This is a genomic window from Magnetococcales bacterium (genome assembly GCA_015232395.1).
Taxonomy (GTDB): domain Bacteria; phylum Pseudomonadota; class Magnetococcia; order Magnetococcales; family JADFZT01; genus JADFZT01.
Genome location: JADFZT010000031.1, coordinates 1 through 49,960, shown reverse-complemented (window position 1 = coordinate 49,960; position 49,960 = coordinate 1). Strand labels below are relative to the sequence as shown.

Here is a 49,960-nt window from a genome sequence, read left to right as displayed (position 1 = left end):
AACCCCACCACCGCGACCGGTGCCGTGTTTGATGATGTTTCTGCTGATTATTGGGCGGGAAATTTTATTGAAAAATTTTCAGAGCTGGGGATCACCAGCGGCTGCACCGACAGCACCTATTGCCCCAGCCGGGAGATCTCCCGCTCGGAGATGGCGGTGTTTCTGGTTCGAGCCAAGTATGGGGTTGATTATGCCCCCCCCACAGCCACTGGTTCGGTATTTGGTGACATCGCCAGCGACTATTGGGCGGCATCCTATATCGAAAAACTGGCAGAGGAAGGTTACACCGACAACACCATCGAACCAGGCCGGGAGTGCGATGGAGAGGGGGACTATTGTCCTAGCCTGACCATCAACCGGGCTGAAATGGCGCTCTTTCTGGTGCAAACCTTTCAGCTTGAGGGTGACAGTAGCGGATCAAGCGATGATACCTATACCAACTCCCTCAACATGGACTTCGTACGTATTGCCAGCGGCACCTTTGAGATGGGGTGTGAAGACGATGACAGCGAATCGGGCTATGCCTGTTATGTCAACGAATCCCCCCTCCACACGGTCACCATCACTGAAGATTTTTTCATGCAGACCACCGAAGTGACCCAGGCGCAGTGGCAATCGGTGATGGGCAGCAACCCGGCCTATTTCGCCAATTGCGGGGATGACTGCCCCATAGAGGAAGTCTCGTGGAATGATGTGCAGGATTTTATCACCGCCATGAACGACCTGGGAGAGGGAAGCTACCGACTGCCCACCGAGGCGGAGTGGGAATATGCCTGTCTGGCGGGAACGACTACCACTTGGCCCTTTGGAGATGACGATGAAGAGTTGGCCAATCATGGTTGGTATTCATCCAACTCCAACAGTCAAATCCAGCCGGTGGGCGGGTTGACTGCCAATGCCTGGGGCTTGTATGACATGCAGGGCAACGCCTGGGAGTGGGTGCAGGATCTCTATGACAGCCACGCCTATGACAGCCATGCCTCGGAAGATCCCCTCTATGAGGAGAGCGGCACCACCCGGGTGCGTCGTGGGGGCGGCTGGAACAGCAATGCCAATGGCCTGCGCTGTCGCTATCGCCAATTCTACCTCCCCACCAACAACATCTATACCGTGGGGCTACGCTTGGTCAGAGAGCCCTGAACACCACGCCGTTGGTGCAGGCTGCCAAAATCACGGATTGACGACATGGAATCTAATCCAAAGACAACCTCAGGGTGCGGCTGTAGCAGCCAGAGCAGAGATGAACAACGGCCCTGCCCCACTTGTAATCATTTGGGGGAAGCCATCACCCCAAAGACTCCACAACACACCCTGAAAGCCCCCTTTCGCAAAGAGGTTGATGCCAACGGCGCCTACTATTTTTGCCCACAACCCGACTGCCCCACAGTCTATTTTGAATTTCCAACCGGACACACCTTTACCACCCCACAGTTGATCCATCGGGTCACGGTAAAGGATGAACACCTGGAGACCCCTCTCTGCTACTGCTTTAAGATCAAAAAAGGGGAGGTTCTTGATAAGTTCCGCATATACGGAATAACAGATATTTCCGCCATGATCCGGGAAAAAGCCAAGGGCCGCCCATGTCAGTGCAGCATTTTCAATCCTCGGGGAGTGTGTTGCACGGAGGGGATTCGGGAGTGGCTGATAAAGGAGGGAATCGACCCCAAAATGGCTCTGGCTGATGGATGCTGCTCAGGGGAGGATGGGGAATCGTGCTGTTGACCTTGGCCGATACAAAATATAAGGATCGTGTGGTTGACCTTTCCCAGCTACGGAACCTGGTAGTGCCCTCCTGGTAAGGATGGATCTAACAGGTTAAAATTACAGATCTTTCACGATTTCGGAATGGAGGCCAACGCATCCTTACCTGTATGAGACTGCCATGCTCCCTTACCTGAATGATTCCAACCAGCGGATTTTTTACTCATTCGCTCTGATCGTCTATTCGGGTCTGATCTATCTCCTCTCAGATCGCCCCGGAATGATAACGTTGGATCTTTTTCCCCATCAGGACAAGCTCGTCCACGGGATCGCCTACGGGGTGATGGCGGGGCTTGGAAGAATGGCCTTTTTATGCTGGCCGCAAGTGAAACCCGTCGACTTGTGGGCTTGGTTTTATGCCGCACTCTATGGGGCGAGTGACGAATGGCATCAATCCTTTGTGCCGGGCAGGGAGGTCGATTTTTTGGATTGGGGGGCTGATGCCCTGGGGGCTGCTTTGGTGCTTCTTGTCTGGCGTTATTGGCGTTCTCGGGCTGCTCGAATCAACTCCTGAGCTCCCAAAACCCCGATATTATCGCCCTCCCCCCTTCCTCTGGCTTGGCTTCATCTCTCCCCTGCCCTTTTGGTTTTCATCACGACCATTTTGGCTTCATCTCTCCCCTGCTCTTTTGTTTTTCATCACGACCATTTTGGCTTCAGCTCTCCCCTGCCCTTTTGGTTTTCATCACGGCCATTTTGGCTTCATCTCTCCCCTGCCCTTTTGGTTTTCATCGCGACCATTTTGGCTTCAGCTCTCCCCTGCCTTCTCGATTTTTATCACCTCCACGCGATTATCGTGAAAAGCGGGTCCGGTATCAGGGGCGACCGGGTCGCTATGAGAGAGGGCGTTTAAGGAGATCCCTTCGGGAAACTCTTCGGCTTTGAAATTGGTCTCTGCCAGACAGAGCCCGGGAGAGACATCGGTGGTGACATGGGCTGTGAGGCTCAGACGCGCCAGATCATTGAACACTGCAACAGGATCCCCCTCCCCGATTCCCCGGCTTGCGGCATCTTCCGGGTGGATCCAGAGCGTTGGGGGACCGCGACGCCTGGTGGCTTCGGGGGCTGAGGTGAAGGTGGTGTTGAGCACATCCAAAGCGGGGGGAGTCATGAAATCCAGAGGATAGCGCTTGGCTTCCGGTAGATCTCGACGGTTGACCGGCCAGTGGTCGGGCATGGGGGGCATGCTCTGATCCGGCCATCCCGGAAAAAAATGGAAACGGCGATCCGGCTGGGGAAAGCCGTTCAGGAAGTGACGCTCCTCCCAGCTGGGAGCACAGTCCAACCAGCTTAAGCCATGCCAATTGTCTGCTGGAGGGAGCTGGGAATCCGCCAATACTTGCCCCACCGTCTCTTCATCCGTCAGGCTGAAGCTAGGAGATCTTTCCGAAAGCCCCAGGCCTTTGGCCAATGCATTCACCACATCGTGGTTGCAGCGGGCCTGTTCAAAAGGGGGCAAAACCGGCTCGGCATATTGCAAGGTATATTGACCGTAGGATTTATAAAGGTCGGCGTGTTCCAAAAAGGAGGTAGCGGGAAGCACCACATCAGCCAAGCGGGCGGTATCGCTCATCACCAGTTCGTGGACCACTGTAAAGAGATCCTCCCGAAGGAGCCCCTTGTGAACCCGGGTTAAATCCGGGCAGGAGCCGGCAGGGTTGGCGTTGAAGACCAGCAGGCTTTTGATGGCTGTGGTTGGGTCGGTGAGATATTGTCCCAGGCGACTCATGTCCAGCACCCGGGTGGGCTTTTCCATGAGGCTTTGTTGATTGACCGCCTCGCTCTTTATTGAAAAGGCGTCTCCGGTGGCAAAGAGCGCACCACCTCCCTTGCGCTGCCAGGCGCCGGTGATGGCCGGGAGGCAGGAGACCGCATGGGTGTTGACCGCCCCATTTTTTTGCCGACTCATCCCCAACCCCAGGCGGATGAAGGGGGCACGCGCTTGACCATACAGTTTGGCAAACGCACGGATGCTCTTCTCAGAGAGCCCGGTCAGGGGGGCAGCCCATTCTGGCGTGCGGGTAGCCAGGTGGGCTTTTAGCTCTTCGTTAAAGTCAGTCTTGCGTTGTAGATAATCGAGGTCAGCCAAGCCTTCGGCCAGCAAGACGTTCATCATCGCCGCCGCCAACGCCCCGTCACTCCCTGGTTTGGGGGCGATGTGCAGGTCGGCCAGGTGGGCAGTGCGGTTGCGATAGGGATCCACCACCACAAGCTTCGCACCCCTCTTGCGGGCTTTTTTGACCCAATGCATCAGGGTGATGTGGGTGGCCGTGGCATTGATGCCCCAGAGGATGATCAGATCGCTCTCAGCCATTTCCTGGGGAGCTGGTCCCACCGCAAGCCCCACACCCCTGCGCCACCCAGCCCAACCGATGGCATAGCAGATGTTGCGGTTCATGCGGGAAAAGCAGGCTGCATGGGTCAAACGCTCCATGGCACGACCCTGCACAAGTCCCATAGTGCCGCCATAGTGGTAGGGAAAGATCGCTTCGGAGCCGTGTTGGTCGATAATCACCCGTAACCGCTTTACCACCAGATCCAGAGCCTCCTCCCACCCCGCCTGGCGAAATTGACCGGACCCTTTGGCGCCGGTGCGGATCAGGGGGGTGGCGATGCGGGGGCCTTCCTGTATTTCCCGAAAGCGGGTCACTTTGCCGCAGATGGCCCCTTGGGTGAAGGGATGGTCCGGATTGCCCTTGACCTCCAGCAGCCGTCCTTCCTCCACACGCACCAACAGGGCGCAGGCCCCGGGGCAATCCAGGGGACAGGTGGTGGTGTGCTGATTGAATGATGGGGCGGAAGGTGTGTCAGAGGAATTCATGGGCGGATAGGTCTGACTTTTTTGGGGGGGATCGAACAGCGTCAAGGCGGCAGCATAAAGCAATCGGGTGAAAATTGACAATCCACATCAGGGCAGACCGGTTTGTCTGGATGGATGGCAAATCAGGTTTGAATGTGTTTGGGAATAGCCGCTGGATGGAGTCTATGTGGCGCATAAATGCTCAGAAAAGTGCCCATACCTCCCTTGGACTGGTGATCGGGACAGGCCCTTTCAGAAAAGGATTGAGACCCCAATGGTTGGGTTTTTCGGGGAGAATCAGTCGGTAAAAAATGAAAAACCTCATCGTCTCTATCTGTAAATGAACGATAATTATTTGTGGATTGAGCAGGTCTGGGATCAGGCATGGGAATTGCTAACCACCCTCTACTCTGGAGCCAGGGATCACCCACTCCGGAATGACAGGCAAAAAGGGGCTGAATATACCGATCAACCGGTCATTTTTTCCGATAGGAAAGTACCGAAATCCATGCGTAAGTACCTGACCATTTCCGTTACAGATGTCACCGGATCCAAACATTACCAAGTTCACAAAGCCGTCAAATATCTGATGCAAGGCTCTCTGGTCGCTGCGGTCGGTGGGGCTGTGATGGCTATTGGCGTGATGGTCAATCAAGGTGATTTGCTCCCAGCCCAGCAGAGTATCCAACCAGATCAACCCCCCCATATGCTGACCTCCCTGATGCGGGAAAATGAGCATCTGATTCGGCGGTTTAATGAAAAAATGCGGGAGTTTGACGATATCAGTCAGCAGGTGATGGCGATTGAAGAGATGATCGGGGTCGAGGTGATTGAGGGTAATACCCTCTCCCAGCGGATCCTGATGGCGGGGCAAATGTTTGGTGATCAGGATAAGGCGCTCAAGGAGATCGGTGCCCGGGTGGAAAGTCTGGAAGGGGAGATCGGCCTGGCTGCCCAGGTCAATCAGACCCTCCAGGAACGGGTACATGTGGCCTCACTGACTCTCAGCCAGAAAAAAATGTTGCTCAACAACATTCCCAATGGTTACCCCGTTCCCTTCGAGGGGATCAACAGCCCCTACGCCAAACGCATTCATCCCACTCTGAAAAAAAAGGAGTGGCATCGTGCCGTGGATCTGGCCGCTGATATGAATACCCCTATTCATGCCACGGCAGACGGGGTGGTGGAGTGGGCGGGTTTTCACAAAAAAAGCGGTTACGGCAATCTCATCCTTGTGCGCCATAACTACGGCTTCAAAACCGCATTCGGCCATTTGGCGGAGGTGAGCGTCAAAAACGGCGAATTTGTCAGACGGGGGGATATCCTGGGGCGCACGGGCAACAGCGGTCTCAGCAGCGGTCCCCATCTTCATTATGAGGTACGCTTCAACCACAGACGTCTGGATCCCGCTCCATTCATGGAGTGGGGTATGGACAACTATGACGTCGTTTTTAATAAGGAGAAATGGATCAAATGGCCCTCTTTGCTGCAGCTGGTCAATCGAAGGCTGACCGATCAAACACCGCCATCATTGCAGCTGGCACAAAAGTGACGGGAGAAGTTCGCGTCGATTGTCGGCTACACATCGATGGGGAGCTGGTGGGCCCCATTCACTCTACCAACCTGGTTTCCGTCGGGCGCAAGGGGCGGGTTGAAGGGGAGGTGCATGCCTCCAAGCTGATCGTCTCTGGCAATATGTTCGGCAATGCCGACTGCGATGAAATTGAAATTTTGGCCGGTGGCCGGATGGTTGGCCAGGTCTATTCCCGCAAGCTGGTGATGGATCCGAAAAGTATTTTTGAAGGGGAAAGCCAAACCCGCTCTCCAGCTGGGACGCAGGACTCTGCCCAGACTCAACCCCAGGAACAGCCCGAAAAAGAAACCGGTGAGGCGGAATTGCAGGCATTCTATGCCGCATTGGCCAAGGAGGAAAAGTGAGGCCAAACCCAAGAGAAGATGCAAAATTCAGCCCTGGCTTGGTGCCGGTGGCCATCCTCCATTCAGACAAGGTAGCAAGTCACGCTACGGCATCGGAAAACGGGACAAATGTGACAGCCGAATTTATCCCGGGACTCTTGCCGGGAATGACGCTGCCGGATAGTAAACCAAGCCTGGAATCGGAATTTTGTCCTGGCTTGAAATAATCGTCTGAAGTTTATTGAGTGCCGGGCGGGCTCCTTGACCCGTTTGAGCAAACCAGCCGGTTTTTGAAAATTTGACCGCCAAAAAAAACGGAGCGCCAGAAAAAAAGGGCGCTCCGTTTTTTTTGATTTTTGGCAGCGGGTCTATTGATTCCAACCGTTGCTGCTCCCCACGAAAGTGGATGTCCATATCCCGAGGGGGGTTGAGATTTATCTGGGCGTTTATTTCCGCAACCAGGGGAAGGAGGAGTTGGCAAAAGTGCTCCAACGATCATCCAGTTGGCCCCGAATCTCCTCATATTGACGTGCCCGCCAACCGATGATGGACCCGGCATATTGGATGACTTCCGGATCCTCTTCATCCTTGAGCAGGATTTCCAACAGGCCGGGGAGTACGGCGACATCGTTCATCACACCCAGCAAGCCCTGTAATCCCTTGAGGTGAAGGGTAAAGTTGGCCATACCGTCTTTGTTGAAGAGGGGGGTGAAAAATTCCGTGGCATAGCGCAGCTTTTTGCAGTCGATACGCAGCTGGTGCAGCTCCTCGTCCCCCATCTTATCCATGGCTTCGCCTGCGGTCAAAACCTGGGTGAAACGTTTGTTGAGTACCTTGACCGCATATTTGGTGACCCCTTTATCCAGAAGGCTCAGATTTTTCTCTGGAATTCCCTCATTTCGCCACCCTTTTTCATCCAGCCAGGTTTCGAAATTGGATTTGAATTTTTTGTAGCGGGCGGAGCTGATGGTCCGACGTACTTGGGTGTAGGCCGTTTTTTGGTGTTTTATGGCCAGTTCGAGCATTTTCTTTTCGCCGTTCGCCAGGGGGATCCGGCTGGACATGGCCTGGAGGCCTTCATCAATGAAAACGTCCAGATCCCGAGCCGGGCCCATCTGACCGGCAGCCCAACGCATTTCGTTGGCAATGGCGTCGGTGGCTGTCCTGGGGATGGCCTTGCGATAGATCACCAGGGCTGAGCGCATGCGACGATAGGCTACGCGGACCTGGTGGACTCCTTCGATATCTTCACCCTTGTAGGCGATGGGTTCCCATTCCAGCATATACGCATAATTTTTCCGCAGAATGGATTCAAAGGCCTCTTCAGTGCTTTGGGTAGCATGTATATCACTCTGTTTACTTTTGGATTTAGCTGCCATTGAAGGTATTGACTCCTAAAACTTGGTGAAATCTGATCGGCTATCATACTCTTTTTGAGGAGAAAATGTCTACTCAATCTGCACAAGTGGCTTGGTAGGGTTGGGTGGTTCACCTTGAATTAATTGGAAATTAGGCCAAAAAGGCGTATCCATTCCGCCCCAACCCGGGCTTGGCAAATCCACTTTGGTGTCAAATTGGACTGGACATTCATGTGGATCGGCAATTATAGTCACATGCTGTTTTGACTTCCATCCCGTTTAGCATGGCTCTGGGAAAAGAGTCTGGGAAACCTTTGGAAGCTCCAAGGAACTCATGGCCGGATCTGCAAAGGGTGTACACTCTTTAGCGGTAAACCTTGAAGTGGGGATGCCAAAACAGGATCCAAACTACCGTGAAAGTCGCTTCCAAGCTTTCATGGGCTGGGATGGAGGGGAGCTTCCCTTCTTCATTAAAAACGTTAGCTTAACAGGCTTTGCTTTGGAAAGGGATTAGACTAGTCATGGCCAAAAAGAAGGAACAGGAGAAAATCACGATGACCGATATCGTCCTCGGAGCCGGCAGCAAACAAGCCAAGCGCAAAGCCGGACCCAAAATCAAAAAGATGAAAGAACCCGAATATCTGGAAATGATGACCCCCCTGCATATTGAGCTTCTCAAAATGCAGAGCACGGTCAAGGAAAAAGGTCTCCGGGTTGTGGCCCTCTTCGAAGGCCGTGATGCCTCAGGTAAGGGTGGTACCATCAAGCGTTTTATTGAGCACATGAATCCCCGCGGTTGCCGGGTTGTGGCCCTCGATAAACCGACCAATAAGGAAAGAGGTCAGTGGTACTTCCAACGCTACGTCCAGCATCTCCCCTCCGAAGGTGAGATCTGCTTCTTCGACCGCAGCTGGTATAACCGCTCCGGCGTGGAACGGGTGATGGGTTTCTGCACCAAGGACGAGGTCCGTGAATATCTCCGCTCCGTGCCCGAATTCGAGCGGATGCTGGTGGCTTCCGGAATCATCCTCTTCAAGTTTTATTTTTCCGTCTCCAAGTCAGAGCAGCTGCGCCGCTTCAACAAACGCTCACAGGATCCCCTCAAGCAGTGGAAACTGAGCCCGGTGGACAAGGAATCCCAAGACAAGTGGGAAGACTACACCAAGGCCAAGGAAGACACCTTTTTCTACTCCTCCACCGCCGAGTGCCCTTGGACCATCATCAAATCCGACTGCAAAAAGCAGGCTCGGATCAACAGCATCAAATATTTCTTGAGCAAGATGAATTACAAGGGTAAACCGAAAACCGGTCTGACCTACGACAAGAACATCGTGCGTACTGTTCAAGAAGAGATCGGCATCGACTGATTTTTGCCTTGCCGTAGCATCAATGTCGAAAAGGGGTTGCTGGCTGATGGCTGGCAGCCCCTTTCGTCTTTTTGCAGTCAGGCATAGAGGGGGGGCAGTGGTTGGATCTTTCGGATCATGGTCAGTCCTGGGGGGGGAGATAACCACTCCCGGTCAGATCTGGCGGTCAATCAATTTTTGAAAGCTGGTTGGCTACGACCATTTCGTGTCATCTATCGGTCCCGTTTTCCTGATTTCCAGCAATACATCCGTTTGATCGAGCCTATCACTGCTCTGATACAGAGCTTCCCCTTCCCTGGTGCCACCAACCGGGATATCGATTTTTCAACGCTCTTTCGATCTTAGCCCTTTCCCAATGGAAAAACGTTTCATGAAGGTGGTAGGAAAGAACGATGTGGGGTATGATTCCGGCGGGTGAAACAAACCCTCTCAGCCGGATGTTGTCCGGAGACGCAGTGCTGGCATTTTTTATGCACTTGGCAGAGATGGAAACGTGCATCGATCACTACATCTTTCCCGCAACATGGCTGTGGCAGTCACACCCTGTTCAGGTGGGGAATTTTCTGCATCTTTTTTCCGGGAAGGAGATGCCCGGATGATCGGATCCCTATCAGGTGGGTTTGAACCAACGGTTATAAGCTGACGTTTCCGGGGGCTGCCCCGGGATATTCAAGGAGTCTTCAAGAATGACAAAGAATTCACTGGAAATCATCCAAACCCTGGTCAATGTAGCGCTTTATCAACAAGAGGCGAAGGACGGCGAAGAAGCACCCCCCTCCCCCCCTGCACCGCCACTGGTGACCCTCTCCAGAGGCTGTGGGGCAGGAGGCGCTGAGATCTCCGAACTACTGGCTGAGCGACTGGGTGTGCATCTCTATGATCGTGATCTGCTGAAGGCCATCGTCAAGGAAACCAAAGCCGATAAGCACCTGATGGAGCGTCTGGATGAGCGGGTTCCTTCCATTGTCGATGACTTGGTTCTCGCCTTTTTTGCCAAGAAAAGCACCACCAAGGACAATTTTTACCGCTATATGGTCAAGGTGATTCTGAATATTTGCCCCAGCGGCGGCGTCATCGTCGGTCGTGGCGCCCACCTGCTGATCCCCCAAAAGAGTCCGGTTTTCAGAGTGCGGATCGAAGGGTCCAGCAAGGCTTGCATCAAACGGGTAGCCAAACGCAAGGAGCTTAAGAAGAGCAAGGCGGCTCAGTTTATCGAAAAGGTCGATGCGGAGCGGGCCAAGTTCGTCAAGAGAATCCGCAAGCGCTACCCGACGGTAAGCTTGGACAGTGAATTCGACATGGTCCTCAGTACGGATCGGTTGACCAATGAGCAGGCCGTGGCGATTATCGCAAGTGCCATGAAGGAGATGGGTTTCAATATTTCCTGACCTGACCTGGATCGTGCTGACAGGTGGCGGAGTGGGAGGGGTGTATCCTTTCCCTCCGCCCTTGTTGGCAGGCCCCTCTTTTTTTTATCCCTGCCCTACTTTATCTTTTTCTGCCCCACCCCATTTTAGGTTTTTCACAGAGAACTCAGCTATCAGGCGGCACTCCCCAATCGCCTGGACTCACCTGAAGATTCAGTTGATCCGCGGCTCTGTATCCCCAACCCGGCTAGACCTTTTCATCAAAAAAAACCTCCCCATCACTCCAGGGAGCTGAGTTTAATGCCAGCATGGTCGGCGATCCCCTGGGAGCGTTCATCGGGATAGGTACCGCCGAAAATCACTTTATTGACACCCACATTGGCCAGCATACCCATGCAGGCGGCGCAGGGCTGGCAAGTGACATAGACCGTTGCCCCTTCCAGTGACATGCCATATCGGGCTGCATTGGCCACACCGTTGGCCTCGGCATGGGCACAGACGCACAAGTCCAAACCCTGGCCACTGGGCACCCCTGCTTCCCGCCGGGCACACGTGGTTGGGTGGGGATAGCCACTGGGCACGCCGTTAAAACCGGTTGCAAGAAGCCGCTTGTCCCGGACAAAAACCGCACCTACCTTGCGTCCAGATGCACAAGTACTCATCTGAGCTGCAAGTTGTGCCGCTTCCATCCAGTGTTGATCCCAATCAGGCCGCATTTTTCAACTCCCCACCCCAGACCACGCATTCATTTTAAAAAAAAGCCCTTTGCATCCATCTGACAGGAGCTTCTTTGCGTTTCCTGTCGATCTTATTGTAATCATTGAAATAGTCGATATCCACCACATTCCTTTTTTCTTTTTTGGGTTGGATGCCACGCTGGATTGCCCCATCCCAAACTTGATATTTGCCAATCTCCAGGCGATCATCCGATAGAGAGAGTCAGTTATCGGCGATTTTGAATGGTTGTGTTGCGGGGAGAATCTCCTTGAAGGGCAAGAAGTTGGCATTATTTCGGTGGGGGCGGAAGCAGGCCTTAAGTCAGGATAATTTAGGGTTTGTGTCTTTCATGGTGTTGTTTTTATTGTTTTTTCAAGGTTGTACCTGGCCTTGGAGTCAACAGCCAACCCCATCGCCTCTCTCTGTGGATCATATTGAAGCTGTGCCGGATAAGGGACTTTTTTATTTCATGTTTCTGGATATGACCGACCAGAAGATGACGGCAGAGCTTTTTTTTGATGGCGAAAGGGTGGGACAGTTAAAAAACGGTCACGCTCTGCGTTTGGTTGCAGATCCCGGACGCCACACCGTCAAATGTCAGCTTTCAAGTCACGGCCTGTTTCAGTTTCAGGAGGTGAGCGTTCAGGAGGGTGAAATCCATTTTTTCAGGCAGATGGCCGGGGTTCGGAAAACCAATATATTGGATGCTCTCTTTTTTCCGTTTTTGAAGCTGGCTTGTACCGCTTCCCTGGGACAGGGAGAGGCGTGTGATGTGGCTGACAATTGGTTTGTTGTGAATACCTTGGACCATTTGGAGGAACCTGAGGGGCTGATGGAAATTCACAACTATGAAATCGTGGCCGATTAGCCTGGATCCGGCTGGTGGGCGTGTGCTCCACGGCGAAAAAAATGGCTGGGAGTCTTGAGCTGAGCGTTGAGCCGGATAACCCGCAAGCTAAACCGGATGCAGGAGACAATCAGGGCTGAGTGCAGCAAAGAAGCTAGCGGCGGGTAAGAGGCCAACCCAAAATGCGTTCTTCGGTGTTGGAAAGACCCTTGGATGATTCGGCTGACGTGAGGGCGGGTTCCTCTTTTTGAGTTGTAATGGCTGACTCCACCACCTTTTGACTTTTCACGATCATCTCCCGACTCTCTACCAATATTTCCTGATCTGAACTATCGGGTGTCGCTTCCAGGCGTTGACGGGCCTTGGCTGCCAATTGAGACTGCTTGCGAGTTTTGGTAGCTATTGCAGTGGAGATGACTTTTTCCTGGGTTTCCTGGGCAAATTCCTGCTGGGCCTGGGTGGCAACAGCCTGCTGGGCCATCAGGAGTTCCTCGGGGTTGTCGTTTGAGCCTTCCAATTGGGCCCTTTTGTCATCCTGCTGGGTTTCCAGAAAGACATAGATGAAATAACGGGCGGCCAGATAGATGGCTTCGTAGGCGGCCTTTTCATCTGCAGAAATGCCTGTGTCCTTGGCTGGGGAGTGACTGTAGCCTGCAAACTGGGAGGGGCTTCCTTCAAACTTGATGTGAACGTCGTGGTTTTCTTCGACCAGAATAGTGTGACCTGTCAGGCGGGCAACCCGGCCACGGATGTGGACGGCGGTATAGTCATAGAACACATTGTTCAGGTTGGTGACGAGGACATCTTCAACGATCACTCGCAGGGTCGTTCCCTCTTTGGAACCCTCTGGTGCAAAACCGTGATGTTGCAGCTGGTTGGAAATGGCGTTGGTGATGGTTTTGTTGAGAATTTCCTCCCGAAAGGAAGAACCCTCGTTGGTGGTGGTATCCACCATGCGTTCCTGGTAGAGCACCAAGGCCGTATCCACTGATATGGTGGCAATATCCTGGGCAACTTGATCGCTTGGGGGATTGTCCAGGGCCTTTATGACGGTTTCTACGGGGAGTTCATTGAGAATTTGTAGTCGAAATTTCTGCTGTGTGGATCCACAGCCAGTCAGAAGCAGCGCCAGCAAGATAAAAAACCATTTTTTCATCAAAGATCTCCCCATCCGTTAAAAAGCATTGATATCAAAATAAAAGATCTTCATGGGGAGTCAAGCCAAAAACGGGTTGATGCCATTAATGTGGAGTGATTTTTTTCCTGCTGGATCAGGGAGTATGGTGCTGGAGGATGGAATTTTGTCTGAAGGGTGAATGGTTGCGGGCGAGGGGTGTTTGTTGGGGGGGGTAAAGCTGTGTGTCTGGAAAGGGCAGAGTCTTGACGGGGGTGATGGGGATCGTCTGAACCTGAGACAGTGGGGCCCAGTCATCAAAAACAAAACCGTCAACCGAACCGGTCATGACCAAAACGTGGATATCAGGTGGTTGTATAAATGGGCCTCCACCCCTCTCCTTTATACCGCAGAGTCCCGTTAATAACTGAATGATCTTTAATTGGATTCTTGCAACAGGGTCGTCTTATATGGTTTAAAATGGACCCTTACCCCTCTCGAAAATATCGCAAGGATCCGAAATAACGGAGCTGCCTTAATGATTAAATGGACCCTTACCCCTCTCAGAAATGTCGCAAGGACCCAAAATAACAGAGCTGCCTTAATGATTAAATGGACCCTTGCCCCTCTCGGAAATATCGCAAGGATCCGAAATAACAGAGCTGCCTTAATGATTAAATGAACCCTTGCCCCTCTCGGAAATATCGCAAGGATTCGAAATAACAGAGCTGCCTTAATTGATTGAGTAAAGTCTCCGCCCCTCTCCCTAAAGTGCCACGGAGGCTTGAAACGAGAGGTCAATCCTGGTTGAAAATGGATCCCCACTCCTCTCAAGAATTCCGCGAGGATCCGAAATAGTTAAATGGACCACCGCCCCTCCCCTAATATCGCGAGGATCCGCTAATAACTTGACCTTCTAATAACTTAATGTGGATCTTCACCCCTCTCCCAATATCGTGAAGATCCCATAATAACCTCGGCCTCTTTAATTGGCTTTTTTGTAGTGATTTGTTTTTTGATTGGTTTCTTTCAATGATTTGTTTTTTGTTTGTGGTGGCTGTTTTTAAAATAACTGATCAAAATAAAAAAACATGCTGTTCTTTGTTCTCTCATCACTCTCTCCAGGTGTGGGCTGGGGAGTGAGGTTTTTGGCCAACTCCGTAAACTCCCCTATCTTCCATCTGAATGGTCCGGATAAAATGTCCTGGCACTTTTCTGATGGAACCTGGAAAAGACTCTACACGATTAATGTTAAAATGAAATGCAGTTGTTGTTAACAGGTAGGATTAATTTGTAAATAATTTGATAAAAGATCCTCTCTTCCCGCTTTTCTCCCCACTCCTGCCAGATTGTGTCTTGGGAAAGTGGGGTGTTTGGACCAACCCGGGAAAGCCTCCCTCTTGCATCAAAAAGATCTGGTCAAGCGCCCTGGGGACTTTTCTGATTGAACCTGGGAAAGACTCTACACGACCAATGTTAAAATCAAATGCAGTTGTTGTTAACAGGCAGGACTAATTTGTAAATATTTTGTAAATAAAAAAGCGTGGATAGCTCTCCGCGAATCAACGCTGCTTGCGGCGAATCCAGATGGTGAGCCCCATGGCCAAAAGCAGGAGGGGGATGCCGATCACCATGCCGATAAAGAGAAAAAGGCCCTCACCCCGTTGCAGAGCGAGGCCGGAATCGTGAATTTTTTTGGGTTTGATGGCGATAAAATGTTCATCTTCAGCCAACCAGCGGATCATGTTGAGGAAAAGATCGCTGTTGCCGGAAAATTCCACCGAGGTATCCGCAGCAAAATCGGAATCCCCCACCACCACCAAGCGACTTTCCCGACTTTCCACGGCAACCCCCAGGGTGATAGGGCCTGCAAGGTCGGATTGGGAATCAAATTCCACTTGCCCCGAATCAAGAGAACCTTTTTCCAGCCATCCCTCATCGGCCCCGGAAAAGAGGGCTGTCCGCTTGATTCGGTTTGAGGGGTCGCTGGATTCGTCAGAAAGGGCCAATATTTCAACCCCTTTGGCATCGGGAAAAACCGCAGCCATGTTGAGGTTTCGGGTGATGCTGTGGTTTGGAGAAAATCCGGTCACCAGGGGATTGGTAGGACCACCCACCAGAGTGCGGGCGACGGGATCGATGAGGGTTCCCGTTTGAAAACCCACACCCAACCCCAGGAGCATCTCTTCCAGGCCGGTGGTGGTCTGTGGGTCACTCAAGATCAGCAGTCGTCCGTCATGGTTGTACCACCAATCGGTAAGGCGTTCGACCTCAATGGGTAGCAAGGGCTTGCGGGGGCCTGCCAGTACCAGCAGAGCGGTCTGATCGGGAATATTTTCAACTTGGGCTGGCTGAATAGTGGCTACGCCATACCCCTCCCCTTTGAGTAAATGTTGGACTGTTTCATAGCCGTTTCCCTCCAAGCCAGAGGGTAGCCCGCCCTGATCGGTGAGGATGGGATGTTCTCCGTGGCCGGTGATGAAGCGGATGGTCTTTTCCCGTCCCTTGGCGAGGCGAATCAGGGCGTTGGTGATGGCTTGTTCATCGAGTTCAGTGATTTTTTCCGTTCGTTCCTGGGCGGTTAAAACGATGGTGCCATACATGGCGATCTGCTCCTGCCTGGCAGCTGCTGGATTGAGATCGGGATCCACGTGGCGAATTGTCAAGTTGGGATTGATGGCGCGATATTTTTCCAGGAGTTCCTGGATCAACGGTTTTTGCTCCCCTTGGCTTTGGGCAAAAGCAGTCGCTGTGAGTCCATCCGGAAAGCTTTGGACCGCCCGAATGGATTGTTCAGCCAGGGTATGGCGTGCCCCTGCCGTCCAGTCCCAACGTATTTGGTAACGTTGGGAAGCGTAGGCCAGCACGCCAAAGATGGACACTACCAGGAGGCCAAACAGCCCGTTTTGCAGCTGTAGGTTAAGGCGGTTTTTTGGGTTCATTTCCATGGGGGGGCCACTTTTATGGGGCGAACACCGATATTCAGGCAAGCCATTTTTCCTCATCCTTCCAGTCGGGCGGCGACGAGGCGCTGCCGGGCAAAGAGCAGCCCGGTAGCTGACAAGAGGAAAAAATAGGCGAGATCCCCGCTACGGATCACCCCGCTTAAAAAATGGGGGTAGTGGTTCATGGGGGAGAGGTAGGCCAAAACCTGAAACAGGGCGGACTCCCCCACCCCGCCCATCCAGGAAAGAAGCCATAGCAGGAGCAGCACTCCGAAACCGGCCACCGCCGCCACAATGGGATTATCGGTGGCGCTCGATGCCCCCAACCCCACCGCTCCAAAAGCCGCTCCAACCAGAAATACTCCTAAAAGCCCAGCCAAAATTTGTCCGATATCGGGATGGCCAAAAAAGAGCAAGGTCAAGGGTGGAATGGCCAGCATCCCTACCGCCACCAGCAGAAAAAGCAGCAAACCCAGATATTTACCCAGAATAATGGTCATGGGGGTCAGGGGGGAGGAGGCCAGGGCAGGCCAGCTTCCCCGGCGTTTTTCCTCAGCAAAAAGTCGCATGGTGAGCAGGGGAATGATCAAGAGCAGCAGGACCGCCCCATTGCCCAGAGTCGGTACCACCGTCCAGTCGGTGAGGGAGAGATCTTCTACCACCCCAAACGATTCATACCGCATCAACCGCTTTTGATAGTCGAGCACTGAAGCCCCAAACATGTAACCCGTAATCATAAAAAGCATCCCCAGGAGGCTCCAGGCCAGAGGGGTGAGGAACAGGCTTCGCCACTCTTGAAAGGCGATGATCCGGATGGCTCTCATGATGGGCTCTCCTGGCCGGATTTGGCAGGCTGGATTGGCCGGGTTTGGAGGTGGGCTGGGGATAGGGCCTGGAGATGATCCGGGGAAGCGGTTTGGGGGGTGGCGTTGCTGTCCCCTTCATGATTAATCGTGCCGGGGGGCTCCCTGATCTCCTCCTGAGTGGTGAGTTGCACAAATATATCTTCCAATGAGTGGCTTGCCGGGGTCATCTGGCGGAGATCCCAGCCTTCGGCCACAGCCCGGGCCAGGAGTTGTGGGATTGGGTCCTGGTTTGGTTGTTGGGTGAGCCACCACTCCCCTTTCCGTTCTTCAACCCGGGCAACCCCGGGGATGGCGAGGAGTTGTTCGGCTGTGGGAGGATGGTTCAAGCTGAGTTTCAGAATCGATTCTCCCGCTTGGGCTGCCCGACTTTCCAGTCCTGCCAAGGTGTCGTTCGCCACGATTTTTCCCTGATGAATCAGTGCGACTCGACTGCAAGTCATGCGCACTTCCGGTAAAATGTGGGTGGAAAGGAGCACTGAATGGTTGTCTTTAAGTTCCCGAATGAGTTGGCGAATTTCCCGAATTTGAATGGGGTCGAGCCCCACGGTGGGTTCATCGAGAATGACGACCGGGGGGGTGTGGACAATGGCTTGGGCAATGCCTGCTCGCTGCTGATACCCCTTGGAAAGATTGGCCAGCAGCCGATGGGCTACCTGGGTGAGGCCGCATCGCTCCAGGGCCTGCTCCACCGCCTGTTTCAACCGGGATCGTGCCACACCCCGTAAAGCCGCAAGATAGGCGAGATATTCCCGTACCGTCATTTCCGGATAGAGGGGTGGGGTCTCCGGCAGAAAGCCAATGTGGGAGCGGGCCTCTTCCGGATGGGTCAGTACATCCACCCCTGCCACCCGCACCTTTCCGGAAGTGGGGGCCAACAAGCCCGATAGAATGCGCATGGCCGTGGTTTTGCCTGCGCCATTGGGCCCCAGAAAACCCATCACCTCCCCCCGATTGACCGTAATATCGACTTCGTCCAGAGCCAGGATAGGCCCAAAACGACGGCTCACCTGGGCAAGCTCAATCATGGCTTCCATCAGGACGGCTCCAGGGTGTTGAGGTGATTTTTCACTTTTTAATCTCTTATTTCGGATGATGGTCCCTGTTTTTGCCACAAAAAAAGGCAGGCAAGGGTGTGTGTGAAGAGGGATCTCCAAGAAAAGCTGAAAATGAACCCGGGTTTAGATTGAATTGCACATTTTTTAATCATGAAAGGTTAAAAAATGACCAAAAAGAGTGGGTGTGCACAAAGTTTAACCATCCCTGACCTGCTTAATAAACAGGCAGTATGTTTTTTTATTGACTGTTTTCAATGTGTTGGAATGCTTTTCAGAGTTGGCATAGGGGTTGCGATAATAGGGCGAACATCAGGAGATCCCCATATACGTGCCCAAAGCCGGGTCACTGAGGGGTATTGGAATGCAACTGCCGGTGACTTTCAAGGCATTCCATGGGATGATTGGAGAAGATTCTCCGAACACCCACCCTTTATGAGGGGTTTCGGCCAAGTTGCCAACAGCAGTCAAAACCCGCAACCGCCGAACCGTACTCTCCAGACTCGAAAAGCAACCAGTAATATAAGGAAAGGATCCGATATGTCAGAATTGGACGCAGCCCGCCACGCAATGGCCTTGATCGAGACCCATGACGTCAAATTTGTCGATTTTCGCTTCACCGATTTTCACGGCAAATGGCAGCACATCTCTGCCCCCGCCACCATGATGAACGAGGATGTGTTCGAAACCGGTTTCGGGTTTGATGGCTCCTCCATCGAAGGTTGGTGCGAAATCGATCAGTCGGACATGGTGTTCAAGCCCGATCCTGCCAGCGCCATTCTGGATCCTTTTTCTGAAGCCACCACCCTGATCTTCATCTGCGACGTGGTAGACCCCTTCACCAGCGAAGGCTACAGCCGGGATCCCCGGGCCGTCGCCCGCCGCGCCGCTGCCTATCTGCAATATTCCGGTATCGGCGACACCGCCTTTGTGGGACCGGAAGCGGAATTTTTCGTGTTTGATTCAGTGAAATATTCCACCGCCATGAACAAGATAAGCTATGAGATCGATTCCGAGGAAGGGATTTGGAATTCCGACTCCGATTATAACGGGTTCAACCACGCCCATCGTCCGGCTATCAAGGGTGGCTATTTCCCGGTTCCTCCGGTGGACTCCTTCCAGGATATGCGCTCCGAGATGAGCCAGATCATGATGGATATGGGGATCACCATCGAGTTTCATCACCACGAAGTGGCCACTGCTGGGCAAAACGAGATCGACATGAAGTTTGGCGATCTGCTGAGCATGGCAGACAATATCCAAAAGTTTAAATATGTGGTGCATAACGTGGCCCACAACAGCGGCAAGACCGCTACCTTCATGCCCAAGCCTCTCGGTGGTGACAATGGCTCCGGCATGCATGTGCACATGTCCATCTGGAAGGATGGCAAGCCTCTCTTCAGTGGCAATCAATATGCCGACCTCTCCGAGATGGCCCTGCACTTTATCGGTGGCATTAAAAAACACGCCAAGGCCCTGAACGCCTTCACCAATCCTTCCACCAACTCCTACAAGCGGCTGATTCCCGGATTCGAGGCCCCTGTACTTTTGGCCCACTCCGCCCGCAACCGCTCCGCCTCCATCCGCATCCCGACGGCTTCCAACCCCAAGGCCAAGCGCTGTGAAATCCGTTTTCCGGATCCCACCGCCAACCCCTATCTGGCCTTTTCCGCCATTTTGATGGCCGGTATCGACGGTATCGAAAACAAAATCGATCCGGGCAGCCCCATAGACAAAAATCTTTACGACCTGCCCCCGGAAGAGCTGAAAGACATTCCTTCCGTGTGTGGCTCCCTGAGAGAAGCTCTGGAAGCCATGAGTGCTGATCGTGATTTTCTTAAGAAGGGTGATGTCTTCAGTGATGACCTGATCGACGCCTGGATTGAACTGAAGATGGGAGAGGTTTACGCAGTTGAGCACACCCCCCATCCCATGGAGTTTGCTCTCTACTATTCGGTCTGACGACCTGTCATTCCGGGAGATTCACTCGGCAGAATCCCCGGAATGACGATAGCATCAATAAAAAAGCCTCACTGGTTAACGGTGGGGCTTTTTTTTGTGCTGGGGATGATTTCTCTACCCAATGACCCATGTTTAAATAATACGCATTCTGGTTCAAACGATGAGCTTAAGGCCAGCGTTTGAACTTCATTCAAAACCGAAGATTCAATGGGAACCACCATTGAGTGCACTTCCCTGCCAAGCACTTTCCAAACCCACCATAAAAAAAGCGAGCCTGGGATTTCTCCCGGGCTCGCTTTTTTTTTACTGGAAGGATCGGTGTGAATAACCCGATCAATTCCTTGTTCAGATTTGGTCGATGATGCTGTTCAGAGTTTGGCTGGGACGCATGGCCACAGCCACTTTGGCGGGATCAGGATGGAAATAACCACCGACATCCATGGCTTGGCCTTGGGTGCCATTGATCTCTGCCATGATTTTCTCTTCATTGCTGATCATCTGTTCAGCGATGGGAGCAAAGTGGCTTTTGAGATTGGCATCGTCATCCTGATTGGCCAACGCTTCGGCCCAATAGGTGGCGAGATAGAAGTGGCTGCCCCGGTTGTCCAGCTCATTGACTTTACGGCTTGGGGATTTGCGGTTATCCAGGAATTTTTCGGTGGCCTTGTCCAGCGCCTTGCCGAGAATCGCCGCAGTGGGATTGTTTTTAACCTGGCTCAGGTGCTCCAGGGAGACCGCGAGAGCGGCAAACTCACCCAGGGAGTCCCAACGCAGGTGACCTTCTTCCATGAACTGCTGCACATGCTTGGGGGCCGAACCACCGGCGCCGGTTTCGAAGAGGCCACCACCCTGCATAAGGGGCACGATGGAGAGCATCTTGGCGCTGGTGCCCAGTTCCAGGATCGGGAAAAGATCGGTGAGATAATCCCGCAGCACGTTACCGGTTACCGAGATGGTGTCCTGCCCCTTGGCCATCCGCTCCAAAGAAAACTGGGTCGCTTCCACTGGAGAGAGGATCCGGATATCGAGACCGGAAGTGTCGTGATCCTTGAGATAGACTTCGACCTTTTTGATCAGTTCGGCATCGTGAGCGCGCGCTTTGTTGAGCCAGAAAACGGCAGGTGCGCCGGAGTTGCGGGAGCGATTAACCGCCAATTTGACCCAGTCTTGAATGGGGGCATCCTTGGCCTGACACATCCGCCAGATATCCCCCTCTTCCACGTCATGCTCGTGGACGGTGTTGCCACCAGCGGAAATGATGCGGATTTTACCGTTGCCGGGGGCTTCGAAGGTGGTGGGATGGGAACCGTACTCTTCAGCCTTCTGGGCCATGAGACCGACGTTGGGAATGGAGCCCATGGTGGAAGGATTGAAAGCGCCGTTCTTTTTGCAAAAATTGATTGTGGCCTCATAAACCCCGGAATAGCTGGAGTCGGGAATGACGCACTTGGTATCGGCTGGATTGCCGTCAGGTCCCCAACCTTTACCACCGCCCCGGATCACCACCGGCATGGAAGCATCGATGATGACGTCACTGGGGACGTGGAGGTTGGTGATGCCCTTGTCGGAGTTGACCATGTAGAGGTCAGGCTGCTTTTCCATGCAGGCGGCGAGATCGGCGTTGATTTCAGCCTGTTTATCCGCTGACAGGGAACCGATTTTGGTCGCCACATCGCCTACGCCGTTGTTGGGATCAATACCCAGACTGGCAAAGGTGTCGGCGTGCTTTTCGTAGACATCCTTGAAAAAGACCGAGACACAGTGGCCAAAGATGATGGGGTCGGAGACCTTCATCATGGTAGCCTTCATGTGCAGGGAGAAGAGAACCCCCTGGGCCTTGGCATCGTCGATCTCCTTTTGGAGAAAGCTACGCAGAGCGTTGCGGCTCATGCGGGTGGCATCCACCACGGCATTGGCTTGCAGGTCTGCTTTTTCTTTCAGCACGGTGACAGCACCACTGCCGTCGACAAACTCGATCCGGGCGTCTCCAGCATCGGTATCAGCGATGGTGGTGGAGGCTTCGCTACGGCAGAAGTCCCCTTCACTCATGGAAGAGACGTGGGTTTTGGAAGTTGGCGCCCAGGCACCCATGGAATGGGGATTTTTTTTGGCATACTCTTTTACTGCTGGGGGGGGCCTGCGGTCGGAGTTGCCTTCCCGGAGTACCGGGTTAACAGCACTACCCTTGATCTTGTCGTAACGCGACTTTGCATCACGCTCGGCATCGTTTTGGGGTGATTCGGGATAGTCCGGGAGATCATAGCCCTGACTCTGCAGCTCTTTGATGGCGTCAATGAGCTGGGGAATCGAAGCGGAAATATTGGGGAGTTTGATGACGTTGGCGTCGGGTGTTTTGACGAGCCTGCCCAGTTCAGCCAGATCATCGGATTGGCGTTGGGCATCGGTCAATTTTTCGGGAAAGGTGGCGATGATGCGACCGGCCAGGGAGATGTCTTTGGTGCCGACAGTGATTCCGGCCACTTTGGTAAAGGCTTGAATCATGGGCAGAAACGATCCACTAGCCAACTCGGGGGCTTCATCGACCTTCGTGTAAATGATATCCGGCTGTTCTGACATTTTTTTTAGCTCCATTCCAAGGTGCGGTTTCAGAAGATTCATTCTGGTGATCCTCTATATCACCCAGCAGGCGTGAGAATTTGACTGAATCTGACCGAAAAGGCAAGGGTCGACAGATGCAACATCTTGATAGTCATGCAAAATGGAGTGATTATCAGTCAGATATGGCTGGTTGGGATATACTTGATCGTGGGGGATAAACCTCTCTGAATTCCGGGGAAATTTTGATTTTACAGGTTGGTTTCCCATTTGTGATTATGTATATACGCATACACGGAATTTATATTTTTTTGTGTCGCTTTTTTTTCTTCGTGATCCCTATCGATTCATCGAGGCACTGCCAAAGGCGACTATTCTTTCCCCTGAGCACTCTGCATTCCCAACGGTGATTTTTTGCCGATCTCACCTGGAATGACTTCGATGATCGATTGAGTGACGGACATCCTGGTAAATGGCGGTCAATTTGGCTTTAATGGACCCTATGGACCTTGGGGGGGATCGAATGGACGATTCGAATTCCAATCGATTTTATGGCTATTTATCCTGAACAGGATTAAGGCGTTGGAAACAGCTTCCCGGAAGATCCACATCTTGTTGGTGGATGATCAGGCGATCATCGGCCATCTGCTGAAGATCATGTTTTCCGAAGCATCCGATCTTCAATTGACCCCCTGTACCGATCCTGCAAAAGCCATTGCCGTTGCGGATGAAATGGACCCGACGGTCATTCTTCTTGATTTCGTTATGCCGGAAATCGATGGCTTGACCCTGTTGAAGCGGTTTCGGGGGTTGGAACGTTATCGATATACCCCCATCATCATGCTCTCCTCCCAGGAGGAGTCAGAGCTGAAGGCCAACGCCTTCAAGGAAGGGGCTGACGACTATCTGATCAAGCTCCCCGACAAGGTGGAGATGCTCTCCCGCTTGAGATCCCACGGCTCCCGCTATTTTCATCAACTGGACAACCTGGCCGCCCACCAAGCCCTGGCTGAGAGTGAAATGCGCTTTCGGCAGGTGACCCAATCCATCAGTGAGGCGATTGTGGGGGCCGACTCCTCCGGCAGCATTCATTTTTGGAACCGGGGGGCGGAAAAAATATTCGGTTATTCGGAAGAGGAGATCCTGGGCCAACCCCTGACGATCCTCATGCCGGATCGTTTTCGCTCGGAGCACCAGATGGGCTTCCACCAAATGTGCACTTCCGGGGAGTCCAAACTGTCGGGGCAAAATGTCGAACTGCACGGGATCAGGAAAGATGGTTGCGAGTTTCCCATAGAGTTTTCCATCGGCACTTGGAAAATCACTGGATCAGACCATTTCGTGGCGGTCATGCGAGACGTTACCGACCGCAAAAAGGCCGAAGAGCAGATTCACTATCAAGCCCACTTTGATGCCCTGACCGGAGTACCGAATCGCAACTATTTCATCAAGTTACTGGACCAATCCCTCTCACTGGCCTCCCGCCAGGAGAATATGGTCGCCCTGCTCTTTATCGATCTGGATCGTTTCAAATGGGTCAACGACAATTTGGGCCACGCAGCGGGGGATGAACTGTTGGTTCAGGTGGCCCAACGCATGTCCGACTGTGTGCGCAAGAGTGATACGGTGGCGCGTCTGGGTGGGGATGAATTTACCGTGATTCTGTTTGATATCGGGGATTATGAAAACACCAAGAGTATTGCCAAAAAAATTCTCATAGCTCTGGCTACCCCCTTTGATCTGGCAGGGCAGGAGGCCCATATTTCAGGCTCCATCGGCATCACCTTTTTCCCGGACGACTCCCAGGATCGGGATGTGCTGCTGCGCAATGCCGACCACGCCATGTATATCGCCAAACGCTCTGGTCGCAACGCCTACTGGTTTTTCCAGCCGGATGTCTCCGAAGAGGGTGCGGAAGTGGAAGAGGTGCCGATTGAGGGAGAAAAAGCCTGACCGCTCCTGAATCTCCCCTTCCCCCCGTTCTGTTGAAATCATCTAAAAAAAAGCCCTCCCAACCCCTTGAAAACAGGATTGGGAGGGCTTTTTTGTTCAGGCAGACCCTCTCAGGAAATGAAGGGCCTTATCCTTCTTTAGGTTCTGAGTCCAACCTCAGACAGGTTCTATCTCAGTGCTTTTTTCTTCCAACGGGGGGGCTTCTGGGCTGTCTGTTTCATCCAGCACCCAATTGCCGCTACTATCCAGCTTCATGATCTGGAAGAGCACCTTGATAATTCTCAGCTCCTTGATTTCGAGAATTTGAATGCGGCCATTTTCCAGCTGTACCACATCTCCCGTTTCCGGTACCCGACCCAACTTGTTGAAAACCAGACCACCGATGGTGACGTGACCGGTCTTTTTCGGGAAGGGGAAGTTCAAGAGTTGTTCCAGATCGGCCAGACGGGCTGAACCGGCCAGCTCCCACTGACTGCCTTCGAGCTTATGGACCTTTTCGCTCCTGGGTGAAAATTCGTCGTGGGGGAACTCACCGGTCAGGCGGGAGATGATGTCGGCGGGGGTCAGGATGCCCACTGCGGAGCCATATTCATCCACCACGATACCCAACTGCCGCCGATTGTCCCGAAAATCCTTCCAGGCTTGGCTCAGTTTGGTTCCAGTGGGAAAGATAAACGGATCGCTGCGCATGATTTCTGTAATGGGACGGCTGATAAAGGCGTTCAGATCAGCTTTGTTTTTTTCCATAAAAAAGAGCAGGCGCTTGGTGAGCACCGAGCCTATGATCTTGTCACCCTCGAAGACAGGATAGCAGTGATGTTTGCTCCTGGAGAAAAAGTCCAAGGTGTCAGAGATGGTGGCGGTGTGGGGAATGCCTTCCACATCCGGTTTGGGCACCATCGCTTCTTCCACAATCTCTTCTTCCAGATCGAACACCCCGATCAACATCCGGCCCTGATCCTGGGGAATGGCACCGGAAGAGCTGCTGGCGTTGACCACCATGCTCAACTCTTCCGCCGACATGGTAGAGGAGTCGTGACCGTGACCTCCCCCTTCACCGGTCTTGACGATATCTCCATGGCCAACGGCGATCAGCAGCCAGTTGGAGGCGTGGTTCATCACCCAGATGATGGGAGTCCAGGCGATGTAGAGACCGTTGATCATCCAGCCCAAAGCGCAGCTCATCTGTTCGGACTTGTGATAGGCCAACACTTTGGGGGCCAGCTCACCACCGACGACATGGAGGAAGGAAATGATGATGAAGCCCATGGTCAAACCGGAGATACTACCCCAGTGTATGGCGGCTTCCGCCCCCATGAACAGGCCAAAAAAGCTTTCAAACCAGGGGGACATGAGTACCTTGAAGGCATCCATACCGATGTAACCCAAGGCCATGGAGACCAGGGTGATACCGATTTGGGTGACCGCATAAAACCGGGTCGGCTCGTCATGGAGGAGCTTGACGACGGCTGCACGCTTGTCTCCCATATCGGCCAGCTGTTTGATCCGGCTGCGTCGTGCCGCAGTAATGGCCACCTCTGAACCTACAAAAAAAGCGTTGCCCACAACGAGCAACAAGATGGCGACCAACTTCATAAAGATAACTGCGTCCATTTCCTGTGTATTCCTCCTGTATGGGAGTAAAGTTCAGACGGGTTCATGATGGGACAAACCCATCTGGAAAAAAGCAGACTGTATCAGAGTCTTTTCATGTTGTCACGAATTTGACTGATCCATGCATAGAATGGGTTTATGAAAGTCGATGGAATATCAGACAAAATTTAAACAAAAAAAAAGAGCATTACCACTCTTTGTCGGCTTTTGATGGCGATCCCGTTTTTATGGAGGACTCCTGCCTGGCGCCCGAGGAAGTGCATTTTGTTTGCCGAAGTCGGGTATCCTACCAAGAAGCCTTGCAAAGTTGTCTTCCAGACTTGACCAGGGGCATGGGATTTTGCAAGGGAATGATTTCTCACCTAAATCAGGTGAAAATAGCGTTCCATGAACACCCGCGCCCCATCGGCATATTTCCAGGGGGTTTGGCGAATCTCCATCAGCAGCTCCCCCTTGGCCATCGTGCGTTCAGCGATGGCCTCGCCATCCATAAATCGGAACGGCCCGTCGAAAATTCCAGCATAGGTCATGGTGTTGGAGCGTTTGAGCCAGGGTTCTCCCCCCCGTACCCGGGCCACCGCCCCCTGCCAGGGATCATAATCGATCAGGCGGAGCAGGGCTTCCCGCTGAAAGTCAAAACCACCGGAATGGCGCAGCCGCTGATAATGGAGGGCATCCTCGGCGATGGTGATCTGGGTGATGCCGATCTCTTCGGCGATCTCCTTTTTGGCGTTGTCGTCGAAGGCCTGTCGGGAGAGGGAGGTGTCGTCGGTGACCACGTGGCCCCCTACCGCCTTATCCCACATGAAAGGGTTTTCCGGTTTATCTCCCCGCTGCACCAGACGCACCAAACCATCACTGGTGGTAAGAATGATATGCACCACCGGTACCGCCAGATGGGCATCCCCGTGTTTTTTGGCGTGATCCTGCATTTCCCGAAGCAAAATCCCACGCTCTTCGGTTTTGATATAGTGGCCGTTCGGGTCGGTTGCGTGCAGCTTTTCAGAATTCATCCCACACCTTTCATCTCGATGACCATCTCAGCCGGGCTGCGTGGCACCAGATCGGAACGCTTTTCAATCACTGCTACCCCACTGGCGGACGCTCTTCAATACCTGGGCAGCCTTCTCCCCTTCCCCCTGGGCGGTCAATCCTTGGTACAAAATAGTGATCAGCTTTTCCAGGAAAGGATAGCTGCCCTTATCAGGGGCTTGGTCAGCCAGATCAAAGGCGCGTTGCAGGAAAAAAATGCCCTCCCGGTTGAAGCCGCTGTGCAGGAGGTTGGTGCCGAGTTTGTAGCAACCAAACAGATTGTCCGGCTCCCGTTCATGCCATTTCCTCAAGATGGCGATATTTCTTTTTATTTTTTCCCGATTCAGCTCACCTTGGTAGCCAAAATGTTTCAGATGGAGATCCAGGGAGCGGGGGGGATGGCGGGGCCAGTGGCGGTAGAGGGCGCCTGCCACACTCTCATGGATCGGATTTTCAAAACGAATGCGCGGATCGTTGCGAAACAGCCGTACCGCCTGGCTGGCCACACTTTTGCCATCGGCCATCACCGAATCGATCTGAATGGCGAAGCCATACGCCTGGGGATTTTGGCAGTGGTGTTGGAGATTGGCACGGGTGGTTTCCGTGATCTGAACCATTTCGTCACAGTCCACATTGAGGATCCAGGGATATTGGGCCTGGTCGATGGCTAAATTTTTCGGAGCGGAAAAATCATCTTTCCAGGGCTGATGCAACACCCGACACCCCAGCGCCCGGGCCAGTTCGACACTGCGATCCCTGGAGCCGGTATCCACATAGATGATTTCATCCACCAGGCGCTTGAGAAAGGGGAAGGTTCGGGGCAGGTGATGCTCTTCATCCCGCCCAATCACCACCCCGGATAGTCCCCAAGCCGCCATCGGAATCAGGCGTCGGCCAGCGCGGCGATACCTGGGAGTTCCTTCCCTTCCAGAAGCTCCAGGAAGGCCCCGCCGCCGGTGGAAATATAGGAGATCTGATCCGCTACCCCGGCTTCTCGCACTGCAGCATCGGTATCCCCGCCTCCCACCACCGAGACCGCTGGGCTGGCTGCGACGGTTTTGGCCAGTTCCACCGTGCCGTGATTGAAGGGAGGGGTTTCAAACACCCCCATGGGGCCGTTCCAGACGATGGTTTGCACCCCCTCCAGGGCCTGATTGAATGTTTCCAGGGTTTTGGGGCCGATATCGAGGCCCATCCAGCCATCGGGAATGGCTTCGATGGCCACGGTGCGGGTTTCGGCATTGGCTTCCAGCTTGGCCGCAGCGACGGCATCCACCGGCAAGAGCAGCTCCACCCCTTTTTGTTTGGCAGCGGCTTCGGCCCGGGCGGCGATATCCAGCATTTCCGGCTCCACCAGAGAGGCCCCCACCGAAATCCCCCGGGCTTTGAAAAAGGTAAAAGCCATGGCCCCACCGATGAGAATTTTATCGACGCGATCCAGGAGCGCTTCGATCACGCCGATCTTGGTAGAGACCTTGGCCCCCCCCAGGATGGAGACCACCGGGCGGTTGGGATTGCGGATGGCGCGGTTGAAATAGGCGATCTCATCGGCCATCAACACCCCAGCCAGTGCCGGACCGGCAAACCGGGTCACCCCGACATTGGAAGAGTGCGCCCGGTGAGCGGTGCCGAAGGCGTCGTTGACCACCACATCGGCAAGTTTCGAAAACCCTTCAGCCAGCACCGGGTCATTTTTGGTCTCCCCCCCGTGATAGCGGACGTTTTCCAGGAGCAGCACTTGCCCGGGGTTGAGATCGTTGACCAGGGCTTCCACCTCACTCCCGACGCAATCCGGAGCCAATGCCACCGGTTGACCTAAGAGCTGGGAGAGGCGTTCGGCGACCGGCTTAAGGGATAATCCCGGCACCACTTTGCCTTTGGGGCGGCCCAGATGAGAGGCCAACACCACCCGCCCCCCCTTTTCCAGAGCCATGCGGATCGATGGCAGGGCACGGCGGATGCGGGTCTCCTCCCGGACGTTGCCGTTTGGGTCCAGGGGAACATTAAAGTCCACTCGGATGAAGACCCGTTTACCGTTGAGATCGGCGTCCCGAAGAAGACGTTTGTTCATGGAATGGCTCTCCTGCTGACTTAAGCTGTCGATGGGTGAGATGTGATTCTTTACTGACATTTATCATTGATGCCGGAAGACAGGATTGCAAGCTGTTCAACCGGGTTGCGCATCAAGTCGATGGATTATCAGGGGGGAATTCACCCGCCAGGTGATCCAGGGCGGCAAGAATCCGGTCGATGCCGGGATCTTCCAGGGGGCGGGTGTTGAGGACATTGCGGCGGATGGCTCGGCGCAGGGCATCCTGGTCCCCGTTTTCCCAGGCTGAAAGGTAGATGTTGCGCCGTCCTGTGGCATCCTGAAAAATCTGACGCATGCGGGCTCCGATGCGGACATCATTGACCCCCCGTTGGCGCAAGCTCATCTCAAAACCTTCGAAGGTGATCTCCCAAAGGGCCTGGGAGAGGCTCTGATCCGGCTGTTCTTTGGGGGGAGTCTCCCCTTTCAGGCTATCGGCATTTTCATTTTTGTTGTCATGGGAGCCTGCCTTTTTTGCGACTTCATTTTTTTCGGTTATTATCTCACCGGTATCATTTTGATCTTTGAAAGCCGCTCTCGCTTGGATATCCCGGGGATTCCCCCCCTGCCCTTTCAGGCGAAAAAGAGCCGCTGAAACAAAGAGTACCACCAGATCAAAACGTAGATCGAAGCTGTCCTCCACGGCCAATCCATCCTCGGCGCTTAAGCTCAAAGCCTGCTCCACCAGCTGATCGTGGAGGGCCATGGCCTGGGTGTGAAGGGCTTTTTTTTGATTTTTTTCCTGACGAAGTTTCCGAAACCACGACATGTAGGCTTTGCTCCAGGCTTGATGGGGGCTATCATTGGTGGATTATTTGTTTATCGTATCGACGCCATGGGAGTGGTCGGTTGCATGATGACCCCTCGAATAGGCGTCCTTTTGGCCGCGTTGTGACGGAGAACCCATGAAAATTGCTCTGCCCCGTTGGTTATTGATGCTCATTCTAACGTTCTCCCTTGCTGCCTGCCAGGCAGTGATGCACGAAAAAGGGGTGATTATCGATCCAAAGGCGGTGGCTGAAATTCAGCCGGGGCTCACCACCCAACTCCAGGTACAAGAGTTGCTGGGCTCCCCCACCATCGTCAACGTATTTAAAAAAGAGCGTTGGATTTATATCCACGACCGACAATATAAAAATATTCAGCGCACTTTTTCCCGGGTAGCCAACCGCGTGGAAATCACCTTTGACAATTGGGGGATTGTCAAAACCATCCACCGCAATTTTGGTGAAGATATTCTCGATCCCGAAACCGTTCCCGGTGCGGACAACCGCCCTGGCACCTCCTGGTGGGCGTGGTTTTTGGATTGGGAAAACGACTCGGCCATTCCCGCCTTTCCCCGTCCGGAATATACGGCCAACTGGGAAGTGCCTACCCCGATGAAGGATGCGAGTGCCAAGTCCAGCCACCACATCTCCAAGCGGCGGCCTCTCTGGAAACGCCTGCTGTTGATTCGGGACACCCCTGCCACGGTGGAAAAATCCACACCTCCTTCCACCAAATTCGGCTCCGACGAGGATGGCTGGTGGCAGGATGTTTGGGATAGCGATCCCACCACCGCCCAGCGCGGCAATACCGGTGAGGAGAGCCCGTCAGAGCCAGAGGGCGATTCTAAAGCCTGGTGGCCCTTCTAGCCTAAGCCGCCCTTTTTGGTCATCGATTTTTTGTTTGGTCGTCGATCCCTCTAATGGTTGACCCTTTGAGCCGGTATTAGCCGATCTCTACCCATGCCCCAGCCTGAAAAAATCGCCCTTATCGGTGGCACCGGTCTTCTGGACGCCAACTGGTTCCAGCAAGCTCGGGTCCACTGGGAGGAGACCCCCCACGGTACGGTGACCCTGAGTCTTGGGGATGGGCTCTGCTTTTTGCAGCGTCACGGCACCCATCCCTACACCCCTGCCCACCGGGTCAACCACTTGGCCCACTTTCAGGCATTGAAGCAGGCGGGTGTGACCCGGATCATCGGGGTGGGCTCAGTGGGGAGTCTGCACACCGATATTCTACCCGGCACCTTGGTGGTTCCAGACGATATTCTGGCTCTACAGGTCAATCTCAGCTTTTTCGACGATGCCCGCAGCCACCGCCCACCCGCTTTTGATGGGGCTTGGCGGAGAGACATTTTGGCAGCCTGGCAGCAAACCGATCTGGCAGCGCCTCTGGATGGGGGGGTCTATTGGCAGACCACAGGCCCCCGTTTTGAAACCCCGGCTGAAATTCGTTTTTTGGCCAGCCACGCCCATCTGGTGGGGATGACCATTGCTTCCGAGTGCATCCTGGCCGGAGAGTTGGGTATTCCCTACGCCGCCATCTGTATGGTGGATAATCTGGCCAACGGTCTGGCAGAGGAGGCGCTCTCCTACGCGGCTTTCAAGGGGCAGGTGCAGCACAATCAGGAAAAACTGCTTCGCTGTGTGAACGCCCTGCTCCATCAGCTGATGCCAGCCAACCCAACCCCTCCTCTTTAAGATAATTCCACAACCCCATGACTCTCCACATCCAAAATGTCTGGCTGCCGGATCAAGGCCTGGTGGATTTACAGATCCAGGAAGGGCGGATATCCGCACTCAGTCCGGATCTCTCACCATTATCCCGGGCGGTTGTGATCGATGGTCGGGGAATGGCTGTGGTTCCCGGGCTGGTCAATGGCCACACCCATGCCGGCATGTCCCTCTTTCGGGGCTATGGGGATGATATGCCTCTGATGGAGTGGCTCCAAACCAGGATTTGGCCCGCTGAGGCCAAGCTCACCGATGAGGATGTCTATTGGGGCAGCCGCTTGGCGTGTCTGGAGATGATCCGTTCGGGGACGGTGCAGTTTCAGGATATGTTTTGGCAGTTTTTGCCCGCAGCCCGGGCGGTGGAGGATGCCGGGTTGCGCGCCGGGGTGGGCACCCCCATGATCGATGTGGCGGGGCTCAAACAAGCTGAGGATTGCCGGCGGAAGGCGCTGGAAAGCCATGATCAGGCCCGGGATTTTTCAGATCGAATCCGCCATACCATCACCCCCCACGCGATCTATACCAACAGCGAGGAGAGCTTGCGGTGGGTGGCACAATTTTCCGAAGAGCGGCAAACCCCCATCCATATTCACCTCTCCGAAACAGCCGGTGAGGTGGCAGATTGTCTGAAAAAACAAGGTATTCGCCCAGCCCACTATCTGGATCGGCTGGGGCTTCTCAACGAACGCACCCAGCTGGCTCATGGGGTTTTTTTGGATGACGCCGAGTTGGATCTGATCGCCCGGCGAGGGGCTCTGCTCATCACCAATCCGGTCTCCAACATGAAGCTGACCGTGGGGGGGGTGTTTCCCTATGCCCGGGCCGCCCAACGGGGGATTGCCATGGCCCTGGGCACCGACAGTGCGGCTTCCAACAACAGCCTTGATCTTTTTCAGGAACTCAAGACATTCGCCCTGATCCAAAAACATGCTGCCCAGGATCCCACTTTGCTTCCGGCTCGGGAGGCGTGGGGAGTGGCGACAGGTGCCAAAGCGCCGATGTTGGGGCAGTCGGGGCAAATCGCTGTTGGGGAAAAGGCTGATTTTTTGCTTTTACGCAGAGGGGTGGTGGAACTCACTCCGGAACACGATTTTATTTCCAATCTGGTCTATGCCGCCACCGGCCATGTGGTAGACACGGTGGTGGTAAATGGGCAAATTTTGATGCAAGATCGGCAGATTCCAGGGGAAGAGGAGATCCTTCGGGAAGCTTCCGAGCGGGCGAAAAGGCTTTGTGACAGTGATTGATCCACCTGTCGGCACAGCTGAATAAAAGTGTATTGGCATCCATTGATCCAGAGGACCATTGATCCAACGGCTCATGATCCAACGGCCCATTTGGGACGGTGGATGGGGTGAGCAGACAGAATCACCCCACTTTCGGGCGTTGTGCCTGGCGGAACGATCCGTTTAAATAACGCGTTATCTCTTTTTTCAGGGGCTCACGTTTATAATATGTCCATCCAACCTGTTTTGACCCTTTCCATCCGTCGCACCGACGATGAGGCCACGCCTTACCAGGTTTCCACCAGCTTCAATGGTGGTGAGCCTTCCCCGGAGCGGGCCATTGCCAAGGCTGCCTACCGTCAGGTTCACGATGTGGTGGATGGCTATCGTCTGCTGTTTAAAAAAGTCGCCCCCGAAGAGATGGTGACCAACACCCTCTTTAGCGCTGGCACGGAGCTTTTTCACCTCTGGCTGGCGCCTGAGTGGTCGAGCTTGGCCGAAAAATTTCCTGCCGGTACCCCACTCTTTTTGACCATCGCCTCCGAAGCGCCGGAAATCCTGAACCTGCCGTGGGAAATCATGCGGCCCCCGGAAGGGCAACCCCTGGGACTTGACTCTGCTTTCAGCGTGCGCCGTCAGCCCAAATCCGGTCACGGCCTGGCCCACTGCTGCCCCACCCTGGCTCCGGCCCCCTTGCGGGTGCTTTTTTTGGCCGCTTCGCCCAAAGATCAGCCCGTCGGGGATCTGGAACGGGAACAAGGGGCTCTGCTTTCGGCTTTCAGCACCCTTTCCGAGCCTATCGCTTTTGAGGGTATTCCCATGGGGAGCGTGGCCGAACTGAAATCAGCCCTGAGCCGTTTTCAGCCCCACGTGGTTCATCTGGCAGGTCCGGCCCTGATCCGCAAGGAGAGCGGTCACTTTGCTTTTGAGGATGACCAGGGGATGGCGGAAGTGCTCACGGCGGATGAGATGGCTCAGTCGCTGTTTGCCTCTTCTGGCGTACAGTGTGTCGTGGTTTCCGGACAGAATGACAACCATCCGCCCCCTGTCGCCGGAGTGGGTGCCCTCTGTCAGGGGTTGGTGGCCGCTGGTGTGCCTCTGGCCCTGGGTTGGCCATTGGCCCTCTCCCGGATTCCGGAATCGGTGCGGCTTTTTTATCGGGCCTTGGCCGGTGGAGAGAGCCTGGATCAGGCCCTTTTTGAGAGCCGTCAGGGGGGAGAGGCGACCCAGCCGCCCCCGTCAGCCCCGGAGTGGAGCTTGCCTGCGATCTATGCCGCATCGGATCAGGCGCACATTTTTAATGCTGCCGCCAACGCTCCCCGGGTCACCCCGGAGCCTGAACGCTTGGAGGTGATTCCCCTCCCCGGTATGGATGGGGGATATGTGGGGGATTTTCTGGGCCGCCGCCGTGAGATTCAGCAATTTTTACCGGGCCTGTGTTCCGGGGCGACCAAAGGGGTGATTTTGACCGGTCTGGGGGGGGTGGGCAAAAGCGCCCTGGCAGCCCATCTTTGCCATCAGCTGGAAAAGGAGGGTCTGCTGCCGGTCGCGGTCGCGGCCTCTCCCGGTAATCCCATCACCCCTTCCCGGGTTTTGGAAGCGTTTGATCCGATCCTGAAGGAATTGAAACTGGCGGACGAGCAGCGGTTTTTGCTCCACCATCCCGGGATCGGCATTGGTGACCGTTTGGGGCTGTTGGTGCGCATGATGAACGAGCGGATCGCGACCGTGTTGGTGCTGGATAATCTGGATGGCGATCTCATTCCAGGTGGGGGAGGATTCAAGGATCCCCTGATGGGTCGCTTTTTTTTCCACATGCTGACTCACCTGAAGGGCAAATCCCGGCTGATTGTCACCAGCCATTTTTCCCCCGATGATCCCGACCAACTGCCCGAGGGATTTGTTCATGCCGAGATCAACTCCCTGCCGGAGGCCTGTTTTCTCCATACTCTGCGCCGGGATCGTCGGGTAGCCTCGATTCTGGATGCCCACCGTTCCCTGGGTCTTTCGGAGTTGATCATCCGCTTTGCCGGGGTCACCCCCCGCTATCTGTCCCAAATTCGTGAAGCCCTGAAGAGCGCCCCCCTTGAGGAGATGTATCAGGGTATCAACGAGGCGATGAAACGGCTGGATGAGGAGCCGGATTCCCGGCAGCGAGGGGCCATGCGGGAGGCCTTTTGTCTGGATCGCTTTGTTTCACCCATTTATGAAACCCTCTCCTCCAAGGCCCGCAAAGCCCTCTCCTCCATGGCGCTGGTGCGTCTGCCCTTGACCCGGGAGGGAATTCGGGTGGTGAGCGGTTTGGAGGCGGGTGAGATTGATGACACCATCCAACAGTGGCAGGAGCAGGGGTTGATCCATCCCCATGGGGGCCGAGGTGAGTCTGCCTGTTATTCGGTTTATGGTTTTTTACGCCTCTGGCTGAGTGACCCTGCCCGACTTTCGGATGAGACCAAAAAAGGGGTCCATCAGCGTGCCTGGGCTTGGTTGGTGGAAAAATGGGTCCAGGATCTGCCCATGGATCGGGGTTTTTCCCGTATCTCCTGGTTGGCGGAAGCCGCACGCCAGTTTACCCTGCTGGGAGAAGGCAGCGAGGGGGTGGGCACTCTGATGGAGATGGCCACCATCGACCAGCGTTTGGGACATCTGCCCGCTGCGGTCAATTGGCTGGAGCAGGGGCTGGAAATTCTTGGTGAAACAGACCACGGGGAGGCCCGGGCGGCATTTCTCGAAAAAGTGGGCTTTCTGGAGTTTGAACAGGGCAACCTTCCCAAGGCCCGGGAGCTTTTGTGGCAAGCAGTGGTTATCTATCGGGAAAGCACCGATCAAGAAGGGCTCGCCAGGCTTTTGCCCTGGATGGCGGAGTTGGTTTTCCGTCTGGGCAACCCGGAAGGCGCGCGCCCCCTCTACCAGGAGTCTCTGGAACACCTGCGGTCCACCGGACAGCAGGAGATGGAGGGGCAGGTGTTGCACCAGATGGCCACTCTGGATCTTAACAGTGAGGAGCACGACAGGGCTCTGGACGGATTTCGGCAATCCCTGGCCATCAAGCGTGAGTTGGCCGATAAAAAGGGGGAAGCGGCCACTTTTTATCAATTGGGACGGCTGGCCAAGGCCAAGGAGCTGCAGGAGGATTCCCTCTACCTGTTAGGGGTGTGCTACCAGCTGGATCGGGAAATCGGTGATCCCGGGGCCGAAAAGGAGTTGCAGCTTTTCCAGGAAATCGCCCAGGCCCTCGGCATGGATCCCGAGACGGCTCAAGGGGTGCTGAATCAGGTTTTGGAAGCCTATCAGACGGATGGTGGGGAAGCACTGATCAACAAGGTGTTTGGCAAACCCCCGAAAAAACGCAAGGTGATTCCCATCGTGGCTTCATAGCGTGTCTGGAATTGGGCTAAGATAGCGGCCTTGGTCGGATCTGTTTGAGAGTGCCGGATGGCACTCAGCCCGATCATGCTTGAGGGGTCACTACCACTATTGGGTATAAGGAGCGTGGCATCATGAAACAGGGGAAAGTGTTGGTTGCCCAAGGGGGGGGGCCCACTGCCGTGATCAACCAATCCTTGGTCGGGGCGGTGTTGGAGGCGCGCAAATTTCAGCAGGTGGAGCATGTCTACGGGGCGCTCCACGGAGTGCGGGGGATTGTGGATGAGGCCTTTTTGGATCTCACCCAGGAGACCACCCACAACCTGGAACGGGTCGCAGCTACCCCCGGTTCGGCGTTGGGTTCCACCCGGGACAAGCCGGACGCAGCCTACTGCTCAGAAATTTTCCAGGTCTTGAAAGCCCACCAAATTCGCTATTTTTTTTATATCGGTGGCAACGACTCTTCCGACACCCTGCGTATTGTCAGCGACTTTGCCCAAAAGGAGCAATACGACCTCACCGCCATCCATATTCCCAAAACCATCGACAACGATCTGGTGGTCAACGATCACACCCCGGGCTATCCTTCTGCAGCTCGATTTGTGGCCAGTGCCTTTGCCGGGGTCAATCTGGATAACCGCGCCCTGCCCGGGGTTTATGTCGGGGTGGTGATGGGGCGTCACGCTGGATTTTTGACCGCTGCTTCGGCTCTGGGACGGAAATTTCGTGACGACGGCCCCCACCTGATCTATCTCCCGGAACGCAACTTTGACATGGATGCGTTCCTTGGGAATGTCAAAACCATCCATGATCGCCTGGGCCGCTGTGTGATCGCGGTTTCTGAAGGCATTCACGACGAAACGGGCACCCCCCTGGTGACCAAACTCAAAACCCAGGTGGAGACCGACGCCCACGGCAATGTCCAGCTTTCCGGCACCGGGGCTCTGGCCGATCTTTTGACCAACGCCATCAAGTCCAAGCTCGGCATCAAGCGGGTACGGGGGGATACCTTCGGCTATCTACAGCGCTCCTTTTTGGGAGTGGTGTCCGATGTGGACCAGATGGAAGCCCGAGAGGTGGGGGAAAAGGCCTCACAGTATGCCCTTTGGCACGGGGTGAACGGCTCTGTCACCATCCACCGCACCGGCCACTATTCAGTGGAATATCGCCTCTCCCCCCTGGAGGCGGTAGCAGGCAAGACCAAAACCATGCCCAAGGAGTTTATCTCTGCTGACGGCACCGATATCACCGATGCTTTCCAGCTCTACCTATCCCCATTACTTGGCTCTCGCATGCCCTCCACCTTGCGGCTGCGAGCCCCCCTGATCGCACCGATCCTGAATAAAAAACCCTGAACAGGAGAGTCTGACAGGGAACGGGAGAGCCTGACAGGGAACAGGAAGGACAGGTGGAAGCTGACGTCAAGAGGGAGCCAGGGAGGGCTTGAACGGTATCATGATCAAAAAAAAAGCGATTGAAGCCCTCTTTACCACCTTGCGGGAGCGGGATCCCGAACCTCAGACAGAGCTGAAACATCGCACGCCCTATCAATTGCTGGTGGCAGTGGTGCTTTCGGCCCAAGCCACCGATGTCAGCGTCAACCAAGCCACCCCGGCCCTCTTTGCCAAAGCCTCTACCCCCCCTGAGATGGTCAAGCTGGGAGTGGATGAGATTCGCAATCACATCCGCACGATTGGTCTTTTTAACAACAAGGCCAAAAATATCCTCGCCTTGAGCCAGATGTTGTTGGATCGATTTGAGGGTGAGGTACCCCAAAGCCGTGAAGAGTTGGAGTCCCTCCCCGGTGTGGGGCGCAAGAGCGCCAATGTGGTTTTGAATGTCGCTTTTGGCCAACCCACTCTGGCGGTGGATACCCATGTCTTTCGGGTGGCCCGCCGAACCGGTCTGGCTGCTGCCAAATCAAAAACCCCCGTAGCCGTGGAGCGGGATTTGCTGAAGGTGGTGCCGGATGCTTTTTTGCGGCATGCGCACCACTGGCTGATCCTTCATGGCCGTTATGTTTGCAAAGCCCGCAAGCCCGATTGCGAAGGGTGTTCGATTCATGCGTGGTGTACCTGGTCTGAAAAGCCCCCCAAAGCAGTGGGTTAGAGGCATCTAACCGACGGTTTCCCCCTCCTCCCCTCCCTGATTCAGATCGTTCCCCCATCGATTCCCTTCATCCTGCTCTTTCCGCCTGCCGATAAGAAAAATAGGGAGGAGGCGAAAAAAAGGAGGTGAATCATGATCCATCCATTGGCAAATACCACCTTTTTCGAAATTCCCAATCTCTTGAGCGATGTGGCGCGGTTTCAGGGGGTGTTACAGGATATTCTGACCGCCAACGGCGAGGAGTTGGAAGCCCGTCATGTTCGAGCCAGCCAACCGGTTCCTGCCTGGCTGCGGAAAGGGGGAAACCCTGGAAAAGAGAGTAGCGTCGATCCAGAAGAGAATCGGCAACCCCCCTCCTCACACGGTCATCCCAAAGGGGAGGAGACGGAGGCACCCTCTGGTTCAGATCCACCGGAAGGGGTGTTTTTGGATTGGCTCTTCCCCCCTCCTCTGACCGTTTTGGAGCGGGTAGTCCATGAAAATGCCGAACGGGGTGAACGACTGCGTCGGGCCACCACCCACTTTCTTCTGACGGCGTTAAGCTATGTGCAAAGTGGGGAATTGGTTGAAAAAGCCCGTAGAAGTCATCCTGGGAGCAGGGCGGAATCCTTGGATATTCAGGTGTGATATCCTATCAGCCATGTTGGCTGACAGCTGAATCATTTCTTTGGAGGTGTATATAGCAGTTCTACTTCAAAATTGGACACTCTTCCCTGACTCGTCATCCCCGCGAAGGCGGGGATCCAGGGAGCTGATGATTGGCCTCAAGGAAAAACCAAATTTTCAAGAAAGGCCGGTGTTTTGCTGAAAGTGAAGCAAGATTTGGAAAGGTTCGTGCCAGACACTCTGGATTCCCGCATTCGCGGGAATGACAGCAAAAGAGCAACGGCATATGTCCAATTCTTGATTGGAATTGCTATAACCAGCAACCGGATCAATCACGCCCTTCTTTGGGCAGGGTTACGGTCACAGTTGTGCCATCCTCTTCAGAGGTGTGCATGGTCATCTCTCCCCCCTGGGCCAGGGTCATCAACCGGGCGGAATAGGTGCCGAGGCCTGTGCCGTGTTTTTTGCCCGAAGTAGCGTATTTTTCAAAAAAACTGTCCCGGATTTCCTCAGGTACCACCCCCTGGTTGTGAATGGCGATGGCGTTGGTCTCCGGCTTGTCGGTCAATAGAGAGATGGTCAGTTTTTGGCCGATGGGTGAAGCTTCTACGGCATTCTTGACCAGGTTGGCCAAAATTGTATAACAGAGCAGCTCTTCTCCCCGGACAAATACTTTTTCCCCTTCCCTGACCAACTCTTCCCCCACCCGTACTTCTACTTGCAGCTCTTTACTGCTGGCATACCCCTTGGTCTCTCCTGTGACGTTGCGAACGATTGCCAGGAGTTCCACCTCTTGAGGATCCATACGATAGGTTCCCTGCTCCATTTTAAAGAGGCTCAGGGATTGGTTGATCATATCGAGTAGGCGAAAGCTCGCGGCAGAGATGCGTTCCAGTTGATCTTTTTGTTCTGCGTTGATGTTATCTTCTTCCAAAAGTTGATCGGTATAGCCGATGATTCCGGAAAGGGGGGAGATTAAATCGTGGCGGGTGATGCGCTCCACCTCCTTGCGCAGCCGATTGGCCTCAATCAGCTCGGTATTTTGTCGTTCCAATTCTTGGAGGGCTGAATGGAGGCGGAGGTGGGTCCGCACCCGGGCGAGTACCACCGGGGGACTGATGGGTTTGGTAATATAGTCCACGGCTCCCAGCTCAAATCCCCGGGTTTCATCCCCCACTTCGTTGCGGGCCGTCACAAAGATGACGGGAATTTCCCGGGTTTCAGGGTTTTCCTTGAGCAGGCGACACACCGCATAACCGTCCATATCGGGCATGATGATGTCGAGGAGGATGAGATCCGGTTTGTTGTTCTTGACCTGTTTCAGGGCATCGGCACCGTTGGTGGCAAAGTGGACCTTGAACCGAGAGCCCAAGACATTATTGAGAACCTGAATGTTGGCGGGCATGTCGTCCACTATCAGGATTTTCAGTCTTTCAAATTGAACGGCCTCGGTCATGATTCACTCCCATCCATCGACTTATCCCGGGAGGTGGCAAGTGCTTCCAGGATTTCTATCACCACACCACAGGCCTTAGGGAATTCCAGTCGGCCAATGTAATCTTCCATACGTGTTACTCGGGCCCCTTGGCCTAGTTCTTTCAGAGGGGCTGACAAATGGCGAAAGCTGGTTTCAGCGCTCATATCAAAATTTTCCAATAGGTTGCGTAAACTTTCCAGCTGTTCTTGAAGACTGGCAGTATCCATGATTTTGGTGTGGTCTGAGGTGCCCTTGTCATCTGCCTGACTGATCCGTTGTCTCTCCTGCTCTTCCAAAAAATTGACTGATTCGAAAAACTCCTGCAACCGCTCGGCAAAGGCCTGATGACTTTGAGAAATGTTCTTTTTGTCACCGTTTTTGATGGTTACTTCCAGCTCCCTGGCCGCTGTGAAGAGACTCACCGCTCCCATGTTACCGGCCACGCCCTTGACGGTGTGAACCATGGTTCGGGCCAGTTCCAAATTGCTTTTATCTTTGATGGCAGATTCGATCTGCTTTCCCAGATCCCCATGATCCTGCCGAAAACGGATCAAGAGATCCTTGAACAGACGGACATTGCCCCCCAGACGTTCCAAACCATCCATCTGATCGATTCCCGGCAGGTTGTCGGGTAGGCTGGAATCCTGACTCTTGCCCTTCTCCGGTGCCATCGGAGAGGCCAATACGGGGAGTTCCCGTTTTCGATGTTCCACCACCTTGAGCAGGGCTGAAAAGAGCTGCCGGGTATCGATGGGTTTGGTGACGTGGTCGTTCAACCCCATGGCCAGGCTTTTTTCCCGGTCGCTTGCCAAGGCGTGGGCGGTGATGGCAATGATGGGCAGGTCGGTAAATCGGGGATTTTGGCGAATGATTCGGGTCGCGGTATAGCCGTCCATCACCGGCATTTGAATATCCATCAAAATCGCTTCGAAATCGGATTGTTCCACCAGTTGGACTGCTTCCTGGCCATCGTTGGCGACCGTGACTTGTAGCTGGGCCGTTTCAAGAATTTCCCGGGCGACCTGCTGATTGATGGGGTTGTCCTCCACCAGGAGAATTTTTGCGCCACCTATTTTTTGTACCACCCCCAACTCTTCGACTCGGCTGGGGGGTCTCTGGAAATCTTTGGCCGACTCCATGCCGAACAGATCCATGATGGTGTCAAACAGCAGGGAGCGGCTGACCGGCTTGACCAAAAAGGCATCCACTCCCACTTCCCGGGCCTCGTTTTGAATCTCCTCATTGCCAAAGGCTGTGAGCATGATGACCCTGGGGCGAGCATGGGCATTTTTGGCCAAACTGAAATGGTTCAGCACTTCCCGGGCCATCTGGAGGCCATCCATCCCGGGCATGCGCCAATCCACCATCAAAAGGGCAAAGGGGTTCTCTCCGTTACTCCCCTGGCGCATTTTTGCCAACCCATCAGCCCCATCGGCGGCCAGTGCCGGAGAAAAAGAGAACGCTTTCAGGTTTTCGGCCAGAATCTCCCGGGCATCGGGGTTGTCGTCCACCACCAGCACCTTCATGCCGGATAGTTTTTCCGGAAGGATGGGCAGACACCGGTGGGATACAGGCTGCTTGGCAAACCATGAGGAAAAGTAGAAGGTGCTTCCTTTCCCCACGTGGCTTTCTACCTCAATGCGCCCTCCCATCATGGCGACAATGCGTTTGCAGATGGCCAACCCCAGACCGGTACCCCCAAACTTTCGGGTCATGGAACCATCGGCCTGGACAAAGGAGTCAAAAAGTTTGGGCAGCTGCCCGGGAGGAATACCCAAGCCGGTGTCCTGAACCGAAAACTGCAAACAGACCCGCTCTTCGCTCTCCTTCACCAGTGAGGTTTTGACCAAAATTTGACCGGTTTCGGTAAACTTGATGGCGTTACCCACCAGATTGACCAGCACCTGCTCAAGTCGTAAGGGGTCACCAATCAGGGCACAGGGAAGGTCAGGCGGGGTGGCAATGATCAATTCGATGTTTTTTTCAGCGGTCTGTTTTTTAAAGAGATCCGCCAAATTGTCCTGTACTTCGTCCAATATGAAAGCGACCGATTCCAGATCGAGTTTGCCCGCCTCGATTTTGGAAAAATCGAGGATATCGTTGATAATCCTGAGCAGAGAGCGTGAGGATGTGTGCACCTTGCGCAGATAGCCCATCACCTTGGGGGAGGTCTCTACCCCCATGGCCAGATCAGTCAGACCGATGATGGCGTTCATCGGAGTGCGCACTTCATGGCTCATGTTGGCTAAAAATTCGCTCTTGGCCCGACTGGCCGCTTCAGCCTCTTCCTTGGCCTGCTTGAGAGCATGCGTCCGCTGCCGTACCCGCTCTTCCAGATGACTGCGCTCCTTTTCCAGGGCGGCCAGAAGCTCTTCCATCGCCCCCTGAACCAGACGGATCTCTTCTCCGGCGCGTTTTTGCAGAGGGGGGAGTTTTTGCCCGCCCTTTTCCGGATCCCAGTCCCTCAAGGCGATGGACAAAACCCGAAGGGGCTTGAGCATCACTCCCAGCAACATCCAGATAAACAGCATGGCCAGGGCAACTCCCCCAAGCCACAGGAAAAGCTGATTGCGTGCATTTTCCAACAGATTTTCAAAAAAGGTATTGCTGTAATAGAGCTGCAAAATACCCACCGGCATCTGGGTCTCTTCGCTCACCAGCAGCACTTCGGCTGAAAAGCCGGAAAAATCAGCGCCCGGGAGCCGCTTGACCATCTTGACACCGTCGGCCAGCTCTACTTCCACCCCATCGAATAGATTTTGCCCGGTCGAGGGGTTGCGGGAGAGCATGATTTCACTGGTCAGCTCCCGGACCAAAAATTCCCGACGTTCCAGATTTTCCATCTCCAGGGCAATGGTCATCTGTTTGCCGAAAAGAGGGGCCAATAGATCCAGTTTGGCCTGCTCCTGCTGGCGGATCTGCTGGACCACGACCTCCTGCCAATACCAGTAGACCCCCCCCATCACCAGGGTGGTAAACAGGCCAAAGGCCAAAAAAATACGGGTCGCCAATCGGCGTGGAAAGAGGCTGCCGGGTTTACTCATAGCTTTTGGCAACCTTTAGAAAGAGGCGGTTGTAGCGGATTTTGGAGTTGACGAGGGTGGTGAGGTTGAGGGCAGGACGCACCCGGGTCGCCACATAGAGGCCCGTCGTCACCCCTCGGGCGACATCCCCTTCAAAGGGTGAAAAAAGCACGATCTGACGTTTAATGCCAAAATCAATCAATCGATCCAGCTTGCCTTTGGATAGCTTGTCCGCCAGAAAAATACCGGCGATATGATCCGCCTCATAGGGTTTAAAGTCGAGATCTCCGGTCACGGCCACCTCAAGAGGCAGGTTGTGGATGTTGTCTACGGAGCTTTTTAAATGTTCCGCGACCTTTTGGCCGGTTTTCCAATCTTTGTCGTAGGCGACCAGGAGCAGCAGCTTGCCGGAAGGATTTTTTTTGGTGCTGATTTGCAGGTTGCCCCCGACCATTTTGGGAAACATCCGAACCCCGATCTGTACCCGGTCTCCCAGCTCAAACCCACCGGCTGTGGCCAATCCCACCGGACCAGCCAGCAGGAGCATCAGAAGAAGGAGGCGTCGAAGGTAGACTCTCCTCATGGCCACTCCCCATCATCCATGATCAGGGAGAGCCACCACATCCGACCGGTACGGGGATAATCCCCGATATAGGTGTTGATCGGGGCGGGCTCGTAGGTGGTGGTGTCGAATATGTTTTTGACCCCAAACCGCAAAGCGAGTCCCTTAAAGGCCAGATCGTGAATGGTCGCGGTGAGATCAAGGGTGGCGTCGGAGCCCAGTTTATCCCGGTCATCGGAGGGGTCTCTATGGCGTGGGCCGATAAACTGGTATTGGGCTGCGAGGCTGATCTCTTCCTCCTCCTCTTGATGGGCTTTCCCCTGGGCCAGCCAGAAGTCGGCCTCGGGCGTTGTCGGGAGCGTCTTGCTGTCAGGCACCTCTTGAAAAGGGGGGGATGTAACGGTTTCGGGGGTGGCTTCAGGCAGAGCGCGTGTTTTCCCTGAGATGTTCGTCTGGTCGGAGAAATCCCGGTTGTTGGCAAGGGAAGCGGCCCAAAGTCCCGGCACATTCCAAAACGGCATCATTCCCGGCAGGCTCCACCAGCGGATGCCGGGCACGACAATATGGGCGGAGGCTCCCATCACCAAGCCTCCCCATCCATCATCGGCTTTGAAGAGAACCCCCTTATCAAAACAGGCTCCAGCTTAAAAATCATAGGAGATCACCGCCCACCCTTCCACGCCTGCCTGGGGAATATCTTCCGGATAGGTTCCCATTGAGGCAGGTGACAGGATATCCGCATCGAATAGATTATTCACTCCGATTCTGAAGGTGAGGCCCGGCTTTAAGAGGTTATGGAACGAAGCGGTGACGTCGATGGTGTGTTGGCTGTCGAGCTTATCCCGGGTGTCCCCTTTTTCCCGGTGGCGTGGTCCCAGAAAACGATATTGCAGGGCCAGCGACAGATCAGGATCTGGTTGATAGAGAAGTGCGGCATTGGCTATCCAGTTGGAGGCTCCGGCAGCTTCCTGCTGGTTTTTCAGATCCTCGGTATCCAGATAGGTGAGGTTCATGTCCAGCTTGAGACTCGGGGTGAGCTGCCTTTCCAGCTCAAGCTCCACCCCATCCAGCTCAAGATCGGTGGTGTTTTCGTAGCGGCTGGTGCCTTCAGTTCCCTGGGAAATTTGGGTGATGGCGATCAGATCCCGCACCCGGGAGTGAAAAAGTGTTCCTTTTAATAAAGTCGTTGGATTGCGAAAGATGTAGCCCAGTTCCCAGGTGTCGATGGTTTCGGGGTCGATCTCCCGGTTGCCTTGAATCACGATGTTGTTGGAATACATTTCCAAAAAGCTGGGGGGGCGAAAAGCCTGGCTGAATTGGGCCTTTAAAATATGGTTGTCGTTCAGACGATAGACCCCGGCAATGCGCGGGGTAAAACTCTCTCCCACATCGCTGTAGTGGTCAAAGCGTCCCCCCAGGGTGAGGCCGATGCGTTCGGTAATTTCCCACTGATCCTGAAAAGCCACGCCCCATATCTGCCGTTTGGCGCCATCTGCAAGCCAGTTGTTGGCGCCATTGGTAAATTCGCCATAGTACGCTTCGAAGGGAAAGGTGGTCAGATCGATGGGCAGGAGTGTCTGGGGATCATAGTTGGCGCTGGAGCGAACCTCTGCCAGCTTGATTTTGGCATAGTCGAGTCCCAGATAGAGGGTGTGGTCGGTCAATCCCTTCCAGGTAAAATCCACATTGCCGTAGAATTTTCTTTCTTTGCCATAGCTGTTGGCAATCATGCCATCGAGATAAACCAGCCGCCAATCGTCCGTGGCCGCCTCATAGACCATGCCGTCGGGATATAGGGAGGCATCGGTAGGTAGATCGTCCGGCAAAGGGAGTTGGTAGCCGATGGGTAACAGGTGTAAGGGGCCGACATCAAAGACATATTGCATCCACCCCATTTTAAATTGCGCGCTCAGATCCTCTGTCAATTTCTGTTCCCGATAGGCCTCAAGCTGCATATATTCCTGTTTTTCCACCAAGGTATCGCTTAAGGGGGGGAGAAAATTTTCAAAGCCGGAGGCTTCCCCTGCCTGGGATTTTGCATAGTGGGCAAGGAGGGTTATTTCCGGGTGATTAAAACGCCAAAGGGCTGCTTGGGAGACAAAGCGTTCGTTGAAGGGGCCCGGTGCATTGGAAAGTGCTTGGTTCGTTTCCGGAAAAGGTTGCTCCGTGGAGAGTGCCAACCAGTCGGCGCTCACCTCCTGGTCGTCGCTATCGCTCTTCCAACCGGAGAGAGCCAGGCTCATGGACCAATTGGTATCCGGATTATCAAGGGTATAGAGTCCCCCTCCGGCATAGGTGTCATAGGTGCCGTAGCGTCCGAAAAGGCGATTGCCCTCATCCCGGATGATAATGTTGAGCACCCCGGAAAAGGCGTGCTCGCCGTAGATTGCGGAGCCGGGGCCTCGGATCATTTCGATGCGCTCTACCAGTTGAATGGGCAGAAGAAAAATCGGGCTGGCCTGGGCAAAGAGCGTTTCGTTGATGGAAATCCCGTTTAAAAGAACCTTTACCTTCCCCGAGCCATAAGCTGCCAATCCTCGCACCGCCAAACTATCGGTCCATGAGAAGGAAGAGACCCCGGGAACCAGAAGCATGGCATCGGCGATGGTATGCATTCCCCGAGCTTCCAACTCTTCCCCATGGAGCACCGTGACCATCCCGGGGACAAAATCGGCATTGAGGTGGTTTTTTGTGGCGATTTCAGTGGATTCGGCCATCACCGCCAGAAGATCGTCAAAAGCGGCCAACTCCTCTGGTTCGAGGGCTTCTTCATCCACATTTCCAGAAGGTTCCATCCAGGAAGAAAACCTGTCGGCCACAGAGGGTTCAGATGTTGCCGCTTCGGTTGAGATTTCATCCGCCAGGAGGGGCGCTGACAGAACCATCAAGGTGAGCAAAACGCCCAGAAAAAAGAGCCAAATTCCCGTTTCCCAAGCACCCCTTTGCAACCCAGCCCTCTCCCTCGCCCAAGAACTGGATATCCGAAAAAAGGTCGTGTTGTGGGGGAAGGTCATCGTCCTATTAAAACACCATGGTGAGACCGAGCCAAAATTCCTGGCCCTCCCGGGGAAAATCTTCCGGGTAGGTCTCTGCCGGGGCTGGATGGGTGACATCGGCATCGAAAAGATTTTTCACCCCCAGGCGCAAGGTCAAACCGGGGTGCCAGAGATTGTGGATATGACCGGTGAGATCCAAGGTGCCAAAGGCCCCCAATTTATCCCGATCATCCCCCACTTCCCGGTGGCGGCGCCCCACATAATGATACTGTAGATAGAGGGCATAGTCGGTGACGGGTTGATAGACCAGACCAGCGTTGGCCAGCCAGTTGGCAGCTCCTTCCAACTCTTGACCCGTTGCGCTGTCTTCGGTGGTAGCATAAGAGAGGTTACCGTCCAATTTAAGCCCCCCGAACAGCTCCTTTTCCAGCTCCAGTTCTATGCCATCCACCTCCACATCTTCGCGGTTTTGATATTGATTCTCCACCAGGTCGATCAAATCCTTGAGCTTGGAGTGAAACAGGGTCACGCGTCCCACCAAGCCGGGTTGGCGATGGATGTAGCCCAGCTCAAAGGTGTGGATGGTTTCGGGCTGGATGTTTTCATCCCCGATCTGCTGGGAGACGGAATACATCTCCATGAAGGTGGGGGGGCGAAACGCCTCACCATACTGGGCTTTGAGGATATGGTGGTCGTTAATACGCCAGGTGAGGGCAACGCGTGGCGTCAAACTTTCACCTACGTCGTCGTAATGGTCGTATCTGAGCCCAGCGGTCAATGTCAGATGATCGGTGATCTCCAGTTGATCCTGTACCATGACGCCGATGATTTGCCGGTTAACCTCACTGGTGGACCAGTTTTCGTCCCAGCTGTAGGCCTCACCGTTGAACGAAGAGGCGGAGTCGGTAAAGTCCACGAAGGCGGACTCAAGCCCAAGGGTCCAGTGGTGACGATCAAACCCGGTATAGTCGAAGGTAAGACCGCCGTAAAATTTTTGCTCCTTGCCATAGGCGCTGACGCTCATGCCGTCGGCAAAGGGAATGGCATAGGGGGGGGTGGTGAGAATCTGGGTGTAGCCCGGGGGATAATAGGTATGGTCGTCCATATCGAAAATATATTGCTGCCACCCGAGCTTGATTTCCCCCCCCAGGGTTGGCATCAGGTCGAACCCCAACCGGGCCTCAATCATCTGCTCCTTTTCATCCATCACCAGCCCGCTATCGGCGGGGGGCAGGGCCACGGTGACGTTATAGGGAATGCCTCGACCGCTTCTGACGTGTTGGGCAAGCAGAGAAAAATCTTTGTAGTTCCATGAAAAAATGGCTGACTGCTGGGAGGCTTCCTCGTTGGTGAAACCGGGTGCCAGGGAGATGGCGGCATTATCCACCCCGGTGGGGTTGTAAGCGGCTGAGTGGAGAATATCCGGGCCGCTCAAGATGTTGTCGCCATGGGTCACATATCCGGCCAGATTGAGGCTCATGGACCAATTTTTTTCTGGGGGTGCGTAGGAATAATGCCCCCCACCGGCATAGGTATCGAAGGTGCCGTATCGGGCAAACAGACGTTTGCCTTGCTGGCGAGTGATGATATTGACCACGCCGGTATAGGCATATTCCCCATAGAGAGCCGCCCCGGGCCCTCGAATCACCTCAATGCGTTCGATCATCTCCACGGGCAGATAGTAGAGAAATGAACCTTGAGCGGTGAGGGTTTCGTTGACCGGAACGCCATTGAGGAGCAGCTTGACCTTGCCGGAGGCAAATCGCGCCACTCCCCGCACGACGATATCCTTATCGACCGAAGGGATGATGCCCGGTACCAGGGAGAGGGCTTCCCGCACGGTATGTACCCCCCTGGCTTCCAATTTTGCTCCCTTCAACACCGTGACCATACCCGGCACAAAGTCGGCATTCAGCCGGGTGCGGGTGGCGATCTCAGTGGTTTGCTCCATGATCATGAGGAGATCATTGAAATCCTCAAGGGCCTGCTGATCCGAATGGAATGTCCCCGTTGCCAAGGAGTGCTTCTTTTCTGATGAGGGATCGGTCTTTATTTCAGTCGCCCAAGCGATGGAATCAGGAGCTGATACCATTGAAAAACAGAGGCATAGAAATAGTGGGACAGGTTTGATCGACACGCTTCCCTCAGAGGCTCTACTCACTGGCCAAAGGTCAAAAGAGAACAATTATAACCGAACTCAGCACTGCTTGTTACAAAAAAAATAGTATATACCAGTATTGATTAGTTTTGTCTGCAGGATGGATGATAGAAATACTTTGATTATATTGCAAGAATAGTTGCTTGATCGTCATTTCGACCTTTGCAGGCAGCTGGTTGTGGCGGCTTTTGATGGGTATTTTTGTTGAAAAAGACTTTCATCCGAGTTTATTGTTGAATAAAATTTTCACAAAAAGTAAACAGTGAAGATTGTTTGCATAACACGACATTCATACTGATATTGGTCAAGCAGTGGTCATTGCAATCGATTTGATTTGGTTGAATATGTTGATGGCTTGCGGATCTCTTTCCCGCTCTTTTCTTTCCCGAATCGACAACAAAACAATATTCTTATGGCATCATTATTTGGCTTTATTAATAGTCTGCCTACCCGTACAGCATCTTTTGCCAAAAGAGAATAGGGTAGCTGTATAAAATGGAACAGGGGTAAGCCTGTGAGAGGGAATGGTGTCGTTGAGGGGCCATCCAGGGACTCGTCAAAGTCAGCGGAAGAAGCCTGGAAATCCATCGGTTCTAAGCTATGCCGCTGAGACATTCCG

At 54.1% G+C, this 49,960-nt stretch carries 37 protein-coding genes; 17 read left to right on the top strand and 20 right to left on the bottom strand.

Translation table 11 applies throughout. The annotated features are described in order from the left end of the window. From HQL52_10420 to HQL52_10410, 3 genes are all read left to right on the top strand, one after another. On the top strand, positions 1 to 1,140 hold a 1,140-nt coding region (locus HQL52_10420; protein ID MBF0369861.1), incomplete at its 5' end, for an SUMF1/EgtB/PvdO family nonheme iron enzyme. Positions 1,141 to 1,185: 45 nt separating this feature from the next. Then, positions 1,186 to 1,725 (top strand): hypothetical protein, encoded by a 540-nt coding sequence (locus tag HQL52_10415; GenBank protein MBF0369860.1) that lies wholly within the window; start codon positions 1,186 to 1,188, stop codon positions 1,723 to 1,725. A 160-nt stretch (positions 1,726 to 1,885) separates the two neighbouring features. Continuing rightward, complete coding sequence (locus HQL52_10410; protein ID MBF0369859.1) at positions 1,886 to 2,278, top strand: VanZ family protein; 393 nt, start codon at positions 1,886 to 1,888, stop codon at positions 2,276 to 2,278. Between the two features lie 234 nt (positions 2,279 to 2,512). On the opposite strand, the gene HQL52_10405 is transcribed toward HQL52_10410, so the two are convergent. Beyond that, positions 2,513 to 4,666: a molybdopterin-dependent oxidoreductase gene (locus HQL52_10405; GenBank protein MBF0369858.1), complete on the bottom strand. Its 2,154-nt coding sequence runs from the start codon at positions 4,664 to 4,666 to the stop codon at positions 2,513 to 2,515. 406 nt (positions 4,667 to 5,072) lie between these two features. Here HQL52_10405 and HQL52_10400 point away from each other — a divergent pair, with 406 nt between their 5' ends. Together HQL52_10400 and HQL52_10395 are read left to right on the top strand one after the other, a co-directional pair. Beyond that, positions 5,073 to 6,116, top strand: coding sequence for a M23 family metallopeptidase (locus tag HQL52_10400; protein MBF0369857.1), 1,044 nt, complete (start codon positions 5,073 to 5,075; stop codon positions 6,114 to 6,116). Next, positions 6,038 to 6,502 (top strand): polymer-forming cytoskeletal protein, encoded by a 465-nt coding sequence (locus HQL52_10395; protein ID MBF0369856.1) that lies wholly within the window; start codon positions 6,038 to 6,040, stop codon positions 6,500 to 6,502. The genes HQL52_10400 and HQL52_10395 overlap by 79 nt, the downstream gene beginning before the upstream one ends. A gap of 123 nt (positions 6,503 to 6,625) precedes the next feature. On the opposite strand, the gene HQL52_10390 is transcribed toward HQL52_10395, so the two are convergent. After that, entirely contained in the window at positions 6,626 to 6,862 is a 237-nt protein-coding gene (locus tag HQL52_10390) for a hypothetical protein (protein MBF0369855.1), read from the bottom strand. 65 nt (positions 6,863 to 6,927) lie between these two features. Beyond that, positions 6,928 to 7,860, bottom strand: coding sequence for a CHAD domain-containing protein (locus HQL52_10385; GenBank protein MBF0369854.1), 933 nt, complete (start codon positions 7,858 to 7,860; stop codon positions 6,928 to 6,930). 500 nt (positions 7,861 to 8,360) lie between these two features. On the opposite strand from HQL52_10385, the gene ppk2 reads away from it, so the two are divergent. Both ppk2 and HQL52_10375 read left to right on the top strand, forming a co-directional pair. Continuing rightward, on the top strand, positions 8,361 to 9,206 hold the full coding sequence (ppk2, locus tag HQL52_10380; GenBank protein ID MBF0369853.1) for a polyphosphate kinase 2: 846 nt from the start codon (positions 8,361 to 8,363) through the stop codon (positions 9,204 to 9,206). Between the two features lie 686 nt (positions 9,207 to 9,892). After that, a complete protein-coding gene (locus HQL52_10375) occupies positions 9,893 to 10,594 on the top strand; it encodes a cytidylate kinase-like family protein (protein MBF0369852.1) in 702 nt (233 codons plus the stop codon). Positions 10,595 to 10,851: 257 nt separating this feature from the next. On the opposite strand, the gene HQL52_10370 is transcribed toward HQL52_10375, so the two are convergent. After that, positions 10,852 to 11,289, bottom strand: a complete 438-nt coding sequence (locus tag HQL52_10370; GenBank protein ID MBF0369851.1) for a dCMP deaminase family protein — start codon at positions 11,287 to 11,289, stop codon at positions 10,852 to 10,854. Between the two features lie 470 nt (positions 11,290 to 11,759). Here HQL52_10370 and HQL52_10365 point away from each other — a divergent pair, with 470 nt between their 5' ends. Further along, positions 11,760 to 12,158 (top strand): hypothetical protein, encoded by a 399-nt coding sequence (locus tag HQL52_10365; protein ID MBF0369850.1) that lies wholly within the window; start codon positions 11,760 to 11,762, stop codon positions 12,156 to 12,158. 133 nt (positions 12,159 to 12,291) lie between these two features. Here the strand turns inward: HQL52_10365 and HQL52_10360 are convergent, their stop codons facing one another. The 4 genes from HQL52_10360 to HQL52_10345 form a co-directional block, all read right to left on the bottom strand. Next, the gene (locus HQL52_10360; protein ID MBF0369849.1) at positions 12,292 to 13,293 is read right to left on the bottom strand and encodes a hypothetical protein; all 1,002 of its coding nucleotides are present in this window, start codon (positions 13,291 to 13,293) and stop codon (positions 12,292 to 12,294) included. Between the two features lie 1,520 nt (positions 13,294 to 14,813). Then, positions 14,814 to 16,199 carry a GldG family protein gene (locus tag HQL52_10355; GenBank protein ID MBF0369848.1) on the bottom strand — a complete coding sequence of 462 codons (1,386 nt, stop codon included), beginning with the start codon at positions 16,197 to 16,199 and terminating at the stop codon, positions 14,814 to 14,816. A gap of 53 nt (positions 16,200 to 16,252) precedes the next feature. After that, the gene (locus HQL52_10350; protein ID MBF0369847.1) at positions 16,253 to 17,020 is read right to left on the bottom strand and encodes an ABC transporter permease subunit; all 768 of its coding nucleotides are present in this window, start codon (positions 17,018 to 17,020) and stop codon (positions 16,253 to 16,255) included. Continuing rightward, entirely contained in the window at positions 17,017 to 18,096 is a 1,080-nt protein-coding gene (locus HQL52_10345; protein MBF0369846.1) for an ABC transporter ATP-binding protein, read from the bottom strand. Before HQL52_10345 ends, HQL52_10350 begins: the two co-directional genes overlap by 4 nt. A 558-nt stretch (positions 18,097 to 18,654) precedes the next feature. On the opposite strand from HQL52_10345, the gene glnA reads away from it, so the two are divergent. After that, positions 18,655 to 20,076 carry a type I glutamate--ammonia ligase gene (gene glnA / locus HQL52_10340; protein MBF0369845.1) on the top strand — a complete coding sequence of 474 codons (1,422 nt, stop codon included), beginning with the start codon at positions 18,655 to 18,657 and terminating at the stop codon, positions 20,074 to 20,076. Between the two features lie 345 nt (positions 20,077 to 20,421). On the opposite strand, the gene HQL52_10335 is transcribed toward glnA, so the two are convergent. Further along, positions 20,422 to 22,653 (bottom strand): NADP-dependent isocitrate dehydrogenase, encoded by a 2,232-nt coding sequence (locus HQL52_10335; protein MBF0369844.1) that lies wholly within the window; start codon positions 22,651 to 22,653, stop codon positions 20,422 to 20,424. Positions 22,654 to 23,214: 561 nt separating this feature from the next. Here HQL52_10335 and HQL52_10330 point away from each other — a divergent pair. Beyond that, on the top strand, positions 23,215 to 24,585 hold the full coding sequence (locus HQL52_10330) for a diguanylate cyclase (protein MBF0369843.1): 1,371 nt from the start codon (positions 23,215 to 23,217) through the stop codon (positions 24,583 to 24,585). Between the two features lie 156 nt (positions 24,586 to 24,741). Here the strand turns inward: HQL52_10330 and HQL52_10325 are convergent, their stop codons facing one another. The 5 genes from HQL52_10325 to HQL52_10305 form a co-directional block, all read right to left on the bottom strand. After that, on the bottom strand, positions 24,742 to 26,199 hold the full coding sequence (locus HQL52_10325) for an HlyC/CorC family transporter (GenBank protein MBF0369842.1): 1,458 nt from the start codon (positions 26,197 to 26,199) through the stop codon (positions 24,742 to 24,744). A gap of 362 nt (positions 26,200 to 26,561) precedes the next feature. After that, positions 26,562 to 27,212, bottom strand: a complete 651-nt coding sequence (locus HQL52_10320) for an NUDIX domain-containing protein (GenBank protein MBF0369841.1) — start codon at positions 27,210 to 27,212, stop codon at positions 26,562 to 26,564. Between the two features lie 63 nt (positions 27,213 to 27,275). Further along, positions 27,276 to 28,109 (bottom strand): glycosyltransferase family 2 protein, encoded by an 834-nt coding sequence (locus HQL52_10315; protein ID MBF0369840.1) that lies wholly within the window; start codon positions 28,107 to 28,109, stop codon positions 27,276 to 27,278. Between the two features lie 5 nt (positions 28,110 to 28,114). Further along, positions 28,115 to 29,302: a phosphoglycerate kinase gene (locus HQL52_10310; protein MBF0369839.1), complete on the bottom strand. Its 1,188-nt coding sequence runs from the start codon at positions 29,300 to 29,302 to the stop codon at positions 28,115 to 28,117. A gap of 112 nt (positions 29,303 to 29,414) precedes the next feature. Further along, the gene (locus tag HQL52_10305; GenBank protein MBF0369838.1) at positions 29,415 to 30,089 is read right to left on the bottom strand and encodes a ubiquinol-cytochrome C chaperone family protein; all 675 of its coding nucleotides are present in this window, start codon (positions 30,087 to 30,089) and stop codon (positions 29,415 to 29,417) included. Positions 30,090 to 30,225: 136 nt separating this feature from the next. Here HQL52_10305 and HQL52_10300 point away from each other — a divergent pair, with 136 nt between their 5' ends. The 7 genes from HQL52_10300 (at position 30,226) to HQL52_10270 (ending at position 39,146) form a co-directional block, all read left to right on the top strand. Continuing rightward, entirely contained in the window at positions 30,226 to 30,954 is a 729-nt protein-coding gene (locus tag HQL52_10300; protein MBF0369837.1) for an outer membrane protein assembly factor BamE, read from the top strand. Positions 30,955 to 31,047: 93 nt separating this feature from the next. Further along, positions 31,048 to 31,785, top strand: a complete 738-nt coding sequence (locus HQL52_10295) for an MTAP family purine nucleoside phosphorylase (GenBank protein ID MBF0369836.1) — start codon at positions 31,048 to 31,050, stop codon at positions 31,783 to 31,785. Between the two features lie 17 nt (positions 31,786 to 31,802). Continuing rightward, positions 31,803 to 33,065 (top strand): amidohydrolase, encoded by a 1,263-nt coding sequence (locus HQL52_10290; protein ID MBF0369835.1) that lies wholly within the window; start codon positions 31,803 to 31,805, stop codon positions 33,063 to 33,065. Between the two features lie 207 nt (positions 33,066 to 33,272). After that, positions 33,273 to 36,422: a tetratricopeptide repeat protein gene (locus tag HQL52_10285; protein ID MBF0369834.1), complete on the top strand. Its 3,150-nt coding sequence runs from the start codon at positions 33,273 to 33,275 to the stop codon at positions 36,420 to 36,422. A 122-nt stretch (positions 36,423 to 36,544) separates the two neighbouring features. Next, positions 36,545 to 37,765, top strand: a complete 1,221-nt coding sequence (locus tag HQL52_10280) for a 6-phosphofructokinase (protein ID MBF0369833.1) — start codon at positions 36,545 to 36,547, stop codon at positions 37,763 to 37,765. 100 nt (positions 37,766 to 37,865) lie between these two features. Then, positions 37,866 to 38,519: an endonuclease III gene (gene nth, locus HQL52_10275; protein MBF0369832.1), complete on the top strand. Its 654-nt coding sequence runs from the start codon at positions 37,866 to 37,868 to the stop codon at positions 38,517 to 38,519. Positions 38,520 to 38,651: 132 nt separating this feature from the next. Continuing rightward, the gene (locus tag HQL52_10270; protein MBF0369831.1) at positions 38,652 to 39,146 is read left to right on the top strand and encodes a hypothetical protein; all 495 of its coding nucleotides are present in this window, start codon (positions 38,652 to 38,654) and stop codon (positions 39,144 to 39,146) included. 307 nt (positions 39,147 to 39,453) lie between these two features. On the opposite strand, the gene HQL52_10265 is transcribed toward HQL52_10270, so the two are convergent. The 6 genes from HQL52_10265 to HQL52_10240 form a co-directional block, all read right to left on the bottom strand. Beyond that, positions 39,454 to 40,581: a response regulator gene (locus tag HQL52_10265; protein MBF0369830.1), complete on the bottom strand. Its 1,128-nt coding sequence runs from the start codon at positions 40,579 to 40,581 to the stop codon at positions 39,454 to 39,456. Then, on the bottom strand, positions 40,578 to 43,646 hold the full coding sequence (locus HQL52_10260; protein MBF0369829.1) for a response regulator: 3,069 nt from the start codon (positions 43,644 to 43,646) through the stop codon (positions 40,578 to 40,580). Before HQL52_10260 ends, HQL52_10265 begins: the two co-directional genes overlap by 4 nt. After that, complete coding sequence (locus HQL52_10255) at positions 43,639 to 44,208, bottom strand: hypothetical protein (GenBank protein MBF0369828.1); 570 nt, start codon at positions 44,206 to 44,208, stop codon at positions 43,639 to 43,641. Before HQL52_10255 ends, HQL52_10260 begins: the two co-directional genes overlap by 8 nt. Further along, entirely contained in the window at positions 44,205 to 44,768 is a 564-nt protein-coding gene (locus HQL52_10250; GenBank protein MBF0369827.1) for a TonB-dependent receptor, read from the bottom strand. Before HQL52_10250 ends, HQL52_10255 begins: the two co-directional genes overlap by 4 nt. A 63-nt stretch (positions 44,769 to 44,831) precedes the next feature. Then, entirely contained in the window at positions 44,832 to 46,982 is a 2,151-nt protein-coding gene (locus HQL52_10245; protein MBF0369826.1) for a TonB-dependent receptor, read from the bottom strand. A 226-nt stretch (positions 46,983 to 47,208) separates the two neighbouring features. Further along, the gene (locus HQL52_10240; GenBank protein MBF0369825.1) at positions 47,209 to 49,140 is read right to left on the bottom strand and encodes a TonB-dependent receptor; all 1,932 of its coding nucleotides are present in this window, start codon (positions 49,138 to 49,140) and stop codon (positions 47,209 to 47,211) included. Between the last annotated feature and the right edge of the window lie 820 nt (positions 49,141 to 49,960).

Coding starts and splice junctions, on each gene's coding strand:
- nth (MBF0369832.1), top strand. CDS start 37,866: ATGATCAAAAAAAAAGCGATTGAAGCCCTCTTTACCACCTTGCGGGAG.
- HQL52_10255 (MBF0369828.1), bottom strand. CDS start 44,208: ATGAGGAGAGTCTACCTTCGACGCCTCCTTCTTCTGATGCTCCTGCTG.
- HQL52_10245 (MBF0369826.1), bottom strand. CDS start 46,982: ATGGAACCTTCTGGAAATGTGGATGAAGAAGCCCTCGAACCAGAGGAG.
- ppk2 (MBF0369853.1), top strand. CDS start 8,361: ATGGCCAAAAAGAAGGAACAGGAGAAAATCACGATGACCGATATCGTC.
- HQL52_10350 (MBF0369847.1), bottom strand. CDS start 17,020: ATGAGAGCCATCCGGATCATCGCCTTTCAAGAGTGGCGAAGCCTGTTC.
- HQL52_10370 (MBF0369851.1), bottom strand. CDS start 11,289: ATGCGGCCTGATTGGGATCAACACTGGATGGAAGCGGCACAACTTGCA.
- HQL52_10305 (MBF0369838.1), bottom strand. CDS start 30,089: ATGTCGTGGTTTCGGAAACTTCGTCAGGAAAAAAATCAAAAAAAAGCC.
- HQL52_10260 (MBF0369829.1), bottom strand. CDS start 43,646: ATGAGTAAACCCGGCAGCCTCTTTCCACGCCGATTGGCGACCCGTATT.
- HQL52_10295 (MBF0369836.1), top strand. CDS start 31,048: ATGCCCCAGCCTGAAAAAATCGCCCTTATCGGTGGCACCGGTCTTCTG.
- HQL52_10300 (MBF0369837.1), top strand. CDS start 30,226: ATGAAAATTGCTCTGCCCCGTTGGTTATTGATGCTCATTCTAACGTTC.
- HQL52_10360 (MBF0369849.1), bottom strand. CDS start 13,293: ATGAAAAAATGGTTTTTTATCTTGCTGGCGCTGCTTCTGACTGGCTGT.
- HQL52_10265 (MBF0369830.1), bottom strand. CDS start 40,581: ATGACCGAGGCCGTTCAATTTGAAAGACTGAAAATCCTGATAGTGGAC.
- HQL52_10325 (MBF0369842.1), bottom strand. CDS start 26,199: ATGGACGCAGTTATCTTTATGAAGTTGGTCGCCATCTTGTTGCTCGTT.
- HQL52_10270 (MBF0369831.1), top strand. CDS start 38,652: ATGATCCATCCATTGGCAAATACCACCTTTTTCGAAATTCCCAATCTC.
- HQL52_10285 (MBF0369834.1), top strand. CDS start 33,273: ATGTCCATCCAACCTGTTTTGACCCTTTCCATCCGTCGCACCGACGAT.
- HQL52_10415 (MBF0369860.1), top strand. CDS start 1,186: ATGGAATCTAATCCAAAGACAACCTCAGGGTGCGGCTGTAGCAGCCAG.
- HQL52_10240 (MBF0369825.1), bottom strand. CDS start 49,140: ATGATCATGGAGCAAACCACTGAGATCGCCACCCGCACCCGGCTGAAT.
- HQL52_10410 (MBF0369859.1), top strand. CDS start 1,886: ATGCTCCCTTACCTGAATGATTCCAACCAGCGGATTTTTTACTCATTC.
- HQL52_10400 (MBF0369857.1), top strand. CDS start 5,073: ATGCGTAAGTACCTGACCATTTCCGTTACAGATGTCACCGGATCCAAA.
- HQL52_10290 (MBF0369835.1), top strand. CDS start 31,803: ATGACTCTCCACATCCAAAATGTCTGGCTGCCGGATCAAGGCCTGGTG.
- HQL52_10320 (MBF0369841.1), bottom strand. CDS start 27,212: ATGAATTCTGAAAAGCTGCACGCAACCGACCCGAACGGCCACTATATC.
- HQL52_10315 (MBF0369840.1), bottom strand. CDS start 28,109: ATGGCGGCTTGGGGACTATCCGGGGTGGTGATTGGGCGGGATGAAGAG.
- HQL52_10310 (MBF0369839.1), bottom strand. CDS start 29,302: ATGAACAAACGTCTTCTTCGGGACGCCGATCTCAACGGTAAACGGGTC.
- HQL52_10335 (MBF0369844.1), bottom strand. CDS start 22,653: ATGTCAGAACAGCCGGATATCATTTACACGAAGGTCGATGAAGCCCCC.
- HQL52_10345 (MBF0369846.1), bottom strand. CDS start 18,096: ATGGAAGCCATGATTGAGCTTGCCCAGGTGAGCCGTCGTTTTGGGCCT.
- HQL52_10365 (MBF0369850.1), top strand. CDS start 11,760: ATGTTTCTGGATATGACCGACCAGAAGATGACGGCAGAGCTTTTTTTT.
- HQL52_10385 (MBF0369854.1), bottom strand. CDS start 7,860: ATGGCAGCTAAATCCAAAAGTAAACAGAGTGATATACATGCTACCCAA.
- HQL52_10375 (MBF0369852.1), top strand. CDS start 9,893: ATGACAAAGAATTCACTGGAAATCATCCAAACCCTGGTCAATGTAGCG.
- glnA (MBF0369845.1), top strand. CDS start 18,655: ATGTCAGAATTGGACGCAGCCCGCCACGCAATGGCCTTGATCGAGACC.
- HQL52_10280 (MBF0369833.1), top strand. CDS start 36,545: ATGAAACAGGGGAAAGTGTTGGTTGCCCAAGGGGGGGGGCCCACTGCC.
- HQL52_10395 (MBF0369856.1), top strand. CDS start 6,038: ATGGCCCTCTTTGCTGCAGCTGGTCAATCGAAGGCTGACCGATCAAAC.
- HQL52_10250 (MBF0369827.1), bottom strand. CDS start 44,768: ATGGGAGCCTCCGCCCATATTGTCGTGCCCGGCATCCGCTGGTGGAGC.
- HQL52_10355 (MBF0369848.1), bottom strand. CDS start 16,199: ATGGAAATGAACCCAAAAAACCGCCTTAACCTACAGCTGCAAAACGGG.